Genomic DNA, 56,211 nt, shown 5'->3' with positions numbered 1-56,211 from the left:
GGCCCCTCGGGGCCGTGCGGCGGGGCGCGCGGACCGCGTACGGGCCGCGCCGCTCCCCCCGTCGGGAGGTGCGGCGCGGCCCGGCCGCCGCCGTGGGCCCCCTACTTCTTCGCGGCGTCGGCCGCGGCTATCAGGGCCTGCTTGTCGACGGCGCCGACGTAGACCGTGCCGTCGTCGGTCATCAGGGCGTTGACCAGGCGGGTGCTGAAGAGGTGGCCGGAGCCGAAGGAGCCGGTCACCTTGCTGCCCAGGCTGTCCAGGAACTTGCCGGCGTCGCCCTTGGCGAGCTGGTCCTTGCCGCCGGGCCCGGCGGGGGTCTTGAGCGTGGCGATGGACGTCCAGCCCTTGCCGACGACCTGGAAGCCGCCGCCCTTCGGACCCTTGCGGCCGTCGAGGCCCTTGTGGTCCTTGAGGCCCTTGAGCTCCTTCCCGTGCTCGCGGGCGGCCTGCTCCGCGGCCCGGTCGCCGTTGACCACCTTGGCGCCCTTGGGCGGGGTGAAGGCGAAGGTGTCCGCGGCCGGGCGGGCGAAGTCGACGCGGGTGTAGCCGACGTCGATCGCGGCCGGGCCACCGCTCTTGGGGGTGAGGGTGAACTTCAGCGGGACGCCGTTGGCGGCGTCCACCGCGACGCGGATCGAGCCGACCGTTGAGGCGGCCTGCTTGGGCTTGATGACGAGCTGGTAGGCGTCCCGCCCGGCGACCTTGGCGGTGTCGCCGACCGTCACCGAGGTGGTGTCCCCGGCAGCCTTCAGGGCCTCCTTGGCCAGGTCCTGCGGGGTGGCGTTCTGCAGGCCCTTGGGGAGGCCCTCGGGGGCGCCGCGGTGCGCACCGTGGTGGGCGTCCCGGGGGGCGGTGTGGTGCACGGCGCTGTTGCTGCCGCTGTCGTACGCCCAGACGTCCTTGCCGTTGTGGACGAGGGTGTAGTCGGCGGAATTGCCGACGATCGACACCCGCTGCTTGTCGGGGCCGTCGACGGCGACCCGCAGGGTGTGCGTGCCCGAGGCCAGCTCGGTCAGCTTGCTCTGCGGCGAGGCGGCACCGCCCGCGCCGTCCCGGCCCTGCCCGCCGCCGAAGCCGCCGGCGCCCATACCGGCCGGCAGGGCGGGCAGGCCGAGGTCCGTGGTGACCTGGACCGTGCCGGACAGCTGCTGGACATCGGACTTGGCGATCTTCGCTATCAGGTCCTGGGCGGAGATCTTCGGCAGGTCCGGAGAACCGGATCCGGCGAACGCCGGGACCAGCCCGATCGTCGCGGCCGTCACCCCCGCCACCGCGACCGGTACGGCGTACCGCATCGCCTTACGGCGCTTCGAGGAGCGCTCCCCGTCCCATTCCCCGGTGACCTCAGTCGGTTCGTTCCGTGGCATCTGGCCTACCTCCGTCGTGTGCGGCGGTGCTGTGTCGTCCACTCGTCCACCCGCCGGACCATGATGGCCCGCCCCGCCGCTTCGTGGTGTTCTCCATCCCACCAAAAACCGCGGATCCCGGCGTCAACCCTCAGGGCCAACTCCACGTACTGCTGAGGGATGACACCCGGCCACGAACAACCCGGCCTCGTACGCCGCCGGTCGCATCGTCCCGGGGACAGGCCCTAGGGGACGCCGCGTCGGCGGCTGCCGTCGGGCTCAGCCCGCGCGGTGCACCACCGTGTCGCACAGCTCTTCCAGGGCCGTCTTCGCCATGCACTCCGGCAGCGGCGCCAGCGTCGCGCGGGCGTCCTCGGCGTAGCGCACGGTGTCCCGGCGGGCCTGCTCCAGCGCCGGGTGGGCGCGCAGCCCGGCCAGCGCCTCGGCGTGCCGGGCGTCGTCGGTGAGGTCGCCGGCCAGCAGCTCGCACAGGGCGCGGTCCTCGGCGGTGCCGGCGCTGCTCTCGGCGAGCTCCCGCAGCCGCAGTACCGGCAGCGTCGGGATGCCCTCGCGCAGGTCCGTGCCGGGGGTCTTGCCGGACTCGTGGGAGTCGCTGGCGATGTCCAGGACGTCGTCGGCCAGCTGGAAGGCGGTGCCCAGCCGCTCGCCGTACTGGGTCAGGATGTTGACGGTGGTCTCGTCGGCGCCGGACATCATCGCGCCGAAGCGGCCAGCGACCGCGATCAGCGAGCCGGTCTTGCCCGCGATGACGTCGAGGTAGTGCTCGACCGGGTCGCGGCCGTCGCGCGGCCCCGCGGTCTCCAGGATCTGGCCGGTCACCAGGCGCTCGAACGCCTGGGCCTGGATCCGGACCGCCTCCGGGCCGAGGTCGGCGAGGATGTGCGAGGCGCGGGAGAAGAGGAAGTCGCCGGTCAGCACCGCGACGGAGTTGCCCCAGCGGGCGTTGGCGCTGGCCACTCCGCGGCGCACCTCGGCCTCGTCCATCACGTCGTCGTGGTAGAGCGTCGCCAGGTGCGTCAGCTCCACGACGACGGCCGCGGGGACCACACCGGGGCTGAAGGGGTCGCCGAACTGGGCGGCCAGCATCGCCAGCAGGGGCCGGAACCGCTTGCCCCCGGCGCGCACCAGGTGCTGTGCGGCCTCGGTGATGAACGGCACGTCGCTCTTGGTGGCCTCCAGCAGGCCCTCCTCGACAGCCGCCAATCCGGCCTGGACATCGGCTTCGAGAGCCTTGTCCCGCACGCTCAGCCCAATGGGCCCGACGACGGTCACGAGGGATACTCCTGTCTGCTGACGATCAAACTGAATGTCGATCTGTCGCTGTCTCCACCATTGGCCAGCGTATCCGGTCACGGTTGGATCACCACGAGCGCCCGCCCCCCCGAACCACTCGGCCAGCACAGAAGCCGTCCCGAAGGCACGTTCTTGATCCACCGCCCGATGCGGCATTTCTCCGGGAGAAATGGGGCGGCAGGGGCGTGAGGTGCCTCAAGAGCCTCTGATGTCACAGCAGTATCGGGCGAACCGCCCCCGGTGGAGGCCGCCACGCGCCGTCGGGCGGGCCGCGCCGTTCACTCTCTCCAGTAGCAAGCGGAGGGAGCTACTCCCGTTCCGGGCCCCGGACTCCCCTTCTGGGCCCCGGACTCCCCTTCCGAGTCCGGGAGCCACCTCCGCCCCGCGCCGCCCCCTTCGACCGCAGGCCCCGGAAGCCGGAGAAGGCAGAGAAGACAGAGGAGGCAGAGGAGGCAGAGGAGGCAGAGGAGACCTCCACTAGCCCTGCAAACCCAACAAACCCAACAAACCCCCGCAAGCCTGAACTGCGTGGTGCGGCAAGGTATTTCCCCTCTTCGGCGACCCGGCGCGCCCCGTCCTACCGGCCCGCCCGCCGCTTCCCGGCGCTTCCCGGCGCTTCCCGGCCCGCGACCGTCCGTTCCCGGCCGCGGGCCGCCCCGTTGATCGCCACCGGTCGTACCCTGATCGACGGACCCACCGGCCCACGGGGCGCCCGTCCCCGCTCTCCACCCGGTTCGCGCGGGGAGCCCCCGGCCGGCCGCCCACCGGCGACGACGAACGCGAGGAGCAGTGTCCATGCCCGTGCAGAGCCCGTTCGACCTGCCCGAAGGTGACCCCTTCGGCCCGCACACCCTCCCCTACGGCGTGTTCAGCACCGCCGACGCGCCCGACCTGCGCCGGCTCGGCGTCCGCTACGGCCGCCACGTCCTCGACCTGGCCGCCCTGCCGGACGCCCTGCCCGGCACCGTCCCCGCACCGCACGCCGCCCTGCTCACCGCCGCCTCCCTCAACCCCCTGCTGGCCGCCGGCCGTCCCGTCTGGCAGGCGGTCCACGCGGCCGTCCGCGCCGCGCTGACCGACCCCGCGCACCGCACCGCGGTGGCCCCGCTGCTGCGCCCGCTCGACGACGTCACCCTGCGTCTGCCCTTCGAGGTCGCCGACTACGTCGACTTCTACTCCAGCGAGCACCACGCCACCAACGTCGGCCGGATCTTCCGCCCCGACGGCGCCGCGCTGCCGCCCAACTGGAAGCACCTGCCGATCGGTTACCACGGCCGGGCCGGCACCGTCGTGGTCTCCGGCACCCCCGTGGTGCGACCGCACGGCCAGCGCAAGGCCCCGGCCGATCCCGCGCCGGTCTTCGGCCCGTCCACTCGCCTGGACATCGAGGCCGAGGTCGGCTTCGTCGTCGGCACACCCTCCGCGCTGCACGCGCCGGTGGGCCTGGACGCCTTCCGGGAGCACGTCTTCGGCGTCTGCCTGGTCAACGACTGGTCCGCGCGCGACATCCAGGCGTGGGAGTACGTGCCGCTCGGCCCGTTCCTCGGCAAGTCCTTCGCGACCTCCGTCTCGGCCTGGATCACCCCGCTGGACGCCTTCGACGCGTCCCGGACGGCGCCGCCCGCCCGGGACGTGGCACCGCTGCCGTACCTGGACGACGCCGCCACCGAGCCGGGCGGCCTCGACCTGCGCATCGAGGTGCGGCTCAACGGCCAGGTGATCTCCCGGCCGCCGTTCGCCGCGATGTACTGGACGGCCGCCCAGCAGCTGGCCCACATGACCGTCAACGGCGCGTCGTTGCGCACCGGCGACCTCTACGCCTCCGGCACCGTCTCCGGGCCCGAACCCGACCAGCTCGGCTGCCTGCTGGAGCTCACCCGGGGCAAGGGCCCCTACCTCCAGGACGGCGACGAGATCACCCTCACCGCCTGGGCACCCGGCCCGGACGGCGCCCGGATCGGGCTCGGCGAGGTCACCGGACGGGTGCTGCCCGCCGCGGAACTGCCCGCCGGCCGCCCGGCCTGACCGACCGCCCGGCCCGTCAAGGCGGCGCCGGACGCCGTCCGCCCCGCGCCGCTCGGCCGCCGTCCGCCCCGGCCCGCTGCTAGCCTCGCGTCACCTGTCCCACAACGGAGGAGACGTACGTGCGCAAGGCAGCGCAGTTCGCCGGGGCGGCCGCCATCGCCGCACTGCTGCTCAGCGGTTGCGGAAGCAGCGGCGACAGCGGCAAGGACGCGACCACCCCGAGCAAGGCGCCACAGGACGCCCCGTCGACCGCGGGCGGCGGCGACGGCAAGGCCGCGGACCCCACCGCGGTCGAGGGCGCCTGGAAGGGCGGCACGCCGGCCAGCCCGCTGGTCCTGGTGGTCGCCCAGGGCACCGTCGCGTTCAGCAACGGACACAAGTCCGCCTGCATGGGCAAGGTCGAGAAGATGGCCGGGATGACCATGGCCGTCCTCAAGTGCACCGACGGCGACACCACCCGCACCATGGGCACCCTCAAGCCGGGCGCGGACGGCAAGACGCTGACCGTCGACTGGAAGAGCGGCCCGACCGAGAAGTACACCAAGACCGACGACGGCAGCATCAAGGTCCCGGACATGCCCAAGCTCCCGGACGTGCCCAAGAGCTGACCGCGCCCCCGTCCTCCCGCACAACGGCCGCCGCCCGGCTCCCCCTCTCGGGGGCGCCGGGCGGCGGTCGCGCGCGACGGGCGGGTCAGCGGATGAAGATCCCCGCGTGCCCGGCCAGATCGAGGAAGTACTGCGGCGCCAGGCCCAGCACCAGCGTGGCCGCGACGCCGACCGCGATGGCGGTGGACGTCAGGACGCTGGGCACCGCGACCGTCGGGCCGTCCGCCTTCGGCTCGCTGAAGAACATCAGCACGATCACCCGGATGTAGAAGAACGCCGCGATCGCCGAGGAGATCACACCGACCACCACCAGCCAGCCCGCGCCGCTCTCCGCCGCCGCCTTGAACACCGCGAACTTCCCGGCGAACCCGGACGTCAGCGGGATGCCCGCGAAGGCCAGCAGGAACACCGCGAAGACCGCGGCCACCAGGGGCGAACGCCGCCCCAGCCCGGCCCACTTGGACAGGTGGGTGGCCTCGCCGCCGGCGTCCCGGACCAGCGTCACCACGGCGAACGCGCCGAGCGTGACGAAGGAGTAGGCCGCCAGGTAGAAGAGCACCGAGGAGATGCCGTCCTGGCTGGCGGCGATGACACCGGCGAGGATGAATCCGGCGTGCGCGATGGAGGAGTACGCCAGCAGCCGCTTGATGTCGGTCTGGGTGATGGCCAGCACCGCGCCGCCCAGCATGGTCAGGATCGCCACGCCCCACATCACCGGCCGCCAGTCCCAGCGCATGCCGGGCAGGACGACGTACAGCAGCCGCAGCAGCGCACCGAACGCGGCGACCTTGGTGGCGGCCGCCATGAAGCCCGTCACCGGCGTCGGGGCGCCTTGGTAGACGTCCGGCGTCCACATGTGGAAGGGCACCGCGCCGACCTTGAACAGCAGGCCCATCAGCACCAGCGCGCCGCCGATCAGCAGCAGCGCGTCGTTGCCCATCGTGTCGGCCAGCGCCGGGTCGACCTGCCGGGCGCCGTCCGAGATCACCTCGGCGATCCCGGCGTACGACACGGTGCCGGCGTAGCCGTAGAGCAGCGCCACGCCGAACAGCAGGAAGGCCGAGGAGAAGGCGCCGAGCAGGAAGTACTTCACCGCGGACTCCTGCGAGAGCAGCCGCTGGCGGCGGGCCAGCGCGCACAGGATGTACAGCGGGAGGGAGAAGACCTCCAGCGCGATGAAGAGCGTCAGCAGGTCGTTGGCGGACGGGAAGATCAGCATGCCGCCGACCGCGAAGAGCAGCACCGGGAAGACCTCGGTGGTGGTCAACCCCGCCTTGACCGCGGCCTGTTCGGCCTCGCCGCCGGGGACGGCGGCGGCCTGCGCGGCGAAGGAGTCCACTCTCTTGCCGTGCGCCACCGGGTCCAGCCGCCGCTCGGCGAAGGTGAAGACCGCGATCAGCGACACCAGCAGGATCGTGCCCTGGAGGAACAGCGCGGGGCCGTCCACGGCGATCGCGCCCATCGCGGCGAGGTGCGCCTTGGACGAGCCGAAGCCACCGGCCGCCAGGCCGATCACCGCGGCGAACGCGGCGGCCAGCGCCACCACGGACAGCAGCACCTGCGCGTAGTAGCGGCTGCGGCGCGGCAGGAACGCCTCGATCAGGACGCCGACGATCGCGGCACCGAGGATGATCAGCGTCGGCGACAGCTGGACGTACTCGATCCGCGGGGCCGGGATCCTGCCCGGCGCCCCGGCCGCCGCCGTCCACAGGCTGTGGACGCTTGCCACGGAACTCACTTCGCGGCCTCCACGTCTTGGGTCTGCGCGGTCCCGCCGTGCCGGCCTCCGCCGGGCACGGCGTCCACCCGCACGGTGGGCTTGGGGTCCTTCTTGTCCACGACGGACAGGGTGTGCTGGACCGCCGGGTTGACGAGGTCGGTGAGCGGCTTGGGGTACACCCCGAGGAAGAGCAGCAGCGCGATCAGCGGCGCGACCACCACCAGCTCCCGCACCTTCAGGTCGGGCATCGCCCGGACCTCGGTGGCCACCGGGCCGGTCATCGTCCGCTGGTAGAGGACGAGGACGTAGAGCGCGGCCAGGACGATGCCGAGGGTGGCGATGATCCCGATCACCGGATAGCGGCTGAACGTGCCGACCAGGACCAGGAATTCACTGATGAAGGGGGCCAGACCGGGCAGCGACAGGGTGGCCAGGCCGCCGACGAGGAAGGTGCCGGCGAGGACCGGGGCCACCTTCTGGACACCGCCGTAGTCCGCGATCAGTCGGGAGCCGCGGCGGCTGATCAGGAAACCGGCCACCAGCATCAGCGCGGCGGTCGAGATGCCGTGGTTGACCATGTAGAGCGTCGCGCCGCCCTGGCCCTGGGACGTCATCGCGAAGATGCCCAGGATGATGAAGCCGAAGTGGGAGATCGAGGCGTAGGCGATCAGCCGCTTGATGTCCCGCTGGCCGACCGCGAGCAGCGCGCCGTAGACGATGCTGATCAGCGACAGCACCAGGATGACCGGGGTGGCCCAGCTGCTGGCCTCCGGGAAGAGCTGGAGGCAGAAGCGCAGCATCGCGAAGGTGCCGACCTTGTCGACCACCGCGGTGATCAGCACCGCGACCGGCGAGGTCGCCTCGCCCATGGCGTTGGGCAGCCAGGTGTGCAGCGGCCACAGCGGCGCCTTCACCGCGAAGGCGAAGAAGAAGCCGAGGAACAGCAGCCGCTCGGTGCCGGTGCCGAGGGTCAGCGCGCCGGACGCCCGGGCCTGGACGATCTGCGGGAGCGAGAAGGTGCCGGCGCCCAGTTGGTGCGCGGTGACGGCGTACAGCCCGATCACCGCGGCCAGCATGATCAGACCGCCGACGAGGTTGTAGAGCAGGAACTTCACCGCGGCGTACGACCGCTGGGCCGCGGCCTGCTGCTCGCCGCGCCCGCCGGCCCGGTCCCCGAAGCCGCCGATGAGGAAGTACATCGGGATCAGCATGGCTTCGAAGAAGATGTAGAAGAGGAAGACGTCGGTGGCCTCGAAGGAGAGCACCACCATCGCCTCGACGGCCAGGATCAGCGCGAAGAAGCCCTGCGTGGGGCGCCAACTGTAGGGGCGGTTGGGCTCCGCGCCCTCATTGGGGCCTCCCCTGCTCGAACGAAGCTGAGAGCTTGGGGAAGGATCGGCGTCGTGCCAGCCCGCCAGGATGACGAACGGGATCAGCAGCGCGGTCAGGGCGATCAGCGCGACCGCGATGCCGTCCACCCCGAGGTCGTAGCGCACCCCGAAGTCCCGGATCCAGGCGTGGGATTCGGTGAGCTGGAACGGGCCCTTGGCACCGGGGTCGAAGCGCACCGCGATCACGGCCGCCAGCGCCAGGGTGGCCAGCGAGAACAGCAGCGCCAGCCACTTGGCGGCGGTGCGCTTGGCGGCGGGCACCGCGGCGGTGGCGATCGCACCGATCGCCGGTACCACGGCGGTCGCCGTCAGCAGGGGAAACGACATGGCTCAGACACCCCTCATCAGCAGGGTCGCGGCGACGAGAACGGCGGCCCCGCCCAGCATCTGGACCGCGTACGAGCGGACGAAGCCGGTCTGCAACTGGCGCAGCCGGCTGGAGAGTCCGCCCATCGCGGCCGCCGTGCCGTTGACCGCGCCGTCCACCAGGGAGTGGTCGAGATAGACCAGCGTGCGGGTCAGGTGCTCGCCGCCGCGCACCAGCACGACGTGGTTGAAGTCGTCCTGCAGCAGATCGCGACGGGCCGCCCGGGTCAGCAGCGAACCGCGCGGGGCGGTGGCCGGCACCTCCTTGCGGCCGTACATCAGCCAGGCGATGCCGACGCCGATCGCCAGCACCACCATCGTGGCGGCGGTGACCACGCCGGCGCTCACCGGGGAGTGGCCGTGCGCGAAGGAGGTGACCGGCTCCAGCCAGCGGACGAAGGCGTCGCCCACGCTGAACAGCCCGCCCGCGAAGACCGATCCGACCGCCAGCACGATCATCGGGACCGTCATCACCTTCGGCGACTCGTGCGGGTGGAACTCCTCCGGGTCCCACCGCTTCTCCCCGAAGAAGGTCATCAGCATCACCCGCGTCATGTAGAACGCGGTGATCGCGGCGCCCAGGAGGGCCGCGCCGCCGAGGATCCAGCCCTCGGTGCCGCCGCGGGCGAACGCCGCCTCGATGATCTTGTCCTTGGAGAAGAAGCCGGACAGCCCGGGGAAGCCGATGATGGCCAGATAGCCGAGCCCGAAGGTGACGAAGGTGACCGGCATGTACCGGCGCAGACCGCCGTAACGGCGCATGTCCACCTCGTCGTTCATCCCGTGCATCACGGAACCGGCGCCGAGGAAGAGCCCCGCCTTGAAGAAGCCGTGGGTGACCAGGTGCATGATCGCGAAGGCGTAGCCGATCGGGCCCAGGCCGGCGGCCAGGACCATGTAGCCGATCTGCGACATCGTCGAACCGGCCAGCGCCTTCTTGATGTCGTCCTTGGCGCAACCGACGATCGCACCGAACAGCAGGGTGACCGCGCCGACCACGACCACGGCGGTCTGCGCGTCCGGCGCGAGGTTGAAGATCGCCCCGGAGCGGGTGATCAGGTACACCCCGGCGGTGACCATCGTGGCGGCGTGGATCAGCGCCGACACCGGGGTCGGGCCCTCCATCGCGTCGCCCAGCCAGGACTGCAGCGGCACCTGGGCCGACTTGCCGCAGGCGGCCAGCAGCAGCACCAGCCCGATGGCGGTCAGCCTGCCCTCGGAGGCGTCACCGGCGGCGGCGAACACCGGCCCGAAGGCGAACGTGCCGAACGTCGTGAACATCAGCATGATCGCGATGGACAGGCCCATGTCGCCGACGCGGTTGACCAGGAACGCCTTCTTCGCGGCGGTCGCCGCACTGGGCTTGTGCTGCCAGAACCCGATGAGCAGGTACGACGCCAGGCCCACGCCCTCCCAACCGACGTACAGCAGGAGGTAGTTGTCGGCGAGGACGAGCAGCAGCATCGCCGCCAGGAAGAGGTTGAGGTAGCCGAAGAAGCGGCGGCGCCGCTCGTCGTGCTCCATGTAGCCGATCGAGTAGATGTGGATCAGCGAGCCGACACCCGTGATCAGCAGGACGAAGGTCATCGACAACTGGTCGAGCTGGAAGGCGACATCGGCCCGGAATCCGCCGACCGGGATCCAGCTGAACAGGTGCTGGTGCAGCGCCCGGTGCTCGGCGCCCTTGCCGAGCATGTCGGCGAAGAGCACCACCGCGACGGCGAACGAGGCCACCGCCAGGAGCGAACCGATCCAGTGGCCGGTGCGGTCCAGGCGTTTGCCGCCGCACAACAGCAGGGCCGCACCGACCAGCGGTGCCGCGACAAGCAGCGCGATCAAGTTCTCCACTTTGTGCGACCCCTTACAGCTTCATCAGGCTGGCGTCGTCGACCGAGGCCGAATGACGGGTGCGGAAGATCGACACGATGATGGCCAGGCCGACCACGACCTCCGCCGCGGCGACGACCATCGTGAAGAAGGCGATGATCTGGCCGTCCAGATTCCCGTGCATCCGCGAGAAGGTGACAAAGGCGAGGTTGCAGGCGTTCAGCATCAGCTCGATGCACATGAACACCACGATGGCGTTCCGCCTGATCAGCACGCCGGCCGCGCCGATGGTGAACAGCAGGGCGGCGAGGTAGAGGTAGTAGACCGGGTTCACTTCTGCGCCTCCTCCTTCGGTGCCGCGGGGCCGGGCCGCTTCTTGCCCGGGCGGCCGGACTCCCGCCCCAGCCACTCCTCGGACCGCTGCTCCAGCGCCTTGAGCTCGGCCAGCGACTGGCCGGAGACGTCCCGGACCTGGCCGCGCTCGCGCAACGTCGGACTGACCGTCAGCTCGGAGGGGGTACCGTCCGGCAGCAGGCCGGGGATGTCGACCGCGTTGTGCCGGGCATAGACGCCCGGGGCGGGGAGCGGCGTCACCTGCCTGCCCTCGCGGATCCGGGCCTCGGAGCGCTCCCGCTGGGTCCGGGCGCGCTCGGTGCGCTCCCGGTGGGTGAGCACCATCGCGCCGACCACCGCGGTGATCAGCAGCGCACCGGTGATCTCGAAGGCGAAGACGTACTTGGTGAAGATGAGGGCGGCCAGGCCCTGCACGTTGCCGCCGGCGTTGGCGTCGCCCAGGCCGTTGAACTCCTTGAGCGAGGCGTTGCCGATCCCGGCGATCAGCAGGATGCCGAAGCCGACGCCCAGCCCGGCGGCGAGCCAACGCTGGCCCTTGAGCGTCTCCTTGAGGGAGTCCGCGGCGGTGACGCCGACCAGCATCACGACGAACAGGAACAGCATCATGATCGCGCCGGTGTAGACCACGACCTGCACGACGCCGAGGAAGTAAGCGCCGTTGGCCAGATAGAAGACCGCCAGGACGATCATGGTCCCGGCGAGCGAGAGGGCGCTGTGCACGGCCCGCCTCATCATGATCGTGCACAGCGCGCCGGCCACGGCGACGATGCCCAGGATCCAGAACTGCACGGCCTCCCCCGAGGAGGCCGCGGCGGCCAGGCCCGTCATGCGTGCGCCTCCTCGCCCGGGGCGTCCTGCTTCTCGGAGCGCTCGACCGCCGCGTCCTTGGGCCGTTCGCCCTTGGAGACCGCGACCTGCCGGACCGTGCCCGGCGCGGCCTCCGTCACCAGCCCGTTGTAGTAGTCCCGTTCCGTCATGCCCGGGTGGATCGCGTGCGGCGAGTCGACCATCCCCTCCGACAGGCCCACCAGCAGCTCTTCCTTGGTGTAGATGAGCGAGGCGCGGGAGCGGTCGGCGAGTTCGTACTCGTTGGTCATGGTGAGCGCGCGGGTCGGGCACGCCTCCACGCACAGGCCGCACAGGATGCAGCGGAGGTAGTTGATCTGGTAGACGGCGCCGTACCGCTCACCCGGGGAGTAGCGCTCCTCGTCGGTGTTGTCCGCGCCCTCGACATAGATCGCGTCCGCCGGGCAGGCCCAGGCGCACAGCTCGCAGCCGATGCACTTCTCCAAACCGTCCGGATGCCGGTTGAGTTGGTGCCGGCCGTGGAAACGCGGCGCCGTCGGCTTCTTCTCCTCGGGGTACTGCTCGGTCAGCCGCTTCTTGAACATGGCCTTGAAGGTCACGCCGAAGCCGGCCACCGGGTTCTGGAACTCAGGCACCGTCGCCCCCCTTTCCGTCGCTCTCATCGCCCTCACTCACAGTGTCCACCCGACCACTGACAATCAACTCTCCGTCTCCCCGGCGCGGACGGCGGTGCGGCACCGGCGGCAGGCTCTGCCCGGGCAGCGGTGGCACCGGGAAGCCACCGGCCATCGGGTCGAAGGAGGTGTCGCCGTCGGTCTCGCCCTCCGGCTCGACGCGCCGGAAGAAGTCCACGACCAGCGAGATCAGCAGCAGCGCCACCGCACCGCCGCCCACGTACAGCACGATCTGGGAGAAGTCGAAGCCCTCGTTCTTCAGCGCCCGGACGGTGGCGACGAGCAGCAGCCACACCATCGACACCGGGATGAGGACCTTCCAGCCCAGCCGCATCAGTTGGTCGTAGCGGACCCGGGGCAGGGTGCCGCGCAGCCAGATGAAGAAGAACAGCAGCAGCTGCACCTTGAGGACGAACCAGAGCATCGGCCACCAGCCGTGGTTCGCGCCCTCCCAGAACGTCGAGATCGGCCACGGCGCCCGCCAGCCGCCGAGGAAGAGGGTGACCGCGACCGACGAGACGGTGACCATGTTGACGTACTCGGCGAGCATGAACATCGCGAACTTGATGGACGAGTACTCGGTGTTGAAGCCGCCGACGAGGTCGCCCTCGGACTCCGGCATGTCGAACGGCGCGCGGTTGGTCTCCCCCACCATCGTCACGATGTAGATGAGGAACGACACCGGCAGCAGCAGCACGTACCACTTGTTCGCCTGCGACTCCACGATGGTCGACGTCGACATCGACCCGGAGTAGAGGAAGACCGACGCGAACGCCGCGCCCATCGCGATCTCGTAGGAGATCATCTGCGCGCACGACCGCAGACCGCCCAGCAGCGGGTACGTCGAACCGGACGACCAACCCGCCAGCACGATCCCGTAGATGCCGACCGAGGCCGTGGCCAGGATGTAGAGGACGCCGATCGGGAGGTCGGTGAGCTGCATCGGGGTGCGGTGGCCGAAGATCGAGATCTCGTTGTCCGCCGGGCCGAAGGGGATCACCGCGATCGCCATGAACGCCGGGATCGCCGCCACGATCGGCGCGAGGATGTACACCGCCTTGTCGGCGCCCCGGACGACCAGGTCCTCCTTCAGCATCAGCTTGACGCCGTCGGCCAGGGACTGGAGCATCCCCCAGGGCCCGTGCCGGTTGGGCCCGATCCGCAGCTGCATCCAGGCGACGACCTTGCGCTCCCAGACGATGGAGAACAGCACCGTCAGCATCAGGAACGCGAAGCAGAACACCGCCTTGATGACGACCAGCCACCACGGGTCGCGCCCGAACATCGACAGGTCCTCCTGGGCGGCCAGCGCGGCCACCGGAAAACCGGGATGGTGCATCATGCGTCCACCTCCTTGGCCGGCGCCGGCGTATGGGATGCGGCGACCTTCACCAGCTCACCGGGGTGCGCCCCGGTGTCGGCGGCGACGCCACCCCCCACGGAATTCAGCGGCAGCCACACCACCCGGTCGGGCATCCGCGTGATCTGGAGCGGCAGTCGGACGGAGCCGGCCGGGCCGGTGACCGCCAGCAGGTCCCCGTCCGCGACGCCGGTCTCCCGGGCGGTGGCCTGCGACAGGCGGGCGACCGCGGCGTGCCGGGTGCCGGCCAGCGCCTCGTCGCCCTCCTGGAGCAGCCCCTGGTCCAACAGGAGCCGGTGCCCGGCCAGTACGGCCTCGCCGGCGCCCGGGCGGGGCAGCGGCCGGCCCGTCTCCCGCGGTTCGCCGGCGTACGGGCCGCGCCAACCACCGAGCCGGTCCAGCTCCCGGCGCACGGCGTGCACGTCCGGCAGGTCCAGGGCGCCCGCGGCGGGCCCGCCCTCGACCCCCGCCATCGCGTCGGCGAGCATCTGCAGGACCCGGGCGTCCGGCAGGAGCTGCCGGCGGGTCATCTGGTCCGGCTTGAGCGCGGCCTCGAACGACCGGGCCCGGCCCTCCCAGTTGAGGAAGGTGCCGGCCTTCTCGACCACCGCCGCCACCGGCAGGACCACGTCCGCCCGCGCGGTGACCTGCGAGGGCCGCAGCTCCAGGCTGACCAGGAAGCCGACCTCGTCCAGTGCGGCCAGGGCCCGCGCCGGATCGGGCAGATCGGCCACCTCCACCCCCGCCACCAGCAGGGCGGCCAGCTCGCCGGTGGCCGCGGCCTCGACGATCTGGCCGGTGTCCCGCCCGTGCCGGTGCGGCAGCGTGGCCACGCCCCAGGCGGCGGCGACCTCGTCCCGGGCCACCGGGTCGGTGGCCGGCCGGCCACCGGGCAGCAGCCCGGGCAGCGCCCCGGCTTCGACGGCACCGCGCTCGCCCGCCCGGCGCGGCATCCACACCAGGTGCGCGCCGGTGGCGGTGGCGGTGCGCAGCGCGGCGGTCAGCGCCCCGGGCACCGTCGCCAGCCGCTCGCCGACGAGGATCACCGCACCGTCCGCGCGCAGCGCCTCGGCCGCGGCCCGGCCCTCGCCGTCCAGGCCCGCCCGTCGCCCACCACCGCCCTCCCCGGGAAGGCGCTCCGCGCCTGCTGCCTCGTCGCCCGCGAGCGCGTCCAGCCATTCGGTCTCGGTGCCGGGCGCCGCCGGCAGCAGCTTCCCGCCGGCCTTGATCAGCCCGCGGGTGGCGTGGCTGGCCAGCCCCCAGGTGCGCTGGCCGTGCGTGCGGTGCGCCTTGCGCAGCCGCAGGAAGACGCCGGGCGCCTCCTCCTCCGCCTCGATCCCGGCCAACAGGACGGCCGGCGCCTGCTCCAGCGCGGTGTACGTGACGCCCCCGCCGTCGAGGTCCCGGCCGCGGCCGGCGACGTGGGCGGCGAGGAAGTCGGCCTCCTCGGCGCTGTGCGGCCGGGCCCGGAAGTCGATGTCGTTGGTGTGCAGCGCGACCCGGGCGAACTTGGCGTAGGCGTAGGCGTCCTCGACGGTCAGCCGGCCGCCGGTCAGGACGCCGGCGCGGCCCCGGGCGGCGGCCAGGCCGCGGGCCGCGGCCTCCAGCGCCGCCGGCCAGCTCGCCGGCTCCAGTTCACCGGACTCGGCGTTGCGCACCAGCGGGTGCTCCAGCCGGTCCCGCGCCTGCGCGTACCGGAAGGCGAACCGCCCCTTGTCGCAGATCCACTCCTCGTTGACCTCGGGGTCGTTCGCCGCCAGCCGCCGCAGGACCCGGCCCCGGCGGTGGTCGGTGCGGGTCGCGCAGCCGCCCGCGCAGTGCTCGCACACCGACGGGGAGGAGACCAGGTCGAAGGGGCGGGAGCGGAAGCGGTACGCGGCCGAGGTGAGCGCGCCCACCGGGCAGATCTGGATGGTGTTCCCGGAGAAGTACGACTCGAAGGGGTCGCCCTCACCGGTGCCGACCTGCTGGAGGGCGCCGCGCTCGATCAGCTCGATCATCGGGTCGCCGGCGATCTGGTTGCTGAAGCGGGTGCACCGCGCGCACAGCACGCACCGCTCGCGGTCCAGCAGCACCTGCGTGGAGATCGGCACCGGCTTCTCGTAGGTGCGCTTCTTGCCCTCGAAGCGGGTGTCGGGGTCGCCGACCTGCATCGCCTGGTTCTGCAGCGGGCACTCGCCGCCCTTGTCGCAGATCGGGCAGTCCAGCGGGTGGTTGATCAGCAGCAGCTCCATCACGCCGCGCTGCGCCTTCTCGGCCACCGGGGAGGTCAGCTGGGTGCGGACCACCATCCCGTCGGTGCAGGTGATGGTGCAGGAGGCCATCGGCTTGCGCTGGCCCTCGACCTCGACGATGCACTGCCGGCAGGCGCCCGCAGGGTCCAGCAGCGGGTGGTCGCAGAAGCGCGGGATCTCGATGCCGAGGAGTTCGGCGGCCCGGATGACCAGCGTCCCCTTGGGGACGGAGATCTCGATGCCGTCGATCGTCAGGGTGACGAGGTCCTCCGGTGGCACCGCCGCCGCACCGCCCCCGTCGGGGCGTCGGCCCGCGGTGGAGCCGCTGTTGGACTGCAGTACGGTCATGCGTTCACCCCCAGGTGAGCGTCGTTGTCGGCCCAGAGGGTCGACTTGGCGGGGTCGAAGGGACAGCCCTTGCCGGTGACGTGCTCCTCGTACTCCGCGCGGAAGTACTGGAGCGAGGAGAAGATCGGCGAGGCGGCGCCGTCGCCGAGGGCGCAGAAGGACTTGCCGTTGATGTTGTCGGCGATGTCGCCGAGCTTGTCGAGGTCTTCGAGTCGGCCCTTGCCGGCCTCGATGTCGCGGAGCAACTGCACCAGCCAGTACGTCCCTTCACGGCACGGGGTGCACTTGCCGCAGGACTCGTGGGCGTAGAACTCGGTCCAGCGGGTGACCGCGCGGACGACGCAGGTGGTCTCGTCGAAGCACTGCAGCGCCTTGGTGCCGAGCATCGAGCCGGCCGCGCCGACGCCCTCGTAGTCGAGCGGGACGTCGAGGTGCTCCTCGGTGAACATCGGGGTCGAGGAGCCGCCCGGCGTCCAGAACTTCAGCCGGTGCCCCGGGCGCATGCCGCCGCTGATGTCGAGCAGCTGGCGCAGCGTGATCCCCAACGGGCCTTCGTACTGGCCGGGGTTGGCGACGTGGCCACTGAGCGAGTAGAGCGTGAAGCCCGGGGACTTCTCGCTGCCCATCGTCCTGAACCAGTCCTTGCCCTTGTTGAGGATCGCGGGAACCGAAGCGATGGATTCGACGTTGTTCACCACAGTGGGGCAGGCGTAGAGGCCGGCCACCGCGGGGAAGGGGGGACGCAGACGGGGTTGGCCGCGACGGCCCTCCAGGGAGTCCAGCAGCGCGGTTTCCTCACCGCAGATGTACGCGCCGGCGCCCGCGTGCACCGTGACGTCCAGGTCGAGGCCCGAGCCGAGGACGTCCTTGCCGAGGTAGCCCGCCGCGTACGCCTCGCGCACGGCCTCGTGCAGCCGGCGCAGGACGGGCACGACCTCGCCGCGCAGATAGATGAAGGCACGGTTCGACCGGATCGCGTGACAGGCGATCACGATCCCCTCGATGAGGGCATGCGGGTTGGCGAAGAGGAGCGGGATGTCCTTGCAGGTCCCGGGCTCCGACTCGTCGGCGTTGACAACGAGATAGTGCGGTTTGCCGTCGCCCTGCGGGATGAACTGCCATTTCATCCCGGTCGGGAAGCCGGCGCCGCCACGGCCGCGGAGCCCGGAGTCCTTGACGTAGGCGATGACGTCGTCCGGGGCCATCGCGAGGGCCTTGCGTGCGCCTTGGTAGCCCTCGTGACGCAGATACGTCTCCAGGGTCCAGGACTCGGGGGCGTCCCAGAAGGCGGAGAGGACGGGGGCGAGGACCTTCTCCGGACTGGTCGGTCCTCCGGCGTGCGGCCGGGAGGCCCCGCCGAACTCGGCTGCCACGGTCATCACTCCCCCTCCTCGTGGGTCGGGCCGGCGGCCTCGTCGGTCGGGCCGTCCGCGGTGGCGCGCGGCGAGACGACGTGGTCGGCGTGACCGGGCGGTGACTCGCCCCGGGCCAGCCGCAGTCCGACCAGGGAGGCGGGGCCGGCACCGCCGGTCGCCGCGACGGCGCCGGGCCGGGTGTCGGGGAAGCCGGCGAGGATCCGGGCGGTCTCCTTGAAGGAGCAGAGCGGGGCGCCGCGGGTGGGTTCGACGGTCCGGCCGGCCCGCAGGTCGTCGACGAGCTGCCGGGCGGAGCGGGGGGTCTGGTTGTCGAAGAACTCCCAGTTGACCATCACGACGGGGGCGAAGTCGCAGGCGGCGTTGCACTCGATGTGTTCCAGGGTGATCGCGCCGTCGTCGGTGGTCCCGCCGTTGTCGACGCCGAGGTGCTCCTTGAGCTCCTCGAAGATGGCGTCGCCGCCCATCACCGCGCACAGGGTGTTGGTGCAGACCCCGACCTGGTAGTCGCCGCCGGGCTTGCGGCGGTACATGGAGTAGAAGGTCGAGACGGCGGTGACCTCGGCGGTGGTCAGCCCCAGCTGTTCGGCGCAGAAGCGGATGCCGGTGCGGGTGACGTAGCCGTCCTCGGCCTGGACGAGGTGGAGCAGCGGCAGCAGCGCCGAGCGGGAGTCGGGGTAGCGCGCGATCACCTCCTCGGCGTCCGCGGCGAGCCGGGCCTTGACGTCGGCCGGGTAGTCGGGTGCCGGAAGCCGGGGCATCCCCAGCTGGACGTCCTTGGGTGCCGGAGTGGCGTTCACCGGTCGACGCCTCCCATCACGGGGTCGATGGACGCGACGGCGACGATGACGTCGGCGACCTGGCCGCCTTCACACATCGCTGCCATGGCCTGCAGGTTGGTGAAGGACGGGTCGCGGAAGTGCACCCGGTAGGGCCGGGTGCCGCCGTCGCTGACCACGTGCACGCCCAGCTCGCCCTTGGGCGACTCGACGGCGGCGTACGCCTGTCCTGGCGGGACCCGGAAGCCCTCCGTCACCAGCTTGAAGTGGTGGATCAGGGCCTCCATCGAGGTGCCCATGATCTTCTTGATGTGGTCGAGGGAATTGCCGAGGCCGTCGGGGCCGAGCGCCAACTGGGCGGGCCAGGCGATCTTCTTGTCGGCGACCATCACCGGCCCCGGCTCCAGCCGGTCCAGGCACTGTTCGACGATCCTCAGCGACTGGCGCATCTCCTCCAGCCGGATCAGGAACCGGCCGTAGGCATCGCAGGTGTCGGCTGTCGGCACCTCGAAGTCGTAGGTCTCGTATCCACAGTACGGCTGTGCCTTGCGCAGGTCATGGGGCAGTCCGGCGGAGCGGACGATGGGCCCGGTGGCCCCGGTGGCCATGCAGCCGGCCAGGTCGAGGTAGCCGACGTCCTCCATGCGCGCCTTGAAGACCGGGTTGCCGGTGGCGAGCTTGTCGTACTCGGCCATGTTCCTGCGCATCTTCTTGACGAAGGCGCGGACCTGGTCGACGGCGCCGGGCGGCAGGTCCTGGGCGAGGCCGCCGGGGCGGATGTAGGCGTGGTTCATCCGCAGACCGGTGATCAGCTCGTAGATGTCGAGGATCAGCTCCCGGTCGCGGAAGCCGTAGATCATGATCGTGGTGGCGCCCAGCTCCATGCCGCCGGTGGCGATGCACACCAGGTGGGAGGAGAGCCGGTTGAGCTCCATCAGCAGCACGCGGATCGCGGTGGCCCGGTCCGGGACGTCGTCGGTGATGCCGAGCAGCTTCTCCACGGCCAGGCAGTACGCCGTTTCGTTGAAGAACGGCGTGAGGTAGTCCATCCGCGTCACGAAGGTGGTGCCCTGCGTCCAGGTCCGGAATTCGAGGTTCTTCTCGATGCCGGTGTGCAGGTAGCCGATGCCGCAGCGGGCCTCGGTGACGGTCTCGCCGTCGATCTCCAGGATCAGCCGGAGCACGCCGTGGGTGGAGGGGTGCTGCGGCCCCATGTTGACGATGATCCGCTCGTCGTCGGACTTCGCGGCGGCCGCGGCGATCTCGTCCCAGTCGCCACCGGTGACGGTGTAGACGGGGCCCTCGGTGGTCTCGCGGACGGATGCGCGGGACGCCTCGCTGGGAGTGCTCATCAGGTGTACGACCTCCGCTGGTCGGGAGCAGGGATCTGCGCGCCCTTGTACTCGACGGGGATGCCGCCGAGGGGGTAGTCCTTGCGCTGCGGGAAGCCCTGCCAGTCGTCCGGCATCATGATCCGCGTGAGCGCGGGGTGCCCGTCGAAGATCAGGCCGAAGAAGTCGTAGGTCTCGCGCTCGTGCCAGTCGTTGGTCGGGTAGATCTCGACGATCGACGGCAGGTGCGGGTCGGCGTCGGGGGCGGTGACCTCCAGCCGGATCAGCCGGTTGTGGGTGATCGACCGCAGGTGGTAGACGGCGTGCAGCTCACGGCCCTTGTCGCCGGGGTAGTGGACGCCGCTGACGCCGGTGCACAGCTCGAAGCGGAGCGCGGGGTCGTCGCGCAGGGTCCGGGCGACGGCCGGCAGGTACTGCCGCTGGACGTGGAAGGTGACCTCGCCGCGGTCCACCACGGTCTTCTCGATGACGTTCTCGGGGACCAGGCCCTGTTCGTCGAGGGCGCCCTCCAGCTCGTCGGCGATCTCGTCGAACGTGCCGTAGCCCTCCCCGGCGCCGGCCGGTCCGCCGTAGGGCCGGGTGCTGGCGCCGGGCAGCCGGACGGTGCGGACCAGCCCGCCGTAACCGGAGGTGTCCCCGCCGTTGTCGGCGCCGAACATCCCGCGGCGGGTGCCGATCACCTCGCCGGTGTCCGCGCGCTGCGCCGGGACGGCCTCTTCGGGGGCGTCCGGGTTCGGGGGGTTCGTCGGCTCGCTCACCGCAGCAGCCCCTTCTTCTCCGACAGGGAGGGTTTCCGGGCGGAGCGGTCCATCTCGATCAGCGGCAGCGCCTTGAGGGCCGCCGCCTCCTCCTCGTGGGCCGCCCGCACCGCGTTGACGCCGAGCTTGCCGGTCTGGATCTTCTTGTGGAGCTTGAGGATGGCGTCCATGAGCATCTCGGGGCGCGGCGGGCAGCCCGGCAGATAGATGTCGACGGGGACGATGTGGTCGACGCCCTGCACGATCGCGTAGTTGTTGAACATGCCGCCCGAGGAGGCGCAAACCCCCATGGAGATCACCCACTTCGGGTCCGGCATCTGGTCGTAGACCTGCCGCAGCACCGGCGCCATCTTCTGGCTCACCCGGCCGGCCACGATCATCAGGTCGGCCTGCCGGGGCGAGCCGCGGAAGACCTCCATGCCGAAGCGGGCCAGGTCGTAGCGCCCGGCGCCGGTGGTCATCATCTCGATGGCGCAGCAGGCCAGCCCGAAGGTCGCGGGGAAGACCGATGACTTGCGCACCCAGCCCGCGGCCTGCTCGACAGTGGTCAGCAAAAAGCCGCTGGGCAGCTTCTCTTCCAGTCCCATGGGTGACCCCTAGTCCCATTCCAGGCCGCCGCGACGCCAGACATAGGCGTAGGCGACGAAGACGGTGAGCGCGAAGAGGAGCATCTCGACGAGCCCGAACAGCCCCAGGGCGTCGAAACCGACCGCCCAGGGATAGAGGAAGACGATCTCGATGTCGAAGACGATGAAGAGCATCGCCGTCAGGTAGTACTTGATCGGGAAGCGACCGCCGCCTGACGGGTGCGGCGTCGGCTCGATTCCGCATTCGTACGCTTCGAGCTTGGCCCGGTTGTAGCGCCTGGGGCCGATGAGCGTGGCCATGACCACGGAGAAGATCGCAAAGCCTGCCCCGAGGGCTCCCAGTACGAGGATGGGCGCGTAAGCGTTCACCGTCCTCGCTCCCTTCAGTCGACGATGACTGGATGGCGGTCCGCTCGGGCTCGCCGGCCGCCCCGAGGTGATCACGTATATGTGAGGCAGTTCACAAGCCCGATGCCCGCATCTTATGCCCGTCGGTCTGTGATCTGCGACACGGGGTCAGCCAACGCCTTTGTGATCTTCACCACCTGACGAAGGATCATGAAGTCGGATGACCGGTGATCTCCCTACACGAAGCACGCAAGTGATCACCAGAGGTGATATTCGCCGGTGTTACCGCTGGTCAGCGCGGCAACCTCATTATCAAGACACGTGGCTGACAAGCAAATTGGCGCTGGACGGGAACCAACTGCTATATGCGCGACGGGCGTAGACGTGATGCGCTCGTGACCTCGCCGTGATCGTCGGTACGTGCTTCGGTTCACGAGCGGAGGGCCGGAATCGCGCAACGACGGGGCGCGCGCGGCCGGTCGACGGCCGACGGTCGGTCACGGGAACATAACGGACACTCACGAGTGACCTATCCCACGCGATTTGAAGTCATGAGACCTTGACGCCCGGGAAGCCTTGGCGTGGCGAATCAGGAAGTGATAAGCGCACCCGGAGGTCGCGCCGGCCATCAAATGCCGTGCGTAGGAACATGATCGAGAAATTCGGACATCGCGCCGGCGCCACGGCAGTTGACGAAAAGTCCGTTTTATTCGTCGCGTACACATCAAGTGTGGCGCACCCCACCTTTGTTGGCAGCAACCTGCGGCTCCTGATAGCCGTGGTGCCATGTCCCCGAACGCACTCATACCCAGCCACCGGAAGCCCCGCCGCTCCGCGTCCTCGCGGGCCCTGCGTGCGGGCGTGACCGGTGGCTTCCTCACGCTCGCGGTGACCGGCGCGACCGTGCCGGCCAATGCCGTCGACAAGCCCGTCTCCGAAACCCAGGAGATGCCCACCATCACGACGGCGCTGGCCACCAGCGCCGCCAAGAGCGCCGACGCCGCACAGCAGGCCGCGTTCAACTACGAGCGGCAGGCGCTCCAGGACGCGGCGGCCGCCCAGGCCGACAAGGCCGCGGACAAGGCGAAGGCCGCCGCCGAGAAGAAGGCCAAGGCCGAGGCCGAGGCGAAGAAGGCCGCCGAAGAGGCCGCCAAGGCCAAGGAAGCCACGGAGGCCCGCGCCTCCCGCTCCGAGGCGCGCACCACCCTCTCCGCCGTCTCCGAGGCCCCCTCCACCGGCAGCGGCAGCGTCGCCACCCTCGTCTCCTTCCTCAAGGCGCAGCTCGGCAAGGCGTACGTCCTCGGCGCCACCGGCTCCTCCTCGTACGACTGCTCCGGCCTGACCCAGGCCGCGTTCTCCCAGATCGGCATCGACCTGCCGCGCGTCTCGCAGAGCCAGTCGACCGCCGGCACCCAGGTCGGCCTCGGCAACCTCCAGGTCGGCGACCTCCTGTACTGGGGCAGCGCGGGCAGCGCCTACCACGTCGCCGTCTACGTCGGGAACGGCAACTTCATCGGCGCCCAGAACCCGAGCACCGGCATCGTCGAGCGGCCCCTCAGCTACGACATGCCCACCGGCGCGGTGCGCGTCCTGTAATCACGGACCGCGGCACCCCGGACCGCTCCATGGAACCGCCCCTTCCCCGCTCGGGAGGGGCGGTTCCGCGCCGTCCGGGCACCGCCGGGGCGCCCGACGTCCGTTTCGCGCCGCCGAGCGCACCGATCCGGTCAGCCACCGGCCGCCGGGCCGTACGGGCAGCTACCGATGCGCCCGAGATCCGTTGCACCTCTCGTCACGGCCGCACCACAGCGCCGACGGAGAGGAACCCGCACCCCGATGAACCCGCACCCCACCGCCCGCCGCACCGTCACCCGGGCCGCGCTCACCGCCGCCCTGGCCACCGCCCTCGGCATGGGCGCGACGCACTCCGCCACCGCCGCCCCGGCCGGCCCCGGCTCCGCGTCCGCCCCGGCGGTCTCGGCCGGCCGGGCCCGCGCCGCCGACCCCGACGGCGGCTGGACCCGGGACGGGCTGCACCTGGACGCCGCCGACAACAAGAAGGTCGACGCGTTCCTGGACCGCGCCCGCCGGGCGGAACGCTCCCTCAGCCCCCAGCTCCGCACCGTCGCACTGTTCAGCCACGCCACCGTCGTCGGCTTCGACCAGCGGCTGAAGTCCCCCGACTCGCTCAAGCGGAAGGTCGCCACCGCGCTGCGGCAGGCCCCCGGGCAGCGCGTCGAGAGCTCCCTCGCCCAGATCAACGACGCGGTCCGCTACACCCTCCAGTGGCCCACCGGCCAGTACACCCACGGCGTCGGCGTCGCCGCCGGCCTGCTCTCCTCCTGGGGCAACGACAGCACCCGCTGGTCCAACACCTGGGGCCGTGCCAAGGGCTACAGGGCCGTCAACTCCGCCTGGCGCGCCCCCCGCTCGGGCCAGGTCTTCGAGGTCCAGTTCCACACCCCGCAGAGCAAGACCGCCCAGGTCCAGACCCACAAGCTCTACGAGGAGCAGCGGCTGCCGGGCACCCCACCGGAGAAGGCGCGCGCACTTCAGGCGCAGCAGGACGCGATCTTCGCGGCCGTGCCGGTGCCGGCCGGGGCCGAGCGGCTGACCGGCCCGGCCCGGCGCGCCCCGGTGCCCGTGCCGTTCCCCGTGCCCGTCAGCTCTTGAGGAACTCCAGCAGATCCGCGTTGAGCCGGGCGTGGTGGCTGGCGTAGAGGCCGTGGCCGGCGTCCGGGTACTCCTTGTAGCCGGCGCCCGGGATCAGTGCGGCGGTCCGCCGGCCGGTGACGTCGATCGGCGCGGAGAAGTCGGCCGCGCCGTGCACCACCAGGGTCGGGATGTCGATCTCGCGCAGCCCCGCCCGGTGGTCGGTGTGGAAGACCGCGTGCTGCACCTGGAGGGTGGCGTACGGCGCGCACGTCATCACCTGCTGGATGGTGAGGTCGATCAGCAGCGGGTGGACGTCGTTGCCCAGGTGGGTGGCGAAGAAGACCTGCGCCTGACGCGCCATCCACCGGGGCCGGTCGTTCCGCAGCAGCTCCATCGACTGCTCGAAGGCGGTCTCCGGCAGCCCCTCGGGGTTGTCCTCGGTCTGCTTCATGAACGGCAGGGTCGCCGCGACGAACGCGGCCCGGCGCACCCGCCCGGAACCGTGCCGGGCCAGATAGCAGGCGACCTCCGCGCCACCCAGCGAGTGCCCGATCAGGGTCGCCCCGGTCAGATCGAGGTGCTCCAGCAGGGCGGCCAGGTCGTCCGAGGTCGACGCGGTGTCGTAGCCGCCGGAGGGCCGGTCCGAGCGGCCGTGCCCGCGCCGGTCGAACGCGATGCAGCGGTAGCCGCGCTCCACGAAGTAGGGAATCTGGTACTCCCACATGTCGGTGAAGAGCATCGCGCTCGACACGAACACCAGCGGCTCGCCCTCGCCGTACTCCTCGTACCAGAGCCGGGTCCCGTCGTGGCCTTCGAAGAACATGGCACTTCCTCCCGTTGTGACGCTTTCGCCGCTTTCGCTTGCGACGCGTCCTACGATGCCGGGCCCACGGGAGGCGCACAATTACCTCCCGGGTCATGGGAGTTGGGCCGACCACCGGCGGCCGCCCGCACCCCGGCGGGCGACCCTGGCACCGGCCCGCCGGCGCCCTACCAGCCCGCGCCCGCCGGCTGCCGGGTGGTGGCGTTGAGCCGGTTGAAGAGGTTGGTGATGCCGATCGTCAGGACGAGCGCCGCCAGCTGCCTCTCGTCGAAGTGGTCGGCGGCGGCGTCCCAGACGGCGTCCGGCACCGGGTCGGAGCTGTCCGCGAGCCGGGTCGCGGCCTCGGTGAGCGCGAGCGCGGCCCGCTCCTCGTCACTGAAGTACGGCGCCTCCCGCCAGGCCGCCACCGCGAACAGCTTGTCGTCGCCGACCCCCGCCTTGCGGGCGCTCCTGGCCCCGCCGTCGACGCAGAAGCTGCAGCCGTTGATCTGGCTGGCCCGCAGGTGCACCAGCTCCAGCGTCTCCTCCGCCACCCCGCCCGTGCGGGTCGCCTTCATCACGTCCAGGAGCGGCTGCATGGCCTCCGGAAGGACCACCGCGGGGTTCTTCATACGTGCTTCCATCACTGCTCTCCTCAGCAACCTCGGATGTCCCGGCCGGCGGAGCCGTACCGCCGTGCCGTGGCCGGCTTCGCGCCGTCACTGCACCGACGGATCCCGAGCGGAGAACGTGACAGCGGGCCGGCCCCTTTTTCCGGACCGGCCCGCGGAGGTGTCACGCCTTCGGCGCGACCTTGCTCAGCCCGTTGATGATCCGGTCCATCGCGTCGCCGCCCGTCGGGTCGGTGAGGTTGGCGAGCATCTTGAGCGTGAAGCGCATCAGCAGCGGGTGGGTCAGACCGCGCTGGGTGGCGATCTGCATCACCTTGGGGTTGCCGATCAGCTTCACGAACGCCCGGCCCAGGGAGTAGTAGCCGCCGTAGGTGTCCTTGAGGATCTTCGGGTAGCGGTGCAGCGCCAACTCGCGCTGCGCGTAGGTGGCCCGGGCCTGCGCCTGGACGATCACCTCGGCCGCGATCGCACCGGACTCCATCGCGTACGCGATGCCCTCGCCGTTGAACGGGTTCACCAGCCCGCCGGCGTCGCCGACCAGGAGGAGGCCCTTGGTGTAGTGCGGCTGGCGGTTGAAGGCCATCGGCAGGGCCGCGCCGCGGATCGGGCCGGTCATGTTCTCCGGGGTGTAGCCCCAGTCGGCGGGCATCGACGCGCACCACGCCTTGAGGATCTCCCGCCAGTCCAGCTCCCGGAAGGCGGAGCTGGAGTTGAGGATCCCGAGGCCGACGTTGCTCGTGCCGTCGCCCATGCCGAAGATCCAGCCGTAGCCCGGCAGCAGCCGGTCCTGGGCGCCCCGGCGGTCCCACAGCTCCAGCCAGGACTCCAGGTAGTCGTCGTCGTGCCGCGGCGAGGTGAAGTACGTCCGCACCGCGACGCCCATCGGCCGGTCCTCGCGCCGGTGCAGCCCCATCGCCAGCGACAGCCGGGTGGAGTTGCCGTCGGCGGCGACCACGATCGGGGCGTGGAAGGTCACCGGCGTCTTCTCCTCGCCGAGCTTGGCGTGCACGCCGGTGATGTGGCCGGTCAGCTCGTTCACGATCGGGGCGCCCACGTTGCACCGCTCGTGGAGCCGGGCGCCGGCCTTCTGCGCCTGCCGGGCCAGCTGCTCGTCGAAGTCGTCGCGCTTGCGGACCAGGCCGTAGTCCGGGAAGGAGGCGAGATCCGGCCAATCGAGCTGGAGCCGGGAGCCGCCGCCGATGATGCGCAGGCCCTTGTTGCGCAGCCAGCCGGCCTCTTCGGAGATGTCGATGCCCATCGCGATCAGCTGCTTGGTGGCGCGCGGCGTGAGCCCGTCGCCGCAGACCTTCTCGCGCGGGAACGCGGTCTTCTCCAGGAGCAGTACGTCCAGGCCGGACTTGGCGAGGTGGTAGGCGGTGGCCGAGCCGGCCGGCCCGGCACCGACGACGATCACATCCGCGCTGTGCTCCGATCGGGGCGTGGTCACGGACTCGGTCACGGACGCGGACTCGGTCACGGCATTTTCTCCCGGAAGTCGATATCTGGATATCCGCTGTGGATATCTGGGTGCCGACCGGCACTGGGCAGGTGCAGTCTATGGGGGCCTTGATGATCGGAAACTGAAGGGTTGTGCCATGACGTCTGCGCCCGCCCCCCGGCCCGCGCGGCCCCTCCCCGCCGTCGAACTGCGCGTGCCCACCGAAGAGGACGCGTGGCACTGGCACCACGTCTTCAACGACCCCGAGGTGATGGAGTTCCACGGCGGCGCCCCCGCCGAACTCTCGGTCTACGAGGAACTCACCGCCCGCCAGCGCCGCCACCACGCCGAACACGGCTTCTGCCTCTACACCCTGCTCGACCCGGCGGACGGCGCGGTCATCGGCTTCACCGGTGCCCAGCCCTGGCCGTGGGAGTGGGGCCCGGCGGGCGAGATCGAGATCGGCTGGCGGCTGGGCCGGGCGTACTGGGGCAAGGGGTACGCGACGACGGCCGCGGAACGCGCGCTGGACGCCGTACGCACGGCCGGCGTCCCGCGTGTGGTGGCGCTGATCGACTCCCGCAACGCCCGCTCGATAGCGGTGACCCGGCGCCTGGGGATGCACCGGGCCGAGACGGCCACGCCCCCGACCGGCAACCGCACGGCGTACTGCCACCGACTGGACCTCTGACCCCGACCCTGACCCCGGGACCGGGGACGAGGAACGGGGACGGGGACGGAGGGAAGAAGCGGAGTGGGGCGGCGGCGTCAGGACCGGCATCGGAAACGACCGAAACAAGTGCGCCGCCCCACGCATCCATTGCCGCGCCCCAGGTGTCTCAACAGAGAGCGGCACCCTCATGTGGCCGCACTGCAGGGGTATTTGGAGCATCCACTTGAAAATTGGCATCAAAGGCATCAGGGGCATCAGGGGCATCAAGGGCATTCGGCGCGCATCCGCCGTGGCCGTCACCACCGGAGCCGTCCTGACCGCCGGAGCGTTCGGCTCCCCGGCGCAGGCCGCCACCCTCCCGACGCCCAGCATCACCGCCGCCGGCGGTTTCGTGATGAACAACGGCACCGGGGCGACGCTCTACGGCAAGGCCGCCGACACCCGCCGGTCCACCGGCTCCACCACCAAGATCATGACGGCCCGGGTGGTGCTGGCCCAGAAGAACCTCAACCTGGATTCCAAGGTCACGGTCCAGAAGGCGTACAGCGACTACATCGTCAACAACAACTGGGCCTCGTCCGCCCACCTGATCGTCGGCGACCAGGTGACGGTCCGCCAGCTGCTCTACGGGCTGATGCTCCCGTCCGGCTGCGACGCCGCCTACGCGCTGGCCGACAAGTTCGGCACCGGCTCGACCCGGGACGCCCGGGTGAAGTCGTTCATCGGCCAGATGAACGCCACCGCCAAGAGCCTGGGCATGAACAACAGCCACTTCGACTCGTTCGACGGAATAGGGCGTGGCACGAACTACTCGACGCCGCGCGACCTGACCAAGCTCGCCAGCAACGCGATGAAGTTCTCCACGTTCCGCACGGTCGTGGGCACCAAGTCCACCAAGCAGAAGGTCACGACGAAGAGCGGCGGCTACCGCTACATGTCGTGGACCAACACCAACAACCTGCTCGGCAGCTACCAGGGCACCATCGGCGTGAAGACCGGCTCCGGCCCGGAGGCCAAGTACTGCCTGGTCTTCGCCGCCACCCGCAACGGCAAGACCGTCATCGGCACGGTCCTCGCCTCGTCGTCCCTGGACAACCGCACCGCGGACGCCAAGAAGCTGATGGACTACGCGTTCAAGAAGTAACCGGCCTTCTCGCCGAAGGGCCCGCCCCGGTCGCGTCTTCCGCGACCGGGGCGGGCCCTTCGGTCATCGAGGCGTGCCGCCCCTTCGCTCCGGTCGGCCTTTGCGGGCCCCCGGTCAGCCCTTCGCCGGCCTGGTGCCCCGGTGCAGCGCCACGACCCCACCGGTCAGGTTGCGCCAGGCGACCTCGGTCCAGCCCACGCCCTGGAGCCGGGCGGCCAGCTCGGGCTGGTTGGGCCAGGTGCGGATGGACTCGGCGAGGTAGACGTACGCGTCCGGGTTGCTGCTGACCGCACGGGCGACCGGCGGCAGCGCCCGCATCAGGTACTCGGTGTAGACCGTCCGGAACGGCGCCCAGGTCGGCTCGCTGAACTCGCAGATCACCACCCGCCCACCGGGCTTGGTGACGCGGTACAGCTCCGCCAGCGCGGCATCGGTGTCCTGGATGTTCCGCAGTCCGAAGGAGATCGTGACGGCGTCGAACACCTCGTCCGCGAACGGCAGCCGGGTCCCGTCCCCCGCCGCGAACGGCAGCCACGGGTGCCGCTTCTTGCCCTCCCGCAGCATCCCGACCGAGAAGTCGCACGGCACGACGTACGCCCCGGTCCGCGCGAACGGCAGCGACGAGGTGCCGGTCCCGGCCGCGAGGTCGAGCACCCGCTCGGCGGGCCGCGCGGCCACCGCGCGATGCACCTCCTTGCGCCAGAGCCGCGCCTGGCCGAGGGAGAGCACGTCGTTGGTGAGGTCGTACCGTGCCGCCACGTCGTCGAACATCGCGGCGACTTCGTGCGGCTGCTTGTCCAGGGATGCTCGGGTCACCCGGCCATTGTCCACCGTGCGCCGGCGGGGCCGGTCACCGGGCGGGCCGGTGGGCCGGTGGCCGGTGGGCTGGGCGTTTGGTCGGGGACGGCCGTCATGCCCCCCTCTGACATTCCGGGCGGTCGAGCGGTGCATGAGGCATCGTGAGCGGCCGGGCGACGGCCGTCCCCGCAACCAAGATCCTGCCGGGCTGGATCATCCGTTCCGATTCCGTTGACACCGCCCTGACGCGGCACCGGCGGGACTTGACGGGTCCTTGACGGAGTGCGCAGCGGACGCACGTCGCGCCAAACGTGCAGGTCAACGACCGTTCCGATGCCCCGCGAGCTTCGCCGCCCCGGCGCCCGGCACACCCGGCGCCCCGTGCACCCGCGCGAGCCCGTGCGCGGTGCGACGTGCGGGGGTCAGCGCCGGCGGTGGACGAGGCGGCCGGCGAGGACGGTGGCCAGGCAGCTGCCGTCCGGGGCGAAGACGGCGAAGTCGGCGGGGGCGCCGGGAACCAGGGAGCGGGCGGGGGCTTCGGCGGCTCCGTCGGCGCGGGCCGGGGAGATGGGGGAGGCCCGTGGGGTTTGCCGGATGCCGGAACGCTGGACGGCGGTGCGGACCGCGGGGTGGGTGAAGGGCCCGGCCAGCGTGGTGGTGCCGAGGGCGAGCAGGCGCTGGAGGCCGCGCCGGGCGCTGGCGCCCCAGCGGGCCTCGGTCATCGGCAGGGCGGCCAGCGCCGCGCCGGTCAGCGGCTCCGTGCCCAGTTCCGCGGCCTCGCGCGGATCGGGGTGGTAGGTGGCCTCCAGCAGCGCCGCGCCGTCCGGTTCATGACGGCCGGGGGTCAACGTCCCGTCCCACTCCCGGATGCGGATGCTCCCCTGAGCTCCCGGCCCCGCGTGCGCAGGGGGGACCCCCGTGCCGTAGGCCGCCAGCAGTTCCTCGTAGGGGCCGACGGCGGCCAGCCGGTCACCGTCGACGACGACCGCGTACCCGAGGAGCGGCTCGGCGCCCTCGGGGTCCTCGGCGGGGGCGAGCCGGACGGCCCGCACCCGATGGAGCGTCAACATCCGTGGCCCGGCGGTCAGTTGGTCTCGACGAGCTTGAGTTCGGGGTGGGCGGTGCCTCCCTCGATGGCCGTCGAGGAGAGGTGCGAGACGACGCGGTCGTCGACCGGGTCGTTGGCCGGGTCGTCGTGCACGACCAGGTGCTCGTACGTCGTGGAGCGCTGCGCCGGGACGCGGCCCGCCTTGCGGATCAGGTCGATGATCTCCTGGCGGTTGGACCGGTGCTTGGCACCGGCCGAGGAGACCACGTTCTCCTCCAGCATGATCGAGCCGAGGTCGTCCGCGCCGTAGTGCAGCGACAGCTGGCCGATCTCCTTGCCGGTGGTCAGCCAGGAGCCCTGGATGTGGGCGACGTTGTCGAGGAAGAGGCGCGCGATGGCGATCATGCGCAGGTACTCGAAGAGGGTGGCCTGCGTCCGGCCCTTCAGGTGGTTGTTCTCGGGCTGGTAGGTGTACGGGATGAAGGCGCGGAAGCCGCCCGTCCGGTCCTGGACGTCGCGGATCATCCGGAGGTGCTCGATCCGCTCGGCGTTGGTCTCGCCGGTGCCCATCAGCATCGTGGACGTCGACTCGACGCCCAGCTTGTGGGCCGCCTCCATGATCTCCAGCCAGCGCTCGCCGGACTCCTTCAGCGGCGCGATGGCCTTGCGGGGGCGGGCGGGCAGCAGCTCGGCGCCGGCGCCGGCGAAGGAGTCCAGGCCCGCGGCGTGGATCCGGGTGATGGCCTCCTCGACCGGGACACCGCTGATCCGGGCCATGTGCTCGACCTCGGACGCACCGAGGGAGTGGATGACCAGCTGCGGGAATTCCTTCTTGATGGCCGAGAAGTGCTTCTCGTAGTACTCGACGCCGTAGTCCGGGTGGTGGCCGCCCTGGAACATGATCTGGGTGCCGCCCAGTTCGACGGTCTCCGCGCAGCGCCGCAGGATGTCGTCGAGGTCGCGGGTCCAGCCCTTCTCGGTGTCCTTGGGCGCGGCGTAGAAGGCGCAGAACTTGCAGGCCGTCACGCAGACGTTGGTGTAGTTGATGTTGCGCTCGATGATGTACGTCGCGATGTGCTCCGTACCGGCGTAACGGCGGCGGCGGACGGCGTCGGCGGCCTGGCCCAGCGCGTGCAGCGGCGCGGAGCGGTAGAGGTCGAGCGCCTCCTCCGGCGTGATGCGGCCGCCCTGCGCGGCGCGGTCGAGTACGGCTGTGACATCAAAAGACTTGAGGTCGGCGTTCTCGGTCACCGGGGCGTCCCTTTCGGAGGCGGACAAACAGCAAGCGCAGCGAGCACTTAAGGACTGAACCAGCGTACGCCAGGGGTCCGACAGCGCTGCCGGGGGCCGGTACGCGGGCGGGCGACGACGGCCCTCGCGGCGGGCGCCCGCCGCACCGCGCCTCCGACCGGCCGTGGCTCGGTCCGTCAGCCGCCGCTCCTCGTCAGGGTCGCCTTCGGGGTGCCGCCCCGCTTGTCGTCCGAGGCGAAGGCGAGCGTGCCGTCCTTGTCGAGGGTGTACGTCACGGTGGAGGTGTTGCCCGTACAGGCCGGCCCCTGATTGCCGTCGGGGGTCTCCTGGAGGACCAGGTTGTCGCCGTCGGCCGACAGCAGCTTCGCCTTGGCCTGGCAGCGCACCAGCACCACGTCGTACGTCGTCCGCACGACGACGTCGCCCTTGTCGCCGGCCTTGATGACGCTGGTCATGGTGCCGTTGGGAATCCCGTTCGCCATGGTGACGGTGCCGCTCCAGGTACCGAGGAAGCCCTTGGGGACGCCACCGGCACCGTCGGCGGGCCTGGAGGGCCGGGCCGTCGAGGGGTGTCCGGCCGGCGGCTCGGCGGTGGAGCCGCCTCCCGCCGGCCCCTTGAGCACGCCCAGGAAGACCGCGGCAGTGGTGGCGACCGCCAGCGCGCCGGCCACGGAGAGCACCAGCGTGCAGCTCACCCGCCGGGGCCGGTCCTTCTCCTTGCCGCCGAGCGCGCCGGTGAGCGCGATCCGCCGCTCCTTGGGGCCGGCGGCCGGGGCCGGGGCCGATCCGGTCGGCAGATCGGCGAGGCCGGACGCGGACGGGGGCGGAGGCGCCGGCGGGGGCACGGGCGCCGATGCGGGCGCGGGTGCGGGCGGCGGGGGTACGGACGGCGGCACGGGGGGCTGCGGGGGCACGGCCGCGCTGTACGAGGTGCCGGCCGCCGGCCAGGAGGACGGTGGGGCCGCGCCCGTCGGTGCGCCGGTCCCCGGCTGCGCGACGGGGCCGTCGCTCGGCGCCGGGGTATCGAACGGGATCAGTCCGGACACCGCCCCGTAGGGGGGATCCGGCGGCCCGAACCCCCCGCCGGACGCGGTGATTCCGGAGGTGCTGATCCCGGACGCGGCGGTTCCGGACGTGGCCGCTCCGGACGCGGCGGTTCCGGAGGCCGCGGCCCCTTCCGCGTCCAGATTCAGCAGCGCCACGGCCTGTCGGCTGACCTGCTCGACCAGGGGGCCCGGCAGCCAGCCGGCGCGGACCAGCCCGGCCGCGCCGCCACCGGCGTCCCCCGCGAGCCGCGCCGCGACCTCCGCCGGAGCGGGCCGGCGCGCCGGCTCCTTGGCCAGGCAGGCGACCACCGACTCCCGCAGCGTGCCGACGAGTTCCGGACCGAGCTCGGGTTCCTCGTGCACCACCTTGTAGAGCAGCGCGGCGGACGAGTCCCCGGTGAACGGGGCGGTCCCGGTTGCCGCGAAGGCCAGCACCGCGCCCAGGGAGAAGACGTCGGCGGCGGCGTCCGCCCCCTTGCCGAGGATCTGCTCGGGCGCCATGTAGCCGGGCGAGCCGACCGAGACCCCGGTGGAGGTCAGTGAGGCGGTGCCGTCCGTGGCCCGCGCGATCCCGAAGTCGATCAGCAGCGGCCCGTCCAGCGTCAGCAGCACGTTGGAGGGTTTGACGTCCCGGTGGACGAGGCCCAGCGCGTGCACGGCGGTCAGCGCCTCGGCCAGTCCGGCTCCCAGGGCCCGTACGGAGCGCTCGGCGAGCGGGCCGTGGTCGGCGACCGCGCGCGCCAGGGAGGGGCCGGCCACATAGCCGGTGGCGACCCAGGGGACGGGGGCGTCGGGGTCGGCGTCCAGAACGGGCGCGGTCCAGGCGCCGCCGACCCGCCGTGCCGAGGCGACCTCGCGCCGGAAGCGGGCCCGGAACTCGTCGTCGGCGGCGTACTGGGCGTGTACGGCCTTCACCGCCACGGTCCGCCCACCGGCGCTGCGCCCCAGGTAGACGCGGCCCATCCCGCCGGCGCCCAGGCGGCCGAGCAGCCGGTATCCGCCCAGGGACCGTGGGTCCTCGTCGGCCAGCGGTTCCATGGCGCCTCCCCCTCCTGACGGCGGATCCAGCTTATGACCCAGGTCATGCCCCGCTCCCGAAACCCACCACCCCGCTTTCCGCATCAAACAGGGCGCAAGCCGACCATCCGCCCCCGAGGCCGCCGGCCCAGGGACCGTCCATCGGGAGACGCCCGTGCATCACACCCCCGGGGACCGCCCTGACGACCCGTGCCGGGAGCACCGCAGCGGCCGGCGCGGCCTGCGGGGCCGCGTGCGCCTCATAGGCCGCGGCCGTCCGGCCCGGTGGACACGGGAGGGGCGGCCGGCCCGCCGCCCCCGGTGGCGCATGTCCTTCCTCACCGGCCTGGTTGCCGTGGTCGGCCTGTGCGCCTACCCGACCGTCAAGTACTTGGACGTGCTGAACGACACCGGTGAGCCGATGTCGTTCAGCCAGGCGCTGCCCGACGGCTCCGCGGGGCCGGTGCACGCGTCCGCGGCCGGGCCGGGGGTCCGGATGCCGACCGGCCCGCAGGCCGCGTTCCGTACGGCGGCCACGCTCAGCGACGGCACGAAGATCGGCGTCACCACCCTGCACGGCAAGAAATCCGGCTTCACCGGGAAGGTGTGGGTCTGGGCGCCCAAGGAGTACTACGAGGACCGCTACCGGAACAGTGCCTTCCCGGTCCTGATCGCCCTACCGGGCAGCTACGGCTTCCCCAGCAACTACTGGTCGGCCACCGGCCACAAGCTCCAGCAGACCGTCAGCGATCTGGTGGCCCTGGGGCGCAGCCGGCCGTTCATCGTCGTGATGCCGGTCCTCAACCCCACCAAGCGCTACTACGACGGCAGCGACATCCCCGGGCAGCCGAAGATGGGCACCTGGATGTCCGACGACGTCCCCGACCTGGTCAAGGCCAACTTCCGGACGTTCACCAGCCGCGACGGCTGGGCCTTCATGGGCTCCTCGTCCGGCGGTTTCGTCGCCCTGAAGCAGGTCCTCCAGCACCCGGACCGCTTCAAGGCGGTGATCGCCAGCGGCCCGGACACCCGCCCGGACTCGCCCCTGTGGCGCGGCCACCGGGCGGAGATGCGGGCGAACGACCCGGAGCGGCTGGCGCAGCGACTGGCCGCCCGCCCCGGCGCCCCCGACGTCTACGTGCAGTTCCAGATCGGCACGCAGGAGGGCGGCCGGGCCAACCTGGAGCGCTTCGTCCAGCGGTACGCCAAGGGGCCGGTCCACGCCCGCCTGCACGTCATCGAGGACGGCGGCCACAACGCCCGGAGCTATCTCCGCGGGATGCGGGACGCGAGCCTGGAGGCCATCAGCCGGGTCCTCCGCGGCCCGACGCCGACGCCGTAGGCAGGCGGTCCGGCGGTCCGGCGAGGGACCCCCGGGCCGCCGGCCACGCGCCGCTACGCCCGGGCGCCGGCAGCCGCCGGCAGCAGTTCCACCGCCACGTCGGCCGGGAACCCGGTGGTCGGGCCCACCCGCCGGGCGAACTCGGTGACGCCGCGCAGCTGGTCCGACCCGAACCGGAAGTCCAGCGTGGTGAAGTACCGCTCCAGCACCTGCTCGTCGAAGTGCTCCCAGCGGGCGGCCTGCTCGGCGACCTTGCCGACCTCCTCCAGCGACAGGTCGCGGGAGGCCAGGAACGCCTCGTGCACCTGCTGGACCACCTCCGGCTCGCGCTCCAGGTAGTCGCGCCGGGCCGCCCAGACCGCGAAGACGAACGGGAGCCCCGTCCAGTCCTTCCACATCTGGCCCAGGTCGTGGACGTCCAGGCCCAGCTTGGGTGCGTCGTGCAGGTTGGCGCGGAGCGCGGCGTCGCCGATCAGGACCGCCGCGTCGGCCTCCTGCATCATCAGCCCGAGGTCCGGCGGGCAGGTGAAGTAGTCGGGCCGCACCCCGATCTTCTCGGCGAGCAGCAGCTGCGCCAGCCGGACGGAGGTCCGCGAGGTCGACCCGAGGGCGACCCGGGCACCGTCCAGCTGCTCCAGCGGCTTCTGCGAGACGATCACGCAGGACATCACCGGGCCGTCGCAGCCGACCGCGAGGTCGGGGAAGGCGACGAGGTCGTCGGCGGCCCGCAGGAATTCGACGAGCGTGATCGGCGCGATGTCGAGCTCCCCGCGCACCAGCCGCTCGCTGAGCTTCTCTGGGGTGTCCTTGGTGAGGTCCAGGTCGAGGAGGGTGCCCGTACGGGCCAGGCCCCAGTAAAGGGGCAGGCAGTTCAGGAACTGGATGTGGCCCACTCGCGGCCGGCTGCGACGGTGGTCTGCGTCGGCTCCCGCGGGTGCGTCTCCAAAGGTTGAATTGTCCACATGCGGAGGCTAGACCCGCCGACCTCGGCGCCGGACGCCGGGGCCCCGGTGTGGCCTTTCCCTCTCCCCGCCAAACGTGATCTTTGGCTCTTCCACCTCCGGAGCGCACCGTGCTAGGCTCAGGCCAAGTTGCAGTTTGGTTTCCCTTGCAGTACAGAGCCTGCGGAGCATGTGACCCGCAGGCTTTTGTAGTTTTCAGACTTCTTTGCAGGTTCTGGAGCAGGGCAACCCTTTGGCCCAAGGAGGGCTTATGGCTACCGGAACCGTCAAGTGGTTCAACGCTGAAAAGGGCTTCGGCTTCATCGCCCAGGACGGCGGCGGCCCGGATGTCTTCGTCCACTACTCGGCGATCAACGCCTCTGGCTTCCGCTCCCTGGAGGAGAACCAGCAGGTCAACTTCGACGTCACGCAGGGTCCGAAGGGCCCGCAGGCGGAGAACGTTACGCCGGTTTGAGTTGCCCGCTCTGGTCTTTCTCCTCTGATTGACCAGTAGCACCCAAGGAGCCCCACTTCCGCCTTCGGGCGGAGGATGGGGCTCCTGCCTTTTGTACAGCCTTTCGTACAGCTCGGCGTCGGCCGCACTTTTCCGCTCCCGCCCGCCCGGAAAAATGAATACCAGGTGAATATCCCGCCGTGCCCGGCCGTGGAGCGGCGCACGGCTCGGCGCGACCGCCGCCCGGCGCCGCCCCCCTTCCGGTTCGGCGACCGCCCCGGAGGCCCGCCCGCGAACATCCCGCAGCGGGAACGGAACGCATAATTCCCCGCATCCGGAACGCCCCGGAAATCCGCACGCCCGCCGGAAGATCGGGAAGGGCGGATTGTGCATTCCGACGATTCACCGGCCCGGAAATCGTCCCCAATTCCTCCCGAGGACCGCCGCCGTGGGCGCCGCACCGCCCCGGTGCGCCGGGAGCGGCGACCGCTCCCCGAATTCGGGCGGGGGCGGATAAACCGTACCCGCGGTCGAACCGGGAAGGCCGAGCCCGGTGGCGGCGAGGGCGACGGATGCGATCACGGAAAGTGGTCACATGGCCACATGACAGGTTCTACCGTGGGCAGAATGAGCGAGGACATGCCGCCGCAGAAGCCCTGCCCCGATTGCGGTGGCGCGGGCACCGTCGAGTGGGAGACCCCTGGCGGCCACAAGGTCACCACGCAGTGCTCCGGCTGCGCCGGCACCGGAACCGTCCTGGCATAGAGGAGGCGGACGCAACTCATGGCGGCCTTCAGCAGAAACGGCAAGCCGGTCGGCCTCGATGCGCAGTACGTCGGCAGACTCCCGTGCGCCGCCTGCGGGCTGCGGCCGATGAAACTGCCCGGCCGGGAAGGCGGGGTGTGCATTCCCTGCTTCGCGGAGGAGCGGGCGGCGGCGGGGCGGCGGGCCGCGTCGGCCGGTGCGTGGGTGGCGGCGAGCTTCGTCGGCGACCCGTGCCTGGCGTGCGGTTCGCGGTCCGTGGACGCCAACGGATGGGCGTTCTGGTGCAATTCATGCCAGATGCAGACGGCGGTGGCCTTACCTCCACGATGAGGCCGGGCCCGCGGTGAGACCGGGGCACGGCATGGCAGGAAGCCCCCGTGCCACCTCCCCCACAGAGGTGACACGGGGGTTCCAGTTTGACGCGCGGAGGGCCGCGGCTCCAGAGCCGGAATCACTCCCTTGCTCTACGTTTGGTAAAGCTGCGCTATCTCGCCGGCGAAGTCGCGGGCGACGACGGCGCGGCGGAGCTTGAGGGACGGCGTGAGATGGCCGGTCTGCTCGGTGAACTCCGCGGGGAGGACCGCGAAGCGGCGGATGGACTCGGCGCGGGAGACCAGCTCGTTGGCGTCGTCGACGGCGTGCTGGAGGTCGGCGAGGAGCCGCTCGTCGTGGACGAGTTCGGCGAGCGGCACGTCCTGTTTCCTGGCCATGTGGCGCCAGTGGGCGAGGCCGTCGGGCTCCAGGGTGAGCAGGGCGGTGACGTAGGGCCGGTTGTCCCCGACGACCATGCACTGGCCTACGAGGGGGTGGGCGCGCAGGCGGTCCTCCAGGGGCGCGGGGGCGACGTTCTTGCCCCCGCTGGTCACGATGATCTCCTTCTTGCGGCCGGTGATGGTGAGGTAGCCGTCGGCGTCGAGGGCGCCGAGGTCGCCGGTGGCCAGCCAACCGTCCTGGTCGGCGGCCGGGGCGGCGGCGTTGGCGGCGGCGTCCCAGTAGCCCGTGAAGACATGGGGGCCGCGGAGCAGGATCTCGCCGTCGTCGGCGATCCGGACCGCGCTGCCGGGGAGCGGCCAGCCGACCGTGCCGATGCGGGGGCGCAGGGGCGGGGTGATGGTGCTCGCGGCGGTGGTCTCCGTCAGGCCGTAGCCCTCGAAGATCTCGATGCCGGCGCCGGAGTAGAAGGCGGCGAGGCGGTGGCCCAGCGGTGAGCCGCCGCAGATCGCGTAGCGGACCCTGCCGCCGAGGGCGGCGCGGATCCGGCGGTAGACGAGCGGGTCGTAGAGCTTGCGGGCGGCCTTGAGGGCGACGCCGGGGCCGGGTCCGGTCCCGTGTTCCCTGGCCTCGACGGCCTCGCCGTAGGAGCGGGCGATGCGGACGGCGCGGTCGAAGGAGGCGGCCCGGCCCATCTTCTCGGCGGTGGCGCGGCCGGTGTTGAAGACCTTCTCCAGGACGTAGGGGATGGCGAGGAGGAAGGTGGGCCGGAAGGCGGCGAGGTCGGCGAGGAGCTCGTCGGTCCGGATGCTGGGGGCGTGGCCGAGGCGGACCCGGGCGCGCAGGCAGCCGATGGCGACCATGCGGCCGAAGACGTGCGAGAGGGGCAGGAAGAGGAGGGTGGCGGCGGGCTCGTCGCTGACCGAGGTGAAGACAGGGTGGAGGAGGGCGATGGCGTTGTCGACCTCGGCGAAGAAGTTGGCGTGGGTGAGGGCGCAGCCCTTGGGGTTGCCGGTGGTGCCGGAGGTGTAGACGAGGGTGGCCAGCACGTGGGGGGTGAGGGTGGCGCGGCGTTCGTCCACGACCTCGTCGGGGAGGTCCCGGCCGGCGTCGACGAGGTGGCCGATGGCGCCGGTGCTGAACTGCCAGAGGTGGTCGAGGGCGGGGAGCTGGCCGCGGATCTGGCTGATCAGGCGGGCCTCGTCGACGCCCTCGACGGCGCAGGCGCGGGCCGTGGAGTCGTGCAGGATCCACTGCGCCTGGTGGGCCGAGGAGGTCGGGTAGAGGGGGACGGTGACCAGGCCGGCGGCCCAGGCGGCGAAGTCGAGGAGGGTCCACTCGTAGGTGGTGCGCGCCATGATCGCGAGCCGGTCGCCGGGGCGGAGGCCGTGCGCGATCAGGCCCTTGGCGACGGCGCGGACCTCGGCGGCGAAGGCGGCGGCGGTGACGTCGCGCCAGGTGCCGTCGGGTCGCTTGCGGGAGAGGACGGTCTCGTGCGGGGCCTCGGCGGCGTTGGTGAAGGGGATGTCGCCGAGCGAGCCGGTGCGGACGGGTGGGGCCAGCGGGGGGACGGAGACCTCGCGGACGGCTCCGTCGACCAACGTCGTGCGGGGCGGGGCGAGTTGGGGAACGGTGGCGGGGGCGTGCGCGTTCGGGGGTGCGCTGGGCTGGTTGAACACGAGCGGCTCCTCGGTGTTGCGCGCTGGTGTTGCGGGGGGGACGGGGTGGGTGGTGCTTCCTCTTCCGCCGGGCCCCGTGGGGGCGGGCGGTCGCGCGCCGGGGCGGCCGGGAGGGGTGGCTTGTGGCCGTCTCCCGTCGTCGGCCGCGGTGCCGTGGGGTGTCGGCTCTCGCACCGCGCGGGCTCCGTCGGTCTCGCCCACGGCCGGCGGGTGCCGACCGGCCGCGCGGGCATGTCCCGTGCGGTCGCACGGCCGCGCGCGGGCCTCGCCCACCCGGTGCGGGAGGCCCGACGGCACGGCAGCGGAACGCGGCGGAGGCGGCAAGGCGCCAGCCCCTTTCGGCACTGACCCGAAGGTAACCTTACTGCGCGGTAAATTTACGCCCAGGTCCGGGCGCCGGCCAATGCCCGTGCACGGCTTTCCTCGGCGGCCGAGGCGTGCCGCACCCCCGTCGGTCCGGTCAGGCCGGGGTCCAGCGCTCGCCGCGCATGAGACGGCCCAGGCCGGCCCAGGCGAAGTTCATCAGGGTGCCGGCGGCGTCCTTGGCCGTCGGCCGTTCGCGTTCGCCGATGACCCCCAGGGCCGAAGTGCCGTCGGCCGCACAGGCGTTGGCCCACTCGGCGAGCGATTCGGCGGCGCCGACGAGGGCGTGCGCCAGACCCGCGACCTCGCGGTCGGCCAGCTCGCCGGCGCACCCCGCCTCCTTCGCGGCGGCACCGATCAGACCGGCGACGAACCGCACGATCTCCGCCCGCATCGCGGCCACCTCGATCGCGAACGGCTCCCCCTGCGTCCGCGCCTGCTGGTGCAACACCGCCCAGCCTTCGGGGTGTTCGGCGGTGTGCGCGAAGAAGCCGGTCAGGCCGCACCAGAGTTGGCGGTCGGCGGCGGCGTCCTTCTCCACGGCCGCGGTCACGGCCGCCACCAGGGCCGCGGCCTCACGCCGGATGACCGCGCTGAAGAGCTCCTCCTTGGAGTTGAGGTAGAGGTAGACCAGGGGCTTGGAGACGCCGGCGAGTTCGGCGATCTCGTCCATGGAGGCCGCCCGGTACCCGCGCCGCGCGAACGTCCGCACCGCCGCGTCCATCATCTGCCGCTCCCGGACCGCGCGCGGCACCCGCTTGCTCTTGGCAGCACCCACCCTGAAAACCCTCCATCACCCCGCCCCTTTGCGGCATTTACCGCAAAGTAAGTTTACGATCTTCGCCCTCCCCACCCGGTCGCTTGACATGATGTGAGACATGCCGAGACGATACGGTCCGTTCCGTTAGTCGTATACGAAATGGGGGACCGCGCATGCCGCAGCGAGAAACAGGGGTCGAGGAGCGCTTCGTCGACGCCGCGCCGGGCGTCCGGCTGTGGACGGAGCAGCGCGGGCCCGCCGACGCGCCGCCGCTGTTGCTGGTCATGGGCGCGCAGGCCACCGGCGTCGGCTGGCCGGAGCCGCTGGTGGACGCGCTGGCCGCACGGCACCGGGTGATCCGCTACGACCACCGCGACACCGGCCGCTCCACCTGGTCGTTCGAGGACCGGCCGTACCGGATCGCGGACCTCGCCGACGATGTGAGCGCGGTGCTCGACGGGCTCGGCGTCGCCCGCGCGCACCTGGTGGGGATGTCGCTGGGCGGCATGCTGGTCCAGATGGTCCTCGCCGACCACCCGGAGCGGCTGCTCAGCGCCACCCTGATGGGCACCTGTGCGCTCAGCACCGCCCCGTACACCCGGCCCGACGGCGGCACCGTCCCCGTGGCGGAGCTGCCGGGCATCGCGCCGGAGGTGCTGGAGATGTGGGCCCGCCCGGTGGCGGACCACGGCGAGCAGGCCGAGATCGAGCGCCGGGTCGAGCACTGGCGGGTGCTCGCCGGTGACCGGCTGCCGTTCGACGCGGCGTACTACCGCGCGCTGGAACGGCGGGTCGTCGCGCACACCGGGCACTACCGCCCGGGCACCGCCCACGGGCGCGCCGACGACGGCGGGATGCTGCGCACCGAGGAGCTGGCGCGGAACGAGGTGCCCACGCTGGTGCTCTCCGGGCCGGCGGAGCCGGTCTTCCCGCCGCCGCATCCGCAGCATCTCGCGCAGGCGATCAGGGGTGCGGAGGTGGTGGAGATCCCGGGGATGGGGCACGCGCTGCCGCCGGAGGTCCACCGACCGCTGGCGGAGGCGATCCTGGCGCACACCGGCGCGGCGCACGGGGCGGCGACGGGCGCCCGCTGAGCCGCTCGCGCCGGCCCCGCCCGGACGCGAGCGCGCCCCCGCAGCCTCGTACGGGCTGCGGGGGCGCTGCGGCGCACCAGGGGCGGGGCCCCGGCGGGCGGTGTCAGGCGGCGGCCGGGGCCGGCTCCCGGTCGGCGGCCGGCTCGGCGGCGGTCGCCTGCTCCGTCTCGCCGATGCGGATGCTGGTGGCGCCGGCGTAGGCGTCGCGGTCCAGGATCTTCTCGCGGGCGGAGACCAGGATCGGGATGACCGACTGGCCGGCGACGTTGGTGGCGGTCCGCATCATGTCCAGGATCGGGTCGATGGCCATCAGCAGGCCGACGCCCTCCAGGGGCAGGCCCAGCGTCGAGAGGGTCAGGGTCAGCATGACCGTGGCGCCGGTGAGGCCGGCGGTGGCGGCGGAGCCGATGACCGAGACGAAGGCGATCAGGACGTAGTCGGCGATGCTGAGGTGGACGTTGAAGATCTGGGCGATGAAGATCGCGGCGATCGCCGGGTAGATCGAGGCGCAGCCGTCCATCTTGGTCGTCGAGCCGAACGGCACCGCGAAGGAGGCGTACTCCTTGGGCACGCCGAGGCGCTCGGTGACCTTCTGGGTGACCGGCATGGTGCCGACCGAGGAGCGGGAGACGAAGGCCAGCTGGATGGCGGGCCAGGCGCCGCGGAAGAACTGCAGCGGGTTGACCTTGGCGACCGTGGAGAGCAGCAGCGGGTAGACCCCGAACAGGACCAGCGCGCAGCCGACGTAGATGTCGACGGTGAAGGTCGCGTACTTGCCGATGAGGTTCCAGCCGTAGGTGGCAATGGCGTGGCCGATCAGGCCGATGGTGCCGATCGGGGCGAGCCGGATGACCCACCACAGGGCCTTCTGGAGCAGTTCCAGGGCGGCGCGGCTGAGCTTGAGAACCGGTTCGGCCTTCTCGCCGAGCTGTAGCGCGGCGATGCCGGCGACGGCCGCGATGAAGACGATCTGCAGGACGTTGAGCTCGGTGAACGGCGTGATGACGTCGGTGGGGACGATGCCGGTAAGGAAGTCGATCCAGGAGCCGGTGTGCTGGGGGAGCTTGCCGTCCTTGGGGGTCAGGCCGGTGCCCGCGCCGGGGTGCGTCAGCAGGCCGATGGCCAGGCCGATCGCCACCGCGATCAGCGAGGTGACCATGAACCACAGCAGGGTGCGCGTGGCCAGCCGGGCGGCGTTGTTGACCTGCCGCAGGTTGGTGATCGAGACCAGGATCGCGAAGAAGACCAGGGGGGCGACGGCCAGCTTCAGAAGCTGGACGAAGAGGTCGCCGATGTGCTCCAGCGTGGAGCCGAGCCAGCCGATGTCACCGCTCTTGGCGACCCAGCCGAGCAGCACGCCGAGGGCGAGGCCGGCCAGGATCTGCACCCAGAACGGGATCTTGGGTATTCGGGAGGTCTTCGGGGTCTGGGGCGCCGCGGCGGGCGCGGGGGTCTGGGCAGACGTGGACAACGGACACACTCCGGGAACGGGAAGACGTGGGACGCGGGGCGTCGGGACGGCGTGAAGTGGCGCCAGGAGGTCCGTACGTACAGGCAGGATCTCCGGCCGCTGGGGACGTGTCAGCGGCGGCAACAGGCCGCGGACATACAGCGGCAAAGATCGACGTGCAGGCGCACCACGAGCGGGACGCTCATGGGGGTCGAGGGCGCAGCTGCGGTCTTCATGACACGCACGTTAACACTTGAACTTTGAGGAACCCAAAGAAAATCTTTGGGTCGGTGTGACGGTCGGCGGGCCGTCGTGAAAACGGCCGGAATGCACAAAAGGGCGCCCGGTCCGGGGAGTTGGGACTCCACCGGCCGGGCGCCGGACGAAAAGGGGGCCGGACGGCGCGCCGACGTGACGCGTCTTACAGTCCGGAGGGACGGCGGGCGGACCCTACAGCCCGTCCTCCATGCTCTGGTTGGCCGCGAGACGCTCCTTCTGGCGGTCCACCCTGGCCACGATCTGCTCGGACATCGCGTCCCGCTGCTTGCGCAGCAGCACGAAGCTGAGCGGCGCGGAGATCACGATGGCGAGGAGGAGCATCCAGATGACGTTGGAGCTGCCGACGCCGAGGGGGATGATCCGGAAGTACGCCAGCACCCACACCACGGCGAAGCAGGCGACGAACAGGCCGATGCGAAGGGCGGTGTAGCGGAGCGTGGCGAACTTGGGGCTACTCACGGTCGGGACCTTCTTCTCAACGGCAACCGAAAGGGTCTCCGTCCAGTCAAGCACAGGACCCCGGGCGATCTTCCGGGCCCCCGGCACGAGGGGCTTCAGACCAGGTCCAGCCACATCGTGACGTCGTCGCGGAAGTCGTCGTCGGCGAGCTTGATCGCGCGGGGGGCGCGGCCGATCTCGCGATAGCCGCAGGCTTCGTAGAAGCGGCGCAGGCCGGTGCCGCCGCGGCAGGTGAGGCGGAGGCCGATGACGCCGTCGATGCCGCGGGCGGCGGCGGAGACCGCGGCCATCAGGGCGCGGCCGACGCCGCGGCCCTGGAGCGAGGGGTGGACCATCACCGTGTAGACCCACAGCCAGTGGGTGTACATGCGGTGCCAGTTGAGGGTGAGGAACGCGGTGGCCACGATCCGGCCGTCGGCGTCCCGGCCGACGAGCAGCCGCTCGCGGCCCTCGGCGAGCGCCGCGAGGTGACGGACGAGGTCGGGGCGGATGTCCGCGGAGGTCACCGGCGGGACGAAGCCGACCGCGCCGCCCGCGTTGGAGACGTCCGCCCACAACGCGCAGATCCCGTCGCGGACTTCCGGGGTGACGGCAGGGTCCAGCTCGAAGCGCACGCTCATGGAGCGGACCCTACCGGGGCCCCGGAAGGGGCGAGGTCGTCGTCAGACCCGCATCGGCTGCGGGGCCTCGCGGCGCTCCGGGTCCGGGCCGGGGTACTCGCGGATGGTCTCGTAGCGGGTGTTGCGCTCGACGGGGCGGAAGCCGGCGTCGCGGATCAGCTCCAGCAGGTCGTCGCGGGTGAGCTTGTTCGGCGTGCCGTAGTTGTCGGCGTCGTGCGTGATCTTGTACTCGACGACCGAGCCGTCCATGTCGTCCGCGCCGTGCTGGAGGGCGAGCTGGGCGGTCTGCACGCCGTGCATCACCCAGAAGACCTTGACGTGCGGGATGTTGTCGAAGAGGAGCCGGGAGACGGCGAAGGTCTTCAGGGCCTCGGCGCCGCTGGCCATCGTGGTCCGCGCCTGGAGCTTGTTGCGGACCTTGCCGTCCTGCATGTCCACGAAGTCGTGCTGGTACCGCAGCGGGATGAAGACCTGGAAGCCGCCGGTCTCGTCCTGGAGCTCGCGGAGCCGCAGGACGTGGTCGACGCGGTGACGGGGCTCCTCGATGTGCCCGTAGAGCATGGTGCAGGGGGTCTTCAGCCCCTTTTCGTGGGCGAGGCGGTGGATCCGCGACCAGTCTTCCCAGTGGGTCCGGTGGTCGACGATGTGCTGCCGGACCTCCCAGTCGAAGATCTCGGCGCCGCCGCCGGTCAGCGACTCCAGGCCGGCGTCGATCAGCTCGTCGAGGATCTCGGAGGCGGACAGGCCGGAGATGGTCTCGAAGTGGTGGATCTCGGTGGCGGTGAACGCCTTGAGCGAGACGTTCGGCAGCGCCTTCTTCAACTCCCGCAGCGAGCGCGGGTAGTAGCGCCACGGCAGGGTCGGGTGCAGGCCGTTGACGATGTGCAGCTCGGTGAGGTTGTCGTTCTCCATCGCCTTGGCGAGGCGGACGGCCTCCTCGATGCGCATCGTGTACGCGTCCTTCTCGCCCGGCTTGCGCTGGAACGAGCAGTACGCGCAGGACGCGGTGCACACGTTCGTCATGTTGAGGTGGCGGTTGACGTTGAAGTGGACCGCGTCGCCGTTCTTGCGGGTCCGCACCTCGTGGGCCAGGCCACCCAGCCATGCCAGGTCGTCGGACTCGTAGAGGGCGATTCCGTCCTCGCGGGTCAGCCGTTCGCCGGCGTGGACCTTGGCCTCCAGCTCGCGCTTGAGGCCGGCATCCATCGACGCAGCCATCGGGTCGCCTCCCACCATCTCTGTCTGTCACCGGCCGTTTCACGTGAAACGCTGGCCGTTTCGTGCGAAAAACGGGCTTCGCCGAGCCTACTCCCCCGGTTTCACGGCGGACGGCGGCCCCTTGGGAGTGGGCCCGGGCCGCCGCCCGCCGTCGGTGTCCACCGGGCTCAGTCGACCTCGTCCGGAAGCTCGCCGACGCGGTTCTCCCACTTGGTGGAGAGCACGATCGTGGTCCGCGTACGGGAGACGCCCTTGGTACCGGACAGCCGCCGGATGGTGCGCTCCAGTCCGTCCACGTCACCGACCCGCACCTTGAGCATGTACGAGTCGTCGCCGGCGATGAACCAGCAGTCCTCGATCTCTTCGAGGTCCTTCAGCCGGCGGGCGACGTCCTCGTGGTCGGCCGCGTCCGACAGGGAGATGCCGACCAGGGCGGTGACGCCGAGTCCGAGCGAGGCGGCGTTGACCGTCGCGCGGTAACCGGTGATCACTCCGGCCGCTTCGAGGCGGTTGATCCGGTCCGTGACGCTGGGGCCGGAGAGGCCGACGAGCCGGCCGAGCTCCGCGTAGGAGGCCCTGCCGTTCTCACGAAGTGCCTGAATGAGCTGCCTATCCACCGCGTCCATGCCCTCAAGCCTTCCAATCTTTCCGCGTTTCTGCGTTCTGCATGTAGAATCTAAGGCATACAGGGCCCTAGTCCTGTGATTCATTTAGAACGATCAAGGACGATCTTTCAACAGGAGTTGTCACCGTGTACTCGATCGAGATGGCCTACGCCCGCATGCGTGAGCTGCAGGACCAGGCCAATCGTTCACGTGCCGCCCAGCAGACCGCCACCCCGCGGGCACGGCGCCGTCTGGGCCGCGCCGCCGCCAAGAAGCGCTAACGAGCCTTCGGGGCCTCCCCTTTGGAGCCGCCCCCCAGCTCCCCTTCCCACCGCCGGTACAGCCCGTGCGGCACCTGAGCCGCATCGAGCACCCGGCCCGCGACGAAGTCCACCAGATCCTGGATGTGCGTCGCACCCGCGTAGAACGCCGGAGAGGCGGGCAGCACCACGGCGCCCGCCTCGTCCAGCGCCACCAGGTGCTTCAGCGTCGGCCCGTTCAGCGGGGTCTCCCGCACCGCGACGACCAGCGGCCGCCGCTCCTTGAGCGTCACGCTCGCGACCCGCTGGAGCAGGTCCTTCGACAGTCCCAGCGCCACCCCGGCCACACACGCCGTGCTCGCCGGGACGATCAACATCCCCTGCACCGGATACGAACCCGACGACGGACCCGCCGCCAGATCCCCGGCCGGCCAGTACCGGACCGCGTCCAGCGCCCGCTCGGTCACCGGGAAGGTGTCCGGCTTGCCGTCCGCGCCGCGCGCCAGCCACTCCCGCAGGTCCTCGCGCCAGTGCGCGTCCCTGAAGGCGATACCCGTCTCGTCCAGCAGGGTCAGCCGCGACGCCCGGCTGACGATGAGGTCCACCGCCTCCCCGGCCGCGAGCAACCCGCGCACCACGGATGCGGCGTACGGCGTCCCGGACGCGCCGGAGATCCCCACGACCCACGGTCGGCGGCCGGGGTCCTGCTTGCTGGTGTCGTTGTGCGGCGGCTCCACGGATCGAGCCTATCCGGCGGAACCACCGGGGCCGTCACGACCGTTACTACCTGTGCGCCGGTACGACGCCGGGGACGCGACCGGACACGTCGAGGACGAGGGGGCGGGAGATGACACCGCGTACCGCACGGGCCAGGCCCGCGCTCGTGCTGATGCTGGGCTGGGTGGCGCTGCTGTGGGTCCTGGAGGGCCTCGACACCGTCACCGGCAACGCCCTCGACGCCTTCGGCATCCAGCCCCGCGATCCGGCCGAGCTGGTCGATGTGATCCCCGCCGCCTTCATCCACTTCGGCTTCGGCCATCTGGCGGCCAACACCCTCCCGCTGCTGGTGCTCGGCTTCGTCGCCGCGCTGCGCAGCGGCATCCGCCGGTTCCTCGGCGCGGCACTGCTGATCATCGTCGTCAGCGGACTGGGCGTCTGGTTGACGGCCGCCCCGCACAGCAACACCGCGGGCGCCTCCGGAGTGGTCTTCGGACTCTTCGGCTATCTGCTGGTCCGCGGCTTCATCGAGCGCAAGCTGCTGGACGTCGGGATCGGCGTGACCGTCGGGCTGATCTACGGCTCGATCCTGTGGGGCGCGCTGCCCACCACCAGCGGGATCAGCTGGCAGGGCCATCTGTTCGGGCTGATCGGCGGGGTGCTGGCGGCGTTCGTGCTGCGCGAGCGGGGGCGGGCGGTGCGGTCGGCCGGCGCCGTTGTCGGACCCGTCCCGTAATCTCGGAAGACGGGTCGCGGAGCGCGCTCCGGGCCGGGACCGGAGGGTCGGGAGGCCCGGCGTCCGCCGTCCGCGGCCTGCGCCGCGGCGCGGCCAGACAGCGACACGACGACGGGGGAGTGCACGATGTCCGACCACCACCAGCCGGGATACGGCCCGCCCGCGGGCTGGCAGCAGCCCACTCCCCCGCCCGGCGGCTACGGCTATCCGGGCACGCCCGGATACGGCTACCCCACCGGCCCCGGCTACGGCGTCCAGCCGCCGCCCCCGCCCTCGACGAGCACGGCGATGTGGGCCCACCTCGGCGCCCTTCTGACCATCACCGCCGGCTCGATGCTCTGCGGGCTGGGCGGCTTCCTGGGCTGGATAGGCCCGCTCTCCCTGCGGAACAACGCCCGCCACAAGCACGACCCGTACGTCCGCCACCACGCCACCCAGGCGCTGAACTTCGGCCTCACCCAGGCCATCGTCGCGGCGCTCGGCCTGGTGCTCTACCTCGGCAGCGCGGTCATCTTCGCGGCGGCCGACGACAGCGCGCGGAGCGATCCCCCGCCGGGGCTGGCCGTGCCGCTGCTGACGATCATGGTGATGATGGCGGCCTACGCCGTGTCCGGGATGGTCTGCGCCATCATCGGCACGGTCAAGGCGACCAAGGGCGAACTGTGGCACTACCCGCGGCTGATCGCCTGGCCGATGAGCAAGGTCTGACCGGCCGGGCGACACACCGCCGCGATGTCAGCACACCGGGGCGTCAGGGCGTCAGGCCGCGGACGAACAGGTCCAGCAGCGCACAGACGAACAGCGCGATCCCGATGAAGCTGTTGACCTGGAAGAACGCCCGGTTGAGCCGCGAGGTGTCGTGCGGGCGCACGATCGCGTGCTCGTAGCAGAAGGCCACCGCCACGATCACCAGCCCGACCCAGAAGAGGACGCCGGCGCCGATGGCGACGCCGTACCACGCCAGCAGCGCGGTGGTGACGACGTGGCACCAGCGGGCGCCCCAGAGCGCGCCCGGCACACCGAAGCGGGCCGGCACGGACATCACGCCGTTCGTCCGGTCCGCCTCGACGTCCTGGCAGGCGTAGATCAGGTCGAAGCCGCCGATCCAGATGCCGACCGCGAGACCGAGGATCACCGACTCCCAGGACCACTCGCCGGTGACCGCGATCCAGGCGCCGACCGGGGCCATCGCCTGGGCCAACCCGAGGATCGCGTGCGGGAAGTTGGTGAAGCGCTTGCCGTAGGGGTAGACCACCATCGGGACGACGGCGACCGGCGCCAGCGCCAGACACAGCGGGTTGAGCAGCGCGGCCGCGCCCAGGAAGACCACCACCGCGACCAGCGCGCCGGTCCAGGCGGACCGGACCGACACCGCGCCGGTGACCAGCTCGCGCCCGGCCGTGCGCGGGTTACGGGCGTCGATCTCCCGGTCGATGATGCGGTTGACGGCCATCGCGAAGGTGCGCAGCCCGACCATGGCGACGGTGACGAGCAGCAGCCGGACCCAGTGGACGTTCCGGTCCAGCTGGTGCATCGCGGTGAAGGCCGCGATGTAGGCGAAGGGCAGCGCGAAGACCGAGTGCTCGATGACGACGAGCCGCAGGAAGGCCCGCGTCCGTCCCGGCTGCGGTACCGCGGCGGCGGATGCACTCATGCGGAAACCTCACTGCGCTCGGCCCGGCAGGCGCGCGGCACGCACCTGTTGATCGTCGGCTCGCCCGGCTCGCTCACAGCCCGTACTCCTTCCAGCGGCGGTCGACCAGCGCCGCGGTCCTCGGGTCCGACTCGACCATGTCCGGCCAGCCCCCGTCACGGGTGTAGCCCTCCTCGGGCCACTTCCGGGTGGCGTCGATGCCCGCCTTGCCACCCCAGAACTGCTGGTAGGAGGCGTGGTCGAGGTGGTCGACGGGGCCCTCGACGACGGTCAGGTCGCGGGCGTAGTCGGTGTTGCCCAGCGCCCGCCAGGAGACCTCGTGGAGGTCGTGCACGTCGCAGTCCGCGTCGACCACCACGATCAGCTTGGTCAGCGACATCATGTGGGCGCCCCAGATGGCGTGCATGACCTTCTGGGCGTGCTTGGGGTACTTCTTGTCGATCGAGACGATCGCGCAGTTGTGGAAGCCGCCCGACTCGGGGAGGTGGTAGTCCACGATGTCCGGGACGATGATCTTCAGGAGCGGGAGGAAGAACCGCTCGGTGGCCCGGCCCAACGGCCCGTCCTCGGTGGGCGGGCGGCCCACCACGATCGACTGGAGCAGCGGGCGCTTCCGCATCGTCACGCAGTCGATCTTCAGCGCGGGGAACGGCTCCTGCGGCGTGTAGAAGCCGGTGTGGTCGCCGAACGGGCCCTCCGGCAGCATCTCGCCGGGCTCCAGCCAGCCCTCGATGACGACCTCGGCATGGGCCGGGACCTGGAGCGGGACGGTCTTGCAGTCCACCATCTCGATCCGCTTGCCCTGGAGGAAGCCGGCGAAGAGGTACTCGTCGATGTCGCCGGGGAGCGGCGCGGTCGAGGCGTAGGTGACGGCCGGCGGGCAGCCGAAGGCGATCGCGACCGGCAGCCGCTCGCCGCGCCTGGCGGCGACCTGGTAGTGGTTGCGGCTGTCCTTGTGGATCTGCCAGTGCATCCCGATGGTGCGCTTGTCGTGACGCTGGAGGCGGTAGAGGCCGAGGTTGCGGACGCCGGTCTCGGGGTGCTTGGTGTGGGTCAGGCCGAGGTTGAAGAAGGAGCCGCCGTCCTTGGGCCAGGTGAACAGCGCCGGCAGCTGCTCCAGATCGACGTCGTCGCCGGTGAGCACGACCTCCTGGACGGGGGCGTCACCCTTGAGCTTCTTCGGCGGGACGTGCGTCATGTTCGCGAGCTTGCCGAACGCCTCGCGGACGCCGACGAAGCCGTGCGGCAGCTCGGGCTTGAGGAGCCCGCCGATCTTCTCGCTGATCTCCTCGTACGCCTTGAGGCCGAGGGCCTTCAGGAGCCGGCGGTCGGTGCCGTAGACGTTCATCGCCAGCGGCATCGACGAGCCCTTGACGTTCTCGAAGAGCAGCGCCGGCCCGCCGGCCTTCTGCACCCGGTCCACGATCTCGCCGACCTCCAGGTACGGATCGACCTCGGCCTTGATGCGCGTCAGGTCGCCCTCGCGCTCCAGGGCCCGCAGCAGGGAGCGAAGATCGTCGTAAGCCATGCGTTCCAGTATCCGGTACGCACTACCCTGTACGGGTCACGGGGCCCCGTCGCGGGCCCGTCCACAGCGCAGGGGGACCGTCCGCAATGCTCAGGTATCTGCCGTTCCTGTTGGTGCTGGCACTGTGGATCTACGCGTTCATCGACTGCATCAACACCCCCGAGTCGCAGGTCCGCGGCCTGCCCAAGGTGGTGTGGGTGCTGATCATCCTGCTGTTCGGCGAGGTGCTGATCGGGCCGATCGCCTGGCTGGTGGCCGGCAAGGAACGGCACCGGGTCGCGGGCGGCGGGGGCAGCACGCCCTCGGAGTGGCACCGCCAGCACAGCAGCACGACGTGGGTGGCGCCGGACGACAATCCGGAGTTCCTGCGGTCCCTGCGCGAGGAGAACAAGAAGGACGAGGCGCTGCTGAAGGACTGGGAGGCCGACCTGCGGCGCCGCGAGGACGAGCTGCGGCGCAAGGAGGCCGGGTCCGCCGACGGCGCGACCGGGACGGACGGCACGACCGGCGCGACCGGCTCCGACGGCGGCGACGGGACGCCCGGCAAGAGCGGCCGGAAGGGCCCCGAGGACACCCCGCCCGCCACTTCCTGAGCACTCCTCACAACCGTCCGGCCCAGCCCGCGTTGCCGTGGCCCGGCCCGGCGGGGAAAGTGACCGGCATGGACCAGGCACCGGATCAGGACCGGACACGGCAGTGGGGGCAGGACCGCGACTCCGTCCGCCGCTACGGCGGCGTGGACGGTCATGGCGACCCGTCCGGCCACCCCGACCACGTCCAGGAGCAGGCCCGGACCATGCTCGCCACCGCCGTCGCCGAGGCGCGGGCCGGGCTGGCCGAGGGCGGCATCCCCGTCGGGGCGGCGCTCTACGGCCCGGACGGGACGCTGCTCGGGCGCGGCCACAACCGCCGTGTCCAGGACGGCGACCCGTCGCTGCACGCCGAGGTCGCGGCGTTCCGGGCGGCCGGGCGGCAGCGCGACTACCGCGGCACCACGATGGTCACCACGCTCTCGCCGTGCTGGCTGTGCAGCGGGCTGGTCCGCCAGTTCGGCATCTCCCGGGTCGTCATCGGCGAGGCCCGGACGTTCCACGGCGGCCACGACTGGCTGGCCCGGCACGGCGTGCGGATCGTGCTGCTGGACGATCCCGGCTGCGCGGCGATGATGCGCGACTTCATCGGGGAGCACCCGGAGCTGTGGCAGGAGGACATCGGCGTGGTCTGAGGCCGCTCCGCCCGTCCACCCGCCCGTCGCCCCGTCCGCCCACCGGGGACCGCGGGGTGGCGCGTAATCCGGTGGCCCGCGCCGCCCCGCCTCGGCAGGATGCCGCCATGAGCACCGGCACCACCACCCCCCACGAGCCGCCCTGCCGCATCCGGGCGCTGCACACCGCGGACACCGTCACCGTCTACCAGGCGTACGCGCCGTCCCTGGGCCTGCCCGCCGCGCGGGACGGCCGGTTCCCCGCCGCCTGGAAGCGCGACCGGATGACGTGGATCAAGCCGTCGTTCCTGTGGATGATGTACCGCTGCGGCTGGGCCACCAAGGCCGACCAGGAGACCGTCCTGGCCATCGAGATCACCCGCGAGGGCTTCGACCGGGCGCTGCGCCGCGCCTGCCTGTCGCACTACGTCCCCGGGCTCCACGCGGACCGCGACGCCTGGCAGCGCGCGCTGCGCCACTCGCCGGCCCGGGTCCAGTGGGACCCCGAGCGCGATCTGCGCCTGAAGCCGCTCGGCCACCGCTCCCTCCAGCTCGGGCTGTCCGGTGAGATGGCGCGGGCCTACGCGGACGAGTGGACCGTCGCCATCCGCGATGTGACGCCGCTGGCCCGGAAGATCCACGCGCTGGTCCGCGCCGGCGACGACCGGTCCGCCCGGGCGCTGCTGCCCGACGAGCGCCCGTATCCCGCGCCGGAGGAGGCGCTGGCCCATCTGCGGTGACCGGGGGCGTCCCCGGCACCGTCCTTGATCCGTTCGGCGGGCGTCCGCTACCGTTCGCCGTTGCTCGAAATGCCAAGGGAGAGTAGAGCAGGGGGTTCAGATGCGGAGACGGCAACGAGGGGTCCGGGGCCTACTGGGCGCCGTACTGCTGGCGGGGACGGTGGCCGGGTGCGGGAGCGGTGCCGCGCCGGGCGGTGGCGGGGGCGCGTCGGACGACGGCGGGGTCGTATCGGTCGGCGCCCAGGGGTCGGGGTGTGCGCTGCCGATGACCTTCGAGGCGGAGAAGCGGTGGACGAGGAAGTCGGTCCTGCCGACGTACCAGCCCTCGAAGCCCTGGCCGTTCTCCGTCGTGTGCCAGATCGACGCGGGCGGCGGGGCGAAGGACACGCCGCAGCTCACCGTCTACCTTGCGGACCGGCCGCTCGACGGCGGCCCGACGGACATGATGGACGGCTTCAGGGGCGCGGGCATGTCCAACCACGGCGAGTACGAGAGCGAAGAACAGGTCAGTCAGCTCAACGTCGGGTTCAGTTCTGCCGTGGAAGTGACGTACAAGCTGAGCCCTCCGGACGACCAGAAGCCCTGGAAGGTCACGCTCCTCCTGGTGCTGACACCCAAGGGGCCCATGGTGTTGGAGGTACAGGGACCCGGCAACCAGGGGCCCGCCCTCAAGGCGTACCAGCGCGCCAAATCCACTCTGCAGCAGGTGCCCTCCTGACACTGACCCGCCATCCGTACCCGGCACCCGGGGGAACTCCGTGCGTAAGCCGCGTGTCCCCGTCAATCGCCACAAAGGCGTAGTCGGGGTGGTGCACGAGCGGTCGGGCGCTGCTTCACGTGGCGTATGAGGCGTATGGCCGGTCGGCCAACTCTGGTCTGTTCACAGCCATTTGACGCAGCGTTCAGCAACCTCCCCCTGCCTCGGAAACTGCCCCGCCGCCACAGTCGGGACGGCCCACCGAGGGCTTACGCGACTCAGGGAGAGTGGGATTCATGCCGGACATGACCCGACGCAGACTCCTCGGCTCGGCGGCCGGGGCGATCGGCGGTACCGCCGCGCTGTCGTTGCTGCCGCCCAACGTCCAGAAGGCCGTTGCCGCCGGCCCCCCGCGTCACGGCTCACTGCGCGACATCGAACACGTGGTCCTGCTGATGCAGGAGAACCGTTCTTTCGATCACTACTTCGGAACGCTGCGCGGCGTCCGCGGCTTCAACGACCCGGGCGCGCTCACCCTCTCCACCGGCCGGTCCGTCTTCTACCAGCCGGACCCCGAGAACCCCGACGGCTACCTGCTCCCGTTCCGCCTCAACACCCACACCTCCAGCGCCCAGGCCATCCCGTCCACCAGTCACGCCTGGTCGGTCCAGCACGAGGCGTGGAACGGCGGCAGGATGGACCGCTGGCTGCCCGCGCACCGCAAGGCGGACGGCGTGAACGGGCCGTACGTGATGGGCTACCACACCCGCGAGGACATCCCCTTCCAGTTCGCCCTCGCCGAGGCGTTCACCCTCTGCGACAACTACTTCTGCTCGGTCTTCGGGCCGACCTGGCCCAACCGGCTGTACTGGATGACCGGCACCCTCGACCCGGGCGGCACCCACGGCGGCCCGGTCCTGAACAACACCGCGCCCAAGCCGTACCGCTGGACGACGTACGCGGAGCGGCTTCAGGCGGCCGGCGTCAGCTGGAAGGTGTACCAGGAGGAGGACGACTACGGCTGCAACCTGCTGGAGCAGTTCCAGACCTTCCGGGACGCCAAGCCGGGCAGCCCGCTGTACGAGAAAGGGGTGCGGCCCGGGCCGGCCGGCGCCTTCGAGGAGGACGCCCGCAAGGACCGGCTGCCGGCGGTCTCCTGGATCATCCCCACCAGCTACCAGTCGGAACACCCGGACTACCTGCCGGCCGCCGGGGCCGACTTCGTGGCCAAGAAGATCGAGGCGATCGCCTCGAACCCCAAGGTGTGGGCCAAGACCGCCTTCATCCTGAACTACGACGAGAACGACGGCCTCTTCGACCATGTGCCGCCGCCGGTGCCGCCGGCGGGGACCAAGGGCGAGTTCGTCCGCGGCCTGCCGATCGGGGGCGGGTTCCGGGTCCCCTGCTTGATCGTTTCTCCTTGGACGGTGGGCGGCTGGGCGGCCGGCGACGCCTTCGACCACACCTCGGTGCTGCAGTTCCTGGAGCGGTTCACGGGCGTGACGGAGCCCAACATCAGCGACTGGCGGCGGGCCACCTTCGGCGATCTGACCTCGGCGTTCGGCTTCCGTTCGGCGGCGCACCACCCGCCGCGGCTGCCGCGGGACACCGCCGAGAAGCTGGCCGAGGCGCAGTGGGAGGTGGCGCACCTGCCCAAGCCGACGCTGCCGGGCAAGGACCAGAAGCCGCCGCGGCAGGAGCGCGGCCGGCGCAAGCGGCGCTGAGGCGGGGGCGCGGCTCCCGTACACACGACGGTGCCGTACGGACCGGCCCTCGGTGAGGGGCCGGGTCCGTACGGCACCGGTGTGTCGCGGTTCGGGCGGGCTCAGACGCCGGCGTAGGAGTGCAGGCCGGTGACGA

At 71.4% G+C, this 56,211-nt stretch carries 54 protein-coding genes (1 of these 54 cut by a window edge); 19 read left to right on the top strand and 35 right to left on the bottom strand.

Translation table 11 applies throughout. The annotated features are described in order from the left end of the window. Positions 1-101: 101 nt before the first annotated feature. On the bottom strand, positions 102-1,367 hold the full coding sequence (locus tag MOV08_RS23375; protein ID WP_275308738.1) for a LolA family protein: 1,266 nt from the start codon (positions 1,365-1,367) through the stop codon (positions 102-104). A gap of 258 nt (positions 1,368-1,625) precedes the next feature. Then, positions 1,626-2,639: a polyprenyl synthetase family protein gene (locus MOV08_RS23370; RefSeq protein ID WP_039635241.1), complete on the bottom strand. Its 1,014-nt coding sequence runs from the start codon at positions 2,637-2,639 to the stop codon at positions 1,626-1,628. Positions 2,640-3,455: 816 nt separating this feature from the next. Between MOV08_RS23370 and fahA the strand changes: the two genes are divergently transcribed. After that, on the top strand, positions 3,456-4,685 hold the full coding sequence (fahA, locus tag MOV08_RS23365) for a fumarylacetoacetase (protein WP_275308737.1): 1,230 nt from the start codon (positions 3,456-3,458) through the stop codon (positions 4,683-4,685). 119 nt (positions 4,686-4,804) lie between these two features. Beyond that, a complete protein-coding gene (locus tag MOV08_RS23360) occupies positions 4,805-5,293 on the top strand; it encodes a hypothetical protein (protein WP_275308736.1) in 489 nt (162 codons plus the stop codon). An 85-nt stretch (positions 5,294-5,378) separates the two neighbouring features. On the opposite strand, the gene nuoN is transcribed toward MOV08_RS23360, so the two are convergent. The 14 genes from nuoN to MOV08_RS23290 are packed head-to-tail and all read right to left on the bottom strand — an operon-like array spanning position 5,379 to position 21,592. After that, the gene (gene nuoN, locus MOV08_RS23355) at positions 5,379-7,031 is read right to left on the bottom strand and encodes an NADH-quinone oxidoreductase subunit NuoN (protein ID WP_275308735.1); all 1,653 of its coding nucleotides are present in this window, start codon (positions 7,029-7,031) and stop codon (positions 5,379-5,381) included. Then, a complete protein-coding gene (locus MOV08_RS23350) occupies positions 7,028-8,731 on the bottom strand; it encodes an NADH-quinone oxidoreductase subunit M (RefSeq protein ID WP_039635233.1) in 1,704 nt (567 codons plus the stop codon). The genes nuoN and MOV08_RS23350 overlap by 4 nt, the downstream gene beginning before the upstream one ends. Before the next feature lie 3 nt (positions 8,732-8,734). Then, complete coding sequence (nuoL, locus tag MOV08_RS23345) at positions 8,735-10,618, bottom strand: NADH-quinone oxidoreductase subunit L (RefSeq protein WP_275308734.1); 1,884 nt, start codon at positions 10,616-10,618, stop codon at positions 8,735-8,737. Between the two features lie 13 nt (positions 10,619-10,631). Next, positions 10,632-10,931, bottom strand: a complete 300-nt coding sequence (nuoK, locus tag MOV08_RS23340; RefSeq protein ID WP_016573026.1) for an NADH-quinone oxidoreductase subunit NuoK — start codon at positions 10,929-10,931, stop codon at positions 10,632-10,634. Next, entirely contained in the window at positions 10,928-11,779 is an 852-nt protein-coding gene (locus MOV08_RS23335; protein WP_039635227.1) for an NADH-quinone oxidoreductase subunit J, read from the bottom strand. Before MOV08_RS23335 ends, nuoK begins: the two co-directional genes overlap by 4 nt. Next, positions 11,776-12,393 (bottom strand): NADH-quinone oxidoreductase subunit NuoI, encoded by a 618-nt coding sequence (gene nuoI, locus MOV08_RS23330; RefSeq protein ID WP_203232567.1) that lies wholly within the window; start codon positions 12,391-12,393, stop codon positions 11,776-11,778. The genes MOV08_RS23335 and nuoI overlap by 4 nt, the downstream gene beginning before the upstream one ends. Beyond that, complete coding sequence (gene nuoH / locus MOV08_RS23325) at positions 12,386-13,774, bottom strand: NADH-quinone oxidoreductase subunit NuoH (RefSeq protein ID WP_039635223.1); 1,389 nt, start codon at positions 13,772-13,774, stop codon at positions 12,386-12,388. Before nuoH ends, nuoI begins: the two co-directional genes overlap by 8 nt. Further along, the gene (locus MOV08_RS23320; RefSeq protein ID WP_275308733.1) at positions 13,771-16,374 is read right to left on the bottom strand and encodes an NADH-quinone oxidoreductase subunit G; all 2,604 of its coding nucleotides are present in this window, start codon (positions 16,372-16,374) and stop codon (positions 13,771-13,773) included. The genes nuoH and MOV08_RS23320 overlap by 4 nt, the downstream gene beginning before the upstream one ends. Continuing rightward, positions 16,371-17,753, bottom strand: a complete 1,383-nt coding sequence (nuoF, locus tag MOV08_RS23315) for an NADH-quinone oxidoreductase subunit NuoF (RefSeq protein ID WP_275308732.1) — start codon at positions 17,751-17,753, stop codon at positions 16,371-16,373. Before nuoF ends, MOV08_RS23320 begins: the two co-directional genes overlap by 4 nt. After that, complete coding sequence (gene nuoE / locus MOV08_RS23310) at positions 17,753-18,547, bottom strand: NADH-quinone oxidoreductase subunit NuoE (RefSeq protein WP_420834202.1); 795 nt, start codon at positions 18,545-18,547, stop codon at positions 17,753-17,755. Before nuoE ends, nuoF begins: the two co-directional genes overlap by 1 nt. Next, entirely contained in the window at positions 18,544-19,878 is a 1,335-nt protein-coding gene (locus MOV08_RS23305) for an NADH-quinone oxidoreductase subunit D (protein WP_039635215.1), read from the bottom strand. Before MOV08_RS23305 ends, nuoE begins: the two co-directional genes overlap by 4 nt. Next, the gene (locus tag MOV08_RS23300) at positions 19,878-20,636 is read right to left on the bottom strand and encodes an NADH-quinone oxidoreductase subunit C (protein ID WP_039635214.1); all 759 of its coding nucleotides are present in this window, start codon (positions 20,634-20,636) and stop codon (positions 19,878-19,880) included. Before MOV08_RS23300 ends, MOV08_RS23305 begins: the two co-directional genes overlap by 1 nt. Next, on the bottom strand, positions 20,633-21,223 hold the full coding sequence (locus MOV08_RS23295; protein WP_039635212.1) for a NuoB/complex I 20 kDa subunit family protein: 591 nt from the start codon (positions 21,221-21,223) through the stop codon (positions 20,633-20,635). Before MOV08_RS23295 ends, MOV08_RS23300 begins: the two co-directional genes overlap by 4 nt. 9 nt (positions 21,224-21,232) lie before the next feature. Further along, on the bottom strand, positions 21,233-21,592 hold the full coding sequence (locus MOV08_RS23290; protein WP_039635210.1) for an NADH-quinone oxidoreductase subunit A: 360 nt from the start codon (positions 21,590-21,592) through the stop codon (positions 21,233-21,235). A gap of 765 nt (positions 21,593-22,357) precedes the next feature. Here MOV08_RS23290 and MOV08_RS23285 point away from each other — a divergent pair. Both MOV08_RS23285 and MOV08_RS23280 read left to right on the top strand, forming a co-directional pair. Continuing rightward, positions 22,358-23,167 (top strand): C40 family peptidase, encoded by an 810-nt coding sequence (locus tag MOV08_RS23285; RefSeq protein ID WP_052286841.1) that lies wholly within the window; start codon positions 22,358-22,360, stop codon positions 23,165-23,167. Positions 23,168-23,407: 240 nt separating this feature from the next. Then, entirely contained in the window at positions 23,408-24,244 is an 837-nt protein-coding gene (locus MOV08_RS23280; protein WP_275308731.1) for an ATP nucleotide 3'-pyrophosphokinase, read from the top strand. On the opposite strand, the gene MOV08_RS23275 is transcribed toward MOV08_RS23280, so the two are convergent. The 3 genes from MOV08_RS23275 to MOV08_RS23265 form a co-directional block, all read right to left on the bottom strand. Then, positions 24,234-25,049, bottom strand: a complete 816-nt coding sequence (locus MOV08_RS23275) for an alpha/beta fold hydrolase (protein ID WP_275308730.1) — start codon at positions 25,047-25,049, stop codon at positions 24,234-24,236. The two genes, MOV08_RS23280 and MOV08_RS23275, sit on opposite strands and share 11 nt — an antisense overlap. Before the next feature lie 167 nt (positions 25,050-25,216). Next, positions 25,217-25,672: a carboxymuconolactone decarboxylase family protein gene (locus MOV08_RS23270; RefSeq protein ID WP_039635205.1), complete on the bottom strand. Its 456-nt coding sequence runs from the start codon at positions 25,670-25,672 to the stop codon at positions 25,217-25,219. A 151-nt stretch (positions 25,673-25,823) separates the two neighbouring features. Beyond that, positions 25,824-27,170 carry a geranylgeranyl reductase family protein gene (locus tag MOV08_RS23265; protein ID WP_328285918.1) on the bottom strand — a complete coding sequence of 449 codons (1,347 nt, stop codon included), beginning with the start codon at positions 27,168-27,170 and terminating at the stop codon, positions 25,824-25,826. Between the two features lie 85 nt (positions 27,171-27,255). Here MOV08_RS23265 and MOV08_RS23260 point away from each other — a divergent pair, with 85 nt between their 5' ends. Further along, the gene (locus tag MOV08_RS23260) at positions 27,256-27,789 is read left to right on the top strand and encodes a GNAT family N-acetyltransferase (RefSeq protein ID WP_275308729.1); all 534 of its coding nucleotides are present in this window, start codon (positions 27,256-27,258) and stop codon (positions 27,787-27,789) included. Positions 27,790-27,958: 169 nt separating this feature from the next. Further along, a complete protein-coding gene (locus MOV08_RS23255; RefSeq protein WP_275308728.1) occupies positions 27,959-28,915 on the top strand; it encodes a D-alanyl-D-alanine carboxypeptidase family protein in 957 nt (318 codons plus the stop codon). A gap of 114 nt (positions 28,916-29,029) precedes the next feature. On the opposite strand, the gene MOV08_RS23250 is transcribed toward MOV08_RS23255, so the two are convergent. The 4 genes from MOV08_RS23250 to MOV08_RS23235 all read right to left on the bottom strand — a co-directional run bounded on the left by MOV08_RS23250 (position 29,030) and on the right by MOV08_RS23235 (position 34,096). Continuing rightward, complete coding sequence (locus MOV08_RS23250) at positions 29,030-29,731, bottom strand: demethylmenaquinone methyltransferase (protein ID WP_039635202.1); 702 nt, start codon at positions 29,729-29,731, stop codon at positions 29,030-29,032. A 404-nt stretch (positions 29,732-30,135) separates the two neighbouring features. Beyond that, entirely contained in the window at positions 30,136-30,783 is a 648-nt protein-coding gene (locus MOV08_RS23245) for an imidazolonepropionase-like domain-containing protein (protein WP_275308727.1), read from the bottom strand. A 14-nt stretch (positions 30,784-30,797) separates the two neighbouring features. Further along, positions 30,798-32,012: a cyclic dehypoxanthinyl futalosine synthase gene (mqnC, locus tag MOV08_RS23240; RefSeq protein ID WP_039635199.1), complete on the bottom strand. Its 1,215-nt coding sequence runs from the start codon at positions 32,010-32,012 to the stop codon at positions 30,798-30,800. A 176-nt stretch (positions 32,013-32,188) separates the two neighbouring features. After that, on the bottom strand, positions 32,189-34,096 hold the full coding sequence (locus tag MOV08_RS23235; RefSeq protein WP_275308726.1) for a serine/threonine-protein kinase: 1,908 nt from the start codon (positions 34,094-34,096) through the stop codon (positions 32,189-32,191). Positions 34,097-34,403: 307 nt separating this feature from the next. Here MOV08_RS23235 and MOV08_RS23230 point away from each other — a divergent pair, with 307 nt between their 5' ends. Then, entirely contained in the window at positions 34,404-35,417 is a 1,014-nt protein-coding gene (locus tag MOV08_RS23230) for an alpha/beta hydrolase (RefSeq protein ID WP_039635195.1), read from the top strand. A gap of 53 nt (positions 35,418-35,470) precedes the next feature. Here MOV08_RS23230 and MOV08_RS23225 read toward each other — a convergent pair whose 3' ends face one another. Beyond that, positions 35,471-36,379 (bottom strand): menaquinone biosynthetic enzyme MqnA/MqnD family protein, encoded by a 909-nt coding sequence (locus tag MOV08_RS23225; protein ID WP_052286840.1) that lies wholly within the window; start codon positions 36,377-36,379, stop codon positions 35,471-35,473. Positions 36,380-36,629: 250 nt separating this feature from the next. Here MOV08_RS23225 and MOV08_RS23220 point away from each other — a divergent pair, with 250 nt between their 5' ends. From MOV08_RS23220 to MOV08_RS23210, 3 genes are all read left to right on the top strand, one after another. Next, positions 36,630-36,833 carry a cold-shock protein gene (locus MOV08_RS23220; protein ID WP_003984261.1) on the top strand — a complete coding sequence of 68 codons (204 nt, stop codon included), beginning with the start codon at positions 36,630-36,632 and terminating at the stop codon, positions 36,831-36,833. Positions 36,834-37,439: 606 nt separating this feature from the next. Continuing rightward, a complete protein-coding gene (locus MOV08_RS23215; protein ID WP_159030877.1) occupies positions 37,440-37,577 on the top strand; it encodes a hypothetical protein in 138 nt (45 codons plus the stop codon). 18 nt (positions 37,578-37,595) lie between these two features. After that, positions 37,596-37,907, top strand: a complete 312-nt coding sequence (locus tag MOV08_RS23210) for a hypothetical protein (protein ID WP_039635190.1) — start codon at positions 37,596-37,598, stop codon at positions 37,905-37,907. A gap of 134 nt (positions 37,908-38,041) precedes the next feature. Here MOV08_RS23210 and MOV08_RS23205 read toward each other — a convergent pair whose 3' ends face one another. Beyond that, complete coding sequence (locus tag MOV08_RS23205; protein ID WP_420834201.1) at positions 38,042-39,967, bottom strand: AMP-dependent synthetase/ligase; 1,926 nt, start codon at positions 39,965-39,967, stop codon at positions 38,042-38,044. Between the two features lie 460 nt (positions 39,968-40,427). Further along, positions 40,428-41,108 (bottom strand): TetR/AcrR family transcriptional regulator, encoded by a 681-nt coding sequence (locus MOV08_RS23200; RefSeq protein WP_039635186.1) that lies wholly within the window; start codon positions 41,106-41,108, stop codon positions 40,428-40,430. A 155-nt stretch (positions 41,109-41,263) separates the two neighbouring features. Here MOV08_RS23200 and MOV08_RS23195 point away from each other — a divergent pair, with 155 nt between their 5' ends. Continuing rightward, entirely contained in the window at positions 41,264-42,184 is a 921-nt protein-coding gene (locus MOV08_RS23195) for an alpha/beta fold hydrolase (RefSeq protein WP_275308725.1), read from the top strand. Between the two features lie 103 nt (positions 42,185-42,287). On the opposite strand, the gene MOV08_RS23190 is transcribed toward MOV08_RS23195, so the two are convergent. From MOV08_RS23190 to MOV08_RS23170, 5 genes are all read right to left on the bottom strand, one after another. After that, a complete protein-coding gene (locus tag MOV08_RS23190) occupies positions 42,288-43,655 on the bottom strand; it encodes a dicarboxylate/amino acid:cation symporter (RefSeq protein WP_275308724.1) in 1,368 nt (455 codons plus the stop codon). Between the two features lie 429 nt (positions 43,656-44,084). Then, positions 44,085-44,372 (bottom strand): DUF4229 domain-containing protein, encoded by a 288-nt coding sequence (locus MOV08_RS23185; protein ID WP_039641368.1) that lies wholly within the window; start codon positions 44,370-44,372, stop codon positions 44,085-44,087. Between the two features lie 95 nt (positions 44,373-44,467). After that, positions 44,468-44,992: a GNAT family N-acetyltransferase gene (locus MOV08_RS23180; RefSeq protein ID WP_039635181.1), complete on the bottom strand. Its 525-nt coding sequence runs from the start codon at positions 44,990-44,992 to the stop codon at positions 44,468-44,470. A 42-nt stretch (positions 44,993-45,034) separates the two neighbouring features. After that, entirely contained in the window at positions 45,035-46,198 is a 1,164-nt protein-coding gene (gene mqnE, locus MOV08_RS23175) for an aminofutalosine synthase MqnE (protein ID WP_205370132.1), read from the bottom strand. A 179-nt stretch (positions 46,199-46,377) separates the two neighbouring features. Next, positions 46,378-46,836, bottom strand: coding sequence for an Lrp/AsnC family transcriptional regulator (locus MOV08_RS23170; protein ID WP_039635179.1), 459 nt, complete (start codon positions 46,834-46,836; stop codon positions 46,378-46,380). Between the two features lie 125 nt (positions 46,837-46,961). Between MOV08_RS23170 and MOV08_RS23165 the strand changes: the two genes are divergently transcribed. Continuing rightward, positions 46,962-47,096 carry a hypothetical protein gene (locus MOV08_RS23165; RefSeq protein WP_258018457.1) on the top strand — a complete coding sequence of 45 codons (135 nt, stop codon included), beginning with the start codon at positions 46,962-46,964 and terminating at the stop codon, positions 47,094-47,096. On the opposite strand, the gene MOV08_RS23160 is transcribed toward MOV08_RS23165, so the two are convergent. After that, a complete protein-coding gene (locus MOV08_RS23160; protein ID WP_039635177.1) occupies positions 47,093-47,812 on the bottom strand; it encodes a UbiX family flavin prenyltransferase in 720 nt (239 codons plus the stop codon). The two genes, MOV08_RS23165 and MOV08_RS23160, sit on opposite strands and share 4 nt — an antisense overlap. A gap of 110 nt (positions 47,813-47,922) precedes the next feature. Here MOV08_RS23160 and MOV08_RS23155 point away from each other — a divergent pair, with 110 nt between their 5' ends. Further along, a complete protein-coding gene (locus MOV08_RS23155; protein WP_275308723.1) occupies positions 47,923-48,528 on the top strand; it encodes a rhomboid family intramembrane serine protease in 606 nt (201 codons plus the stop codon). 126 nt (positions 48,529-48,654) lie between these two features. Continuing rightward, positions 48,655-49,236, top strand: a complete 582-nt coding sequence (locus MOV08_RS23150) for a DUF4870 domain-containing protein (protein WP_275308722.1) — start codon at positions 48,655-48,657, stop codon at positions 49,234-49,236. A gap of 43 nt (positions 49,237-49,279) precedes the next feature. Here MOV08_RS23150 and mqnP read toward each other — a convergent pair whose 3' ends face one another. Together mqnP and MOV08_RS23140 are read right to left on the bottom strand one after the other, a co-directional pair. Beyond that, positions 49,280-50,182 (bottom strand): menaquinone biosynthesis prenyltransferase MqnP, encoded by a 903-nt coding sequence (gene mqnP / locus MOV08_RS23145; protein ID WP_039635171.1) that lies wholly within the window; start codon positions 50,180-50,182, stop codon positions 49,280-49,282. Between the two features lie 73 nt (positions 50,183-50,255). Further along, positions 50,256-51,710 carry a menaquinone biosynthesis decarboxylase gene (locus tag MOV08_RS23140; protein WP_039635169.1) on the bottom strand — a complete coding sequence of 485 codons (1,455 nt, stop codon included), beginning with the start codon at positions 51,708-51,710 and terminating at the stop codon, positions 50,256-50,258. 86 nt (positions 51,711-51,796) lie between these two features. Between MOV08_RS23140 and MOV08_RS23135 the strand changes: the two genes are divergently transcribed. From MOV08_RS23135 to MOV08_RS23115, 5 genes are all read left to right on the top strand, one after another. Next, positions 51,797-52,303, top strand: a complete 507-nt coding sequence (locus tag MOV08_RS23135; RefSeq protein ID WP_275308721.1) for a PLD nuclease N-terminal domain-containing protein — start codon at positions 51,797-51,799, stop codon at positions 52,301-52,303. A gap of 68 nt (positions 52,304-52,371) precedes the next feature. Continuing rightward, the gene (locus MOV08_RS23130; RefSeq protein ID WP_078875857.1) at positions 52,372-52,935 is read left to right on the top strand and encodes a nucleoside deaminase; all 564 of its coding nucleotides are present in this window, start codon (positions 52,372-52,374) and stop codon (positions 52,933-52,935) included. A gap of 107 nt (positions 52,936-53,042) precedes the next feature. Next, positions 53,043-53,654, top strand: a complete 612-nt coding sequence (locus tag MOV08_RS23125; RefSeq protein WP_275308720.1) for a DUF4291 domain-containing protein — start codon at positions 53,043-53,045, stop codon at positions 53,652-53,654. Between the two features lie 100 nt (positions 53,655-53,754). Further along, on the top strand, positions 53,755-54,372 hold the full coding sequence (locus tag MOV08_RS23120) for a lipoprotein (RefSeq protein ID WP_039635163.1): 618 nt from the start codon (positions 53,755-53,757) through the stop codon (positions 54,370-54,372). 275 nt (positions 54,373-54,647) lie between these two features. Next, positions 54,648-56,075 carry an alkaline phosphatase family protein gene (locus MOV08_RS23115; protein WP_275308719.1) on the top strand — a complete coding sequence of 476 codons (1,428 nt, stop codon included), beginning with the start codon at positions 54,648-54,650 and terminating at the stop codon, positions 56,073-56,075. A 101-nt stretch (positions 56,076-56,176) separates the two neighbouring features. Here the strand turns inward: MOV08_RS23115 and ccsB are convergent, their stop codons facing one another. Beyond that, positions 56,177-56,211: the end of a c-type cytochrome biogenesis protein CcsB gene (gene ccsB / locus MOV08_RS23110; RefSeq protein ID WP_275308718.1), read on the bottom strand. Its footprint extends 1,075 nt past the window's final position; only the last 35 of its 1,110 coding nucleotides appear in the window; the start codon falls outside the window, past its right edge; the stop codon is at positions 56,177-56,179.

The sequence above is a fragment of the Streptomyces yunnanensis genome, assembly GCF_029011865.1.
Classification (GTDB): Bacteria; Actinomycetota; Actinomycetes; order Streptomycetales; family Streptomycetaceae; genus Streptomyces; species Streptomyces yunnanensis.
The sequence above is the reverse complement of the archived record's forward strand: the minus strand, read 5'-3'. Positions and strand labels throughout refer to the sequence as shown.

Coding starts and splice junctions, on each gene's coding strand:
- MOV08_RS23375 (WP_275308738.1), bottom strand. CDS start 1,367: ATGCCACGGAACGAACCGACTGAGGTCACCGGGGAATGGGACGGGGAG.
- fahA (WP_275308737.1), top strand. CDS start 3,456: ATGCCCGTGCAGAGCCCGTTCGACCTGCCCGAAGGTGACCCCTTCGGC.
- MOV08_RS23350 (WP_039635233.1), bottom strand. CDS start 8,731: ATGTCGTTTCCCCTGCTGACGGCGACCGCCGTGGTACCGGCGATCGGT.
- MOV08_RS23335 (WP_039635227.1), bottom strand. CDS start 11,779: ATGACGGGCCTGGCCGCCGCGGCCTCCTCGGGGGAGGCCGTGCAGTTC.
- nuoH (WP_039635223.1), bottom strand. CDS start 13,774: ATGATGCACCATCCCGGTTTTCCGGTGGCCGCGCTGGCCGCCCAGGAG.
- MOV08_RS23320 (WP_275308733.1), bottom strand. CDS start 16,374: ATGACCGTACTGCAGTCCAACAGCGGCTCCACCGCGGGCCGACGCCCC.
- nuoF (WP_275308732.1), bottom strand. CDS start 17,753: ATGACCGTGGCAGCCGAGTTCGGCGGGGCCTCCCGGCCGCACGCCGGA.
- MOV08_RS23305 (WP_039635215.1), bottom strand. CDS start 19,878: ATGAGCACTCCCAGCGAGGCGTCCCGCGCATCCGTCCGCGAGACCACC.
- MOV08_RS23295 (WP_039635212.1), bottom strand. CDS start 21,223: ATGGGACTGGAAGAGAAGCTGCCCAGCGGCTTTTTGCTGACCACTGTC.
- MOV08_RS23285 (WP_052286841.1), top strand. CDS start 22,358: ATGTCCCCGAACGCACTCATACCCAGCCACCGGAAGCCCCGCCGCTCC.
- MOV08_RS23280 (WP_275308731.1), top strand. CDS start 23,408: ATGAACCCGCACCCCACCGCCCGCCGCACCGTCACCCGGGCCGCGCTC.
- MOV08_RS23275 (WP_275308730.1), bottom strand. CDS start 25,049: ATGTTCTTCGAAGGCCACGACGGGACCCGGCTCTGGTACGAGGAGTAC.
- MOV08_RS23270 (WP_039635205.1), bottom strand. CDS start 25,672: ATGGAAGCACGTATGAAGAACCCCGCGGTGGTCCTTCCGGAGGCCATG.
- MOV08_RS23260 (WP_275308729.1), top strand. CDS start 27,256: ATGACGTCTGCGCCCGCCCCCCGGCCCGCGCGGCCCCTCCCCGCCGTC.
- MOV08_RS23255 (WP_275308728.1), top strand. CDS start 27,959: ATGTGGCCGCACTGCAGGGGTATTTGGAGCATCCACTTGAAAATTGGC.
- MOV08_RS23245 (WP_275308727.1), bottom strand. CDS start 30,783: ATGTTGACGCTCCATCGGGTGCGGGCCGTCCGGCTCGCCCCCGCCGAG.
- MOV08_RS23235 (WP_275308726.1), bottom strand. CDS start 34,096: ATGGAACCGCTGGCCGACGAGGACCCACGGTCCCTGGGCGGATACCGG.
- MOV08_RS23230 (WP_039635195.1), top strand. CDS start 34,404: ATGTCCTTCCTCACCGGCCTGGTTGCCGTGGTCGGCCTGTGCGCCTAC.
- MOV08_RS23220 (WP_003984261.1), top strand. CDS start 36,630: ATGGCTACCGGAACCGTCAAGTGGTTCAACGCTGAAAAGGGCTTCGGC.
- MOV08_RS23215 (WP_159030877.1), top strand. CDS start 37,440: ATGAGCGAGGACATGCCGCCGCAGAAGCCCTGCCCCGATTGCGGTGGC.
- MOV08_RS23210 (WP_039635190.1), top strand. CDS start 37,596: ATGGCGGCCTTCAGCAGAAACGGCAAGCCGGTCGGCCTCGATGCGCAG.
- MOV08_RS23195 (WP_275308725.1), top strand. CDS start 41,264: ATGCCGCAGCGAGAAACAGGGGTCGAGGAGCGCTTCGTCGACGCCGCG.
- MOV08_RS23180 (WP_039635181.1), bottom strand. CDS start 44,992: ATGAGCGTGCGCTTCGAGCTGGACCCTGCCGTCACCCCGGAAGTCCGC.
- mqnE (WP_205370132.1), bottom strand. CDS start 46,198: ATGGATGCCGGCCTCAAGCGCGAGCTGGAGGCCAAGGTCCACGCCGGC.
- MOV08_RS23170 (WP_039635179.1), bottom strand. CDS start 46,836: ATGGACGCGGTGGATAGGCAGCTCATTCAGGCACTTCGTGAGAACGGC.
- MOV08_RS23155 (WP_275308723.1), top strand. CDS start 47,923: ATGACACCGCGTACCGCACGGGCCAGGCCCGCGCTCGTGCTGATGCTG.
- MOV08_RS23150 (WP_275308722.1), top strand. CDS start 48,655: ATGTCCGACCACCACCAGCCGGGATACGGCCCGCCCGCGGGCTGGCAG.
- mqnP (WP_039635171.1), bottom strand. CDS start 50,182: ATGAGTGCATCCGCCGCCGCGGTACCGCAGCCGGGACGGACGCGGGCC.
- MOV08_RS23140 (WP_039635169.1), bottom strand. CDS start 51,710: ATGGCTTACGACGATCTTCGCTCCCTGCTGCGGGCCCTGGAGCGCGAG.
- MOV08_RS23135 (WP_275308721.1), top strand. CDS start 51,797: ATGCTCAGGTATCTGCCGTTCCTGTTGGTGCTGGCACTGTGGATCTAC.
- MOV08_RS23130 (WP_078875857.1), top strand. CDS start 52,372: ATGGACCAGGCACCGGATCAGGACCGGACACGGCAGTGGGGGCAGGAC.
- MOV08_RS23125 (WP_275308720.1), top strand. CDS start 53,043: ATGAGCACCGGCACCACCACCCCCCACGAGCCGCCCTGCCGCATCCGG.
- MOV08_RS23120 (WP_039635163.1), top strand. CDS start 53,755: ATGCGGAGACGGCAACGAGGGGTCCGGGGCCTACTGGGCGCCGTACTG.
- MOV08_RS23115 (WP_275308719.1), top strand. CDS start 54,648: ATGCCGGACATGACCCGACGCAGACTCCTCGGCTCGGCGGCCGGGGCG.